The 55008-nt window shown below is 47.3% G+C and carries 61 protein-coding genes and 1 pseudogene (1 of these 62 only partly in view); 23 read left to right on the plus strand and 39 right to left on the minus strand.

Going from position 1 to position 55008, the window contains the following annotated elements:
- Positions 1-604: disulfide bond formation protein B (locus Q4A73_RS01735; RefSeq protein ID WP_303205712.1), on the plus strand; the 604-nt coding region annotated here is incomplete at its 5' end.
- 51 nt (positions 605-655) lie between these two features.
- Positions 656-1297 (plus strand): thiol:disulfide interchange protein DsbA/DsbL, encoded by a 642-nt coding sequence (locus Q4A73_RS01740; RefSeq protein ID WP_303205713.1) that lies wholly within the window; start codon positions 656-658, stop codon positions 1295-1297.
- A gap of 5 nt (positions 1298-1302) precedes the next feature.
- Here the strand turns inward: Q4A73_RS01740 and Q4A73_RS01745 are convergent, their stop codons facing one another.
- From Q4A73_RS01745 to Q4A73_RS01800, 13 genes are all read right to left on the minus strand, one after another.
- A complete protein-coding gene (locus Q4A73_RS01745) occupies positions 1303-1449 on the minus strand; it encodes a hypothetical protein (RefSeq protein WP_303205714.1) in 147 nt (48 codons plus the stop codon).
- A gap of 53 nt (positions 1450-1502) precedes the next feature.
- On the minus strand, positions 1503-2147 hold the full coding sequence (locus Q4A73_RS01750) for a SprT family zinc-dependent metalloprotease (protein WP_303205715.1): 645 nt from the start codon (positions 2145-2147) through the stop codon (positions 1503-1505).
- Complete coding sequence (locus Q4A73_RS01755; RefSeq protein ID WP_303205716.1) at positions 2123-3439, minus strand: MATE family efflux transporter; 1317 nt, start codon at positions 3437-3439, stop codon at positions 2123-2125. Before Q4A73_RS01755 ends, Q4A73_RS01750 begins: the two co-directional genes overlap by 25 nt.
- Before the next feature lie 33 nt (positions 3440-3472).
- Entirely contained in the window at positions 3473-4138 is a 666-nt protein-coding gene (locus tag Q4A73_RS01760; protein WP_303205717.1) for a uroporphyrinogen-III synthase, read from the minus strand.
- Entirely contained in the window at positions 4116-4739 is a 624-nt protein-coding gene (gene thiE / locus Q4A73_RS01765; protein WP_303205718.1) for a thiamine phosphate synthase, read from the minus strand. Before thiE ends, Q4A73_RS01760 begins: the two co-directional genes overlap by 23 nt.
- Complete coding sequence (thiD, locus tag Q4A73_RS01770; protein WP_303205719.1) at positions 4736-5542, minus strand: bifunctional hydroxymethylpyrimidine kinase/phosphomethylpyrimidine kinase; 807 nt, start codon at positions 5540-5542, stop codon at positions 4736-4738. Before thiD ends, thiE begins: the two co-directional genes overlap by 4 nt.
- Positions 5543-5620: 78 nt before the next feature.
- Positions 5621-5749, minus strand: a complete 129-nt coding sequence (locus Q4A73_RS01775) for a hypothetical protein (RefSeq protein WP_303205720.1) — start codon at positions 5747-5749, stop codon at positions 5621-5623.
- A gap of 320 nt (positions 5750-6069) precedes the next feature.
- Positions 6070-6318 (minus strand): hypothetical protein, encoded by a 249-nt coding sequence (locus Q4A73_RS01780; protein WP_303205721.1) that lies wholly within the window; start codon positions 6316-6318, stop codon positions 6070-6072.
- Positions 6319-6462: 144 nt separating this feature from the next.
- Positions 6463-6681, minus strand: coding sequence for a DNA cytosine methyltransferase (locus tag Q4A73_RS01785; RefSeq protein WP_303205722.1), 219 nt, complete (start codon positions 6679-6681; stop codon positions 6463-6465).
- A gap of 23 nt (positions 6682-6704) precedes the next feature.
- On the minus strand, positions 6705-6806 hold the full coding sequence (locus Q4A73_RS07325; protein ID WP_368492641.1) for a hypothetical protein: 102 nt from the start codon (positions 6804-6806) through the stop codon (positions 6705-6707).
- 132 nt (positions 6807-6938) lie between these two features.
- On the minus strand, positions 6939-7817 hold the full coding sequence (locus Q4A73_RS01790; RefSeq protein WP_303205723.1) for a site-specific DNA-methyltransferase: 879 nt from the start codon (positions 7815-7817) through the stop codon (positions 6939-6941).
- A complete protein-coding gene (locus tag Q4A73_RS01795) occupies positions 7814-8668 on the minus strand; it encodes a hypothetical protein (RefSeq protein ID WP_303205724.1) in 855 nt (284 codons plus the stop codon). The genes Q4A73_RS01790 and Q4A73_RS01795 overlap by 4 nt, the downstream gene beginning before the upstream one ends.
- Positions 8655-9350 carry a 3-methyladenine DNA glycosylase gene (locus tag Q4A73_RS01800; protein ID WP_303205725.1) on the minus strand — a complete coding sequence of 232 codons (696 nt, stop codon included), beginning with the start codon at positions 9348-9350 and terminating at the stop codon, positions 8655-8657. The genes Q4A73_RS01795 and Q4A73_RS01800 overlap by 14 nt, the downstream gene beginning before the upstream one ends.
- Before the next feature lie 261 nt (positions 9351-9611).
- Between Q4A73_RS01800 and Q4A73_RS01805 the strand changes: the two genes are divergently transcribed.
- Genes Q4A73_RS01805 through oppF form a run of 5 tightly spaced genes read left to right on the plus strand, consistent with a single transcriptional unit; the run spans position 9612 to position 15084 of the window.
- Positions 9612-11219 (plus strand): ABC transporter substrate-binding protein, encoded by a 1608-nt coding sequence (locus tag Q4A73_RS01805; RefSeq protein WP_303205726.1) that lies wholly within the window; start codon positions 9612-9614, stop codon positions 11217-11219.
- On the plus strand, positions 11219-12139 hold the full coding sequence (gene oppB / locus Q4A73_RS01810) for an oligopeptide ABC transporter permease OppB (protein ID WP_303205727.1): 921 nt from the start codon (positions 11219-11221) through the stop codon (positions 12137-12139). Before Q4A73_RS01805 ends, oppB begins: the two co-directional genes overlap by 1 nt.
- 10 nt (positions 12140-12149) lie before the next feature.
- The gene (gene oppC / locus Q4A73_RS01815; RefSeq protein ID WP_303205728.1) at positions 12150-13130 is read left to right on the plus strand and encodes an oligopeptide ABC transporter permease OppC; all 981 of its coding nucleotides are present in this window, start codon (positions 12150-12152) and stop codon (positions 13128-13130) included.
- Positions 13130-14101, plus strand: coding sequence for an oligopeptide/dipeptide ABC transporter ATP-binding protein (locus Q4A73_RS01820; protein WP_303205729.1), 972 nt, complete (start codon positions 13130-13132; stop codon positions 14099-14101). Before oppC ends, Q4A73_RS01820 begins: the two co-directional genes overlap by 1 nt.
- Complete coding sequence (gene oppF / locus Q4A73_RS01825) at positions 14101-15084, plus strand: murein tripeptide/oligopeptide ABC transporter ATP binding protein OppF (RefSeq protein WP_303205730.1); 984 nt, start codon at positions 14101-14103, stop codon at positions 15082-15084. Before Q4A73_RS01820 ends, oppF begins: the two co-directional genes overlap by 1 nt.
- A 20-nt stretch (positions 15085-15104) precedes the next feature.
- On the opposite strand, the gene Q4A73_RS01830 is transcribed toward oppF, so the two are convergent.
- The gene (locus Q4A73_RS01830) at positions 15105-16616 is read right to left on the minus strand and encodes a DNA polymerase III subunit gamma/tau (protein ID WP_303205731.1); all 1512 of its coding nucleotides are present in this window, start codon (positions 16614-16616) and stop codon (positions 15105-15107) included.
- Positions 16617-16739: 123 nt separating this feature from the next.
- Positions 16740-18035: a transcription termination factor Rho gene (gene rho / locus Q4A73_RS01835; RefSeq protein ID WP_303205732.1), complete on the minus strand. Its 1296-nt coding sequence runs from the start codon at positions 18033-18035 to the stop codon at positions 16740-16742.
- A 108-nt stretch (positions 18036-18143) separates the two neighbouring features.
- On the opposite strand from rho, the gene Q4A73_RS01840 reads away from it, so the two are divergent.
- Together Q4A73_RS01840 and ccoS are read left to right on the plus strand one after the other, a co-directional pair.
- Complete coding sequence (locus tag Q4A73_RS01840) at positions 18144-20501, plus strand: heavy metal translocating P-type ATPase (protein ID WP_303205733.1); 2358 nt, start codon at positions 18144-18146, stop codon at positions 20499-20501.
- Positions 20498-20710, plus strand: coding sequence for a cbb3-type cytochrome oxidase assembly protein CcoS (gene ccoS / locus Q4A73_RS01845; protein WP_303205734.1), 213 nt, complete (start codon positions 20498-20500; stop codon positions 20708-20710). The genes Q4A73_RS01840 and ccoS overlap by 4 nt, the downstream gene beginning before the upstream one ends.
- On the opposite strand, the gene Q4A73_RS01850 is transcribed toward ccoS, so the two are convergent.
- The gene (locus tag Q4A73_RS01850; RefSeq protein WP_303205735.1) at positions 20705-21004 is read right to left on the minus strand and encodes a c-type cytochrome; all 300 of its coding nucleotides are present in this window, start codon (positions 21002-21004) and stop codon (positions 20705-20707) included. The genes ccoS and Q4A73_RS01850 overlap by 6 nt on opposite strands.
- Before the next feature lie 96 nt (positions 21005-21100).
- Here Q4A73_RS01850 and gmhB point away from each other — a divergent pair, with 96 nt between their 5' ends.
- From gmhB to Q4A73_RS01875, 5 genes are read left to right on the plus strand one after another with little or no spacing between them, the layout of a single operon-like run.
- Positions 21101-21610, plus strand: a complete 510-nt coding sequence (gene gmhB / locus Q4A73_RS01855) for a D-glycero-beta-D-manno-heptose 1,7-bisphosphate 7-phosphatase (protein WP_303205736.1) — start codon at positions 21101-21103, stop codon at positions 21608-21610.
- A complete protein-coding gene (locus Q4A73_RS01860; RefSeq protein WP_303205737.1) occupies positions 21607-22533 on the plus strand; it encodes an NAD-dependent epimerase/dehydratase family protein in 927 nt (308 codons plus the stop codon). Before gmhB ends, Q4A73_RS01860 begins: the two co-directional genes overlap by 4 nt.
- Complete coding sequence (gene rfaE1 / locus Q4A73_RS01865; protein WP_303205738.1) at positions 22526-23929, plus strand: D-glycero-beta-D-manno-heptose-7-phosphate kinase; 1404 nt, start codon at positions 22526-22528, stop codon at positions 23927-23929. The genes Q4A73_RS01860 and rfaE1 overlap by 8 nt, the downstream gene beginning before the upstream one ends.
- Positions 23910-24683: a glycosyltransferase family 25 protein gene (locus tag Q4A73_RS01870; protein ID WP_303205739.1), complete on the plus strand. Its 774-nt coding sequence runs from the start codon at positions 23910-23912 to the stop codon at positions 24681-24683. The genes rfaE1 and Q4A73_RS01870 overlap by 20 nt, the downstream gene beginning before the upstream one ends.
- 4 nt (positions 24684-24687) lie before the next feature.
- The gene (locus Q4A73_RS01875; RefSeq protein WP_303205740.1) at positions 24688-25461 is read left to right on the plus strand and encodes a sulfite exporter TauE/SafE family protein; all 774 of its coding nucleotides are present in this window, start codon (positions 24688-24690) and stop codon (positions 25459-25461) included.
- Positions 25462-25482: 21 nt separating this feature from the next.
- On the opposite strand, the gene Q4A73_RS01880 is transcribed toward Q4A73_RS01875, so the two are convergent.
- The 9 genes from Q4A73_RS01880 to Q4A73_RS01920 all read right to left on the minus strand — a co-directional run bounded on the left by Q4A73_RS01880 (position 25483) and on the right by Q4A73_RS01920 (position 36141).
- The gene (locus Q4A73_RS01880) at positions 25483-26040 is read right to left on the minus strand and encodes a 2-oxoacid:acceptor oxidoreductase family protein (RefSeq protein WP_303205741.1); all 558 of its coding nucleotides are present in this window, start codon (positions 26038-26040) and stop codon (positions 25483-25485) included.
- Entirely contained in the window at positions 26037-26882 is an 846-nt protein-coding gene (locus Q4A73_RS01885; protein WP_303205742.1) for a 2-oxoglutarate ferredoxin oxidoreductase subunit beta, read from the minus strand. Before Q4A73_RS01885 ends, Q4A73_RS01880 begins: the two co-directional genes overlap by 4 nt.
- Positions 26882-28006, minus strand: a complete 1125-nt coding sequence (locus tag Q4A73_RS01890; RefSeq protein WP_303205743.1) for a 2-oxoglutarate synthase subunit alpha — start codon at positions 28004-28006, stop codon at positions 26882-26884. The genes Q4A73_RS01885 and Q4A73_RS01890 overlap by 1 nt, the downstream gene beginning before the upstream one ends.
- Positions 28007-28015: 9 nt before the next feature.
- Positions 28016-28327, minus strand: a complete 312-nt coding sequence (locus Q4A73_RS01895; RefSeq protein WP_303205744.1) for a 4Fe-4S dicluster domain-containing protein — start codon at positions 28325-28327, stop codon at positions 28016-28018.
- Entirely contained in the window at positions 28327-29202 is an 876-nt protein-coding gene (gene sucD / locus Q4A73_RS01900; RefSeq protein ID WP_303205745.1) for a succinate--CoA ligase subunit alpha, read from the minus strand. Before sucD ends, Q4A73_RS01895 begins: the two co-directional genes overlap by 1 nt.
- 9 nt (positions 29203-29211) lie before the next feature.
- Positions 29212-30375 carry an ADP-forming succinate--CoA ligase subunit beta gene (gene sucC / locus Q4A73_RS01905; RefSeq protein WP_303205746.1) on the minus strand — a complete coding sequence of 388 codons (1164 nt, stop codon included), beginning with the start codon at positions 30373-30375 and terminating at the stop codon, positions 29212-29214.
- The gene (locus tag Q4A73_RS01910) at positions 30375-31277 is read right to left on the minus strand and encodes a malate dehydrogenase (protein ID WP_303205747.1); all 903 of its coding nucleotides are present in this window, start codon (positions 31275-31277) and stop codon (positions 30375-30377) included. Before Q4A73_RS01910 ends, sucC begins: the two co-directional genes overlap by 1 nt.
- On the minus strand, positions 31274-33478 hold the full coding sequence (locus tag Q4A73_RS01915) for an NADP-dependent isocitrate dehydrogenase (RefSeq protein WP_303205748.1): 2205 nt from the start codon (positions 33476-33478) through the stop codon (positions 31274-31276). The genes Q4A73_RS01910 and Q4A73_RS01915 overlap by 4 nt, the downstream gene beginning before the upstream one ends.
- Before the next feature lie 95 nt (positions 33479-33573).
- Positions 33574-36141 (minus strand): AsmA-like C-terminal domain-containing protein, encoded by a 2568-nt coding sequence (locus Q4A73_RS01920; protein ID WP_303205749.1) that lies wholly within the window; start codon positions 36139-36141, stop codon positions 33574-33576.
- Between Q4A73_RS01920 and mltG the strand changes: the two genes are divergently transcribed.
- The 5 genes from mltG to Q4A73_RS01945 are packed head-to-tail and all read left to right on the plus strand — an operon-like array spanning position 36059 to position 40125.
- The gene (mltG, locus tag Q4A73_RS01925; RefSeq protein ID WP_303205750.1) at positions 36059-37054 is read left to right on the plus strand and encodes an endolytic transglycosylase MltG; all 996 of its coding nucleotides are present in this window, start codon (positions 36059-36061) and stop codon (positions 37052-37054) included. The two genes, Q4A73_RS01920 and mltG, sit on opposite strands and share 83 nt — an antisense overlap.
- A 48-nt stretch (positions 37055-37102) precedes the next feature.
- Positions 37103-37534 (plus strand): flagellar basal body rod protein FlgB, encoded by a 432-nt coding sequence (gene flgB, locus Q4A73_RS01930; protein ID WP_303205751.1) that lies wholly within the window; start codon positions 37103-37105, stop codon positions 37532-37534.
- A 9-nt stretch (positions 37535-37543) separates the two neighbouring features.
- Positions 37544-38038 (plus strand): flagellar basal body rod protein FlgC, encoded by a 495-nt coding sequence (gene flgC / locus Q4A73_RS01935; RefSeq protein WP_303205752.1) that lies wholly within the window; start codon positions 37544-37546, stop codon positions 38036-38038.
- A 5-nt stretch (positions 38039-38043) separates the two neighbouring features.
- Positions 38044-38337, plus strand: a complete 294-nt coding sequence (gene fliE, locus Q4A73_RS01940; RefSeq protein WP_303205753.1) for a flagellar hook-basal body complex protein FliE — start codon at positions 38044-38046, stop codon at positions 38335-38337.
- Between the two features lie 6 nt (positions 38338-38343).
- Entirely contained in the window at positions 38344-40125 is a 1782-nt protein-coding gene (locus Q4A73_RS01945; protein ID WP_303205754.1) for a penicillin-binding protein 2, read from the plus strand.
- Here the strand turns inward: Q4A73_RS01945 and Q4A73_RS01950 are convergent.
- The 4 genes from Q4A73_RS01950 to Q4A73_RS01965 all read right to left on the minus strand — a co-directional run bounded on the left by Q4A73_RS01950 (position 40108) and on the right by Q4A73_RS01965 (position 44863).
- A complete protein-coding gene (locus Q4A73_RS01950; protein ID WP_303205755.1) occupies positions 40108-41442 on the minus strand; it encodes a TolC family protein in 1335 nt (444 codons plus the stop codon). The two genes, Q4A73_RS01945 and Q4A73_RS01950, sit on opposite strands and share 18 nt — an antisense overlap.
- Position 41443: 1 nt before the next feature.
- Positions 41444-43369 (minus strand): ABC transporter permease, encoded by a 1926-nt coding sequence (locus Q4A73_RS01955; protein ID WP_303205756.1) that lies wholly within the window; start codon positions 43367-43369, stop codon positions 41444-41446.
- A 53-nt stretch (positions 43370-43422) separates the two neighbouring features.
- Positions 43423-44508, minus strand: a complete 1086-nt coding sequence (locus Q4A73_RS01960; protein ID WP_303205757.1) for an efflux RND transporter periplasmic adaptor subunit — start codon at positions 44506-44508, stop codon at positions 43423-43425.
- Positions 44509-44734: 226 nt separating this feature from the next.
- Positions 44735-44863, minus strand: a complete 129-nt coding sequence (locus tag Q4A73_RS01965) for a hypothetical protein (protein WP_303205758.1) — start codon at positions 44861-44863, stop codon at positions 44735-44737.
- 55 nt (positions 44864-44918) lie between these two features.
- On the opposite strand from Q4A73_RS01965, the gene Q4A73_RS01970 reads away from it, so the two are divergent.
- Positions 44919-45098, plus strand: coding sequence for a hypothetical protein (locus Q4A73_RS01970; protein WP_303205759.1), 180 nt, complete (start codon positions 44919-44921; stop codon positions 45096-45098).
- A 93-nt stretch (positions 45099-45191) separates the two neighbouring features.
- Here Q4A73_RS01970 and Q4A73_RS01975 read toward each other — a convergent pair whose 3' ends face one another.
- From Q4A73_RS01975 to Q4A73_RS07330, 5 genes and pseudogenes are all read right to left on the minus strand, one after another.
- Positions 45192-45410, minus strand: a complete 219-nt coding sequence (locus Q4A73_RS01975) for a hypothetical protein (protein ID WP_303205760.1) — start codon at positions 45408-45410, stop codon at positions 45192-45194.
- Between the two features lie 187 nt (positions 45411-45597).
- A pseudogene (gene panD, locus Q4A73_RS01980) lies at positions 45598-45985 on the minus strand (aspartate 1-decarboxylase).
- Positions 45982-46827, minus strand: a complete 846-nt coding sequence (gene panC, locus Q4A73_RS01985; RefSeq protein ID WP_303205761.1) for a pantoate--beta-alanine ligase — start codon at positions 46825-46827, stop codon at positions 45982-45984. Before panC ends, panD begins: the two are co-directional and overlap by 4 nt.
- A 9-nt stretch (positions 46828-46836) precedes the next feature.
- Positions 46837-47661 carry a 3-methyl-2-oxobutanoate hydroxymethyltransferase gene (gene panB / locus Q4A73_RS01990; RefSeq protein WP_303205762.1) on the minus strand — a complete coding sequence of 275 codons (825 nt, stop codon included), beginning with the start codon at positions 47659-47661 and terminating at the stop codon, positions 46837-46839.
- Entirely contained in the window at positions 47658-47798 is a 141-nt protein-coding gene (locus tag Q4A73_RS07330; RefSeq protein ID WP_368492642.1) for a TadE/TadG family type IV pilus assembly protein, read from the minus strand. The genes panB and Q4A73_RS07330 overlap by 4 nt, the downstream gene beginning before the upstream one ends.
- A 110-nt stretch (positions 47799-47908) precedes the next feature.
- On the opposite strand from Q4A73_RS07330, the gene Q4A73_RS01995 reads away from it, so the two are divergent.
- Together Q4A73_RS01995 and Q4A73_RS02000 are read left to right on the plus strand one after the other, a co-directional pair.
- Positions 47909-48649, plus strand: coding sequence for an amino acid ABC transporter permease (locus tag Q4A73_RS01995; protein ID WP_303205763.1), 741 nt, complete (start codon positions 47909-47911; stop codon positions 48647-48649).
- Positions 48642-49370, plus strand: a complete 729-nt coding sequence (locus Q4A73_RS02000; RefSeq protein ID WP_303205764.1) for an amino acid ABC transporter ATP-binding protein — start codon at positions 48642-48644, stop codon at positions 49368-49370. Before Q4A73_RS01995 ends, Q4A73_RS02000 begins: the two co-directional genes overlap by 8 nt.
- Here the strand turns inward: Q4A73_RS02000 and sixA are convergent.
- Positions 49367-49849, minus strand: coding sequence for a phosphohistidine phosphatase SixA (sixA, locus tag Q4A73_RS02005; protein WP_303205765.1), 483 nt, complete (start codon positions 49847-49849; stop codon positions 49367-49369). The genes Q4A73_RS02000 and sixA overlap by 4 nt on opposite strands.
- The gene (locus tag Q4A73_RS02010) at positions 49846-50379 is read right to left on the minus strand and encodes a rhomboid family intramembrane serine protease (protein WP_303205766.1); all 534 of its coding nucleotides are present in this window, start codon (positions 50377-50379) and stop codon (positions 49846-49848) included. Before Q4A73_RS02010 ends, sixA begins: the two co-directional genes overlap by 4 nt.
- A gap of 94 nt (positions 50380-50473) precedes the next feature.
- On the opposite strand from Q4A73_RS02010, the gene Q4A73_RS02015 reads away from it, so the two are divergent.
- Complete coding sequence (locus Q4A73_RS02015) at positions 50474-50887, plus strand: PepSY-like domain-containing protein (RefSeq protein WP_303205767.1); 414 nt, start codon at positions 50474-50476, stop codon at positions 50885-50887.
- Here the strand turns inward: Q4A73_RS02015 and Q4A73_RS02020 are convergent.
- The 3 genes in view from Q4A73_RS02020 to Q4A73_RS02030 are tightly spaced (each overlapping or abutting the next) and all read right to left on the minus strand, a layout consistent with a single transcriptional unit that may run on beyond the window.
- Entirely contained in the window at positions 50884-52476 is a 1593-nt protein-coding gene (locus Q4A73_RS02020; RefSeq protein ID WP_303205768.1) for an ATP-dependent metallopeptidase FtsH/Yme1/Tma family protein, read from the minus strand. The two genes, Q4A73_RS02015 and Q4A73_RS02020, sit on opposite strands and share 4 nt — an antisense overlap.
- A complete protein-coding gene (gene mtaB, locus Q4A73_RS02025; protein ID WP_303205769.1) occupies positions 52476-53720 on the minus strand; it encodes a tRNA (N(6)-L-threonylcarbamoyladenosine(37)-C(2))-methylthiotransferase MtaB in 1245 nt (414 codons plus the stop codon). Before mtaB ends, Q4A73_RS02020 begins: the two co-directional genes overlap by 1 nt.
- On the minus strand, positions 53717-55008 hold the 3' portion of the coding sequence (locus Q4A73_RS02030) for a mechanosensitive ion channel domain-containing protein (RefSeq protein WP_303205770.1). It continues 253 nt past the right edge of the window; the window shows 1292 of its 1545 coding nt (coding positions 254-1545); its start codon lies beyond the right edge, outside the window; its stop codon occupies positions 53717-53719. The genes mtaB and Q4A73_RS02030 overlap by 4 nt, the downstream gene beginning before the upstream one ends.

A 55008-nucleotide genomic window follows, 5' to 3' on the forward strand; every position in this document is an offset into this window, starting at 1 on the left:
CTTTGCCATCTGCGCTTTTTGCTTGATCCTCTCGCATTTTTTCTTTCAGGTTTATCTCAACATGCGCCCTTGCGAGCTTTGCGTTTATTTGCGCCTTGATTTGTTCCTCATAGCCTTTGGAGCCTTGCTTGGCGCCCTTTCTGCCTTGAAATTGAGGCTTCAAATTTTAGCCTTTGGGCTTTGTTTTTACGGACTGATTTTTGGCATTTTGCACGCCTTAAAACTCCGCAAAATCCACGCCACGCTCTCAGGCGATGCCTTCAACGGACTAAGCGGCTGCAAGATGCTGCCCGAATTCCCCCTCAATCTGGCCCTGCACGAGCACTTCCCCTCACTTTTCTTGCCCACAGGCCCGTGCGGACTGGATGCGGCCAGCGCCGATGCTAGCGCCATTCAAGCCTTTTTTGCAGGGCTTTACAGTCAGGGCTGGTATCTCATCCCGCAGTGGAAATTCCTCACCATGCCCGAGTGCCTTTTGGGGATTTTCGCCCTATTTTTTGGGCTGCTTGCTTGGAAATTCTTACACCTTTTCAGGCAGGACAAAGTCGCCGCCGCCCTCGCTTTGATTTTGAGCCTGTTTTTGAGCCTTGTGGGGCGATTTTGACGGGGTTTAAGATTGGGCATTAAAATACGATTTTGAAATTTAGGAGTTTTCATGCTAAAAAAATTCATCCCTTTGCTTTTGCTAGCCCCCTTGCTTTTTGCGCAAGACTTCATCGAGCTGGAAAATAAAATTTCAGGCGCCAAAAATTCACTTATCGAGGCCTTCTCCTACCAATGCATCCACTGCTACAACCACCACAAATTCAAAACCCTCCAAAAGCTGAAAAACAAAGTCCCCGATCTGCGCTATGAGCTTTACCCCGTGAGCCTATCGGATGCAAAATATGGCGAGTTTTTGAACGAATTTTTCGCTTACGCCATCCACAAGGACAGGCTCGAGGGCAGGGATGCGGCGGATGAGGATAGCCTCGCGCAGCGCTTGGCGGGGGTTTATTTTGGACGCTTTTTCGTCGAAAATGAGGCGGGCGTGGTCGTCTCAGCGAGAGAATTCACCGACCAAGAAAGCTTTTTGAGTCTTGGTTTTGCCGTGCTTGAGATCGGAAGGGAAGAGCTTGGGGAATTTTTAAAAAGCGCCGAGGCCGTGGAGCTTTTGGAGCGTTTCAAATGGGCCAATGAAGTGGCTAAAAATTTCGGCACTCCGGCCTTTGTGCTTGAGGGCTCACATCAAATCAAGCCAAGCGCCATCACTTCGCTGGAGGCTCTGGAAAAGCTTATCAAATCGCCCAGACCATAGTCCCATCAAACCCAGCGCCCCAAACCCCTGCTGCGACCCGCGCCTCTGGGGCGCCAAAACTCCTCGCGCGTCCCAACCCAGCGCGCTTCTAAAATTCTCCGCGTCCTAGCTTTGCGTCTCAAGCCCTGAGAAATTCCCGCCCAGTCGCGCATGTCTTAGCAGTCCCCCAAGTGGCGCAGCCATTCGCGCCAGGTCCCCAAAGCACCTAGTAAAATTCCCCCTCCCTCTGCCGAAAGTCGCTCATATTTTCAGCCAAAAAAGCGTAAAATTCCTCGCTATGATTGGGGTGCTTGAGATGTGCTAGCTCGTGCAAAATCACATACTCGATCGCCCTCAAATTTTTTTGCAAAAGTCTTAAATTTAAATTAATGTAGCCCTTCTTGCTGTTGCAAGAGCCCCAGCGTGTGCGCATCGTTTTGATGCTAAGATGCGTGTGAAAAAGCCCCGTTTTGCGGCCCCATTTTTTCAAAAAATGCAAAAAAATGATCCGCGCATTTTGACGCAAAAATTTATCCAAATCCTCTTTTGATGGGCTTTTGATGAGATTTTTCTCAAAACGGGTTTTTTTTAAATTTGCATCAAAAAGGACCCGATACCCCCTTCCCAAAAATAAAAGCTCATCCTTCCGCCCCTCGCGCTCCTTAAACCGCGCCCAAATTTGCCCCATCCAAGCCTCATTTTTGCTCAAAAATTCCACCACCTTTTCCTCAGGGCAAAAAAGCGGCAAACTCAGGCGAAACCTCCCCGCATCATCCAGCCTCAGGCGCAAATTTTTCACAGGCTTTTTTTGGTAAAAAATCCGCCACCCCTTCCACGCGAAACTCTCTAAACCAGTCTTTTTCCCTGCCATTTTTTACTCTTCCAGCGCCAGGCATTCACAAGCCCCCTAAAAAATTCATCCGCGCAAAAACCCAGCCAAACGCCCAAGATCCCAAGCCCAGCGTGAAAGCACAAAACATAGCCCACCGGCAAGCTCACCCCCATCATAAAAACAAGCCCCGTAAAAAAGGGAAAGCGCGCATCCCCGCTCGCCCTGAGGGCATTGACCATCACAATGTTGAAAGAGCGTGAAATTTCAAGGAAGATAGAGAGAGCAAAGAGCGGCGCCATCAGTTTTTTGAGCCCCTCCTCAAGAGCGATGGCACTCATCGTAAAATCCTGCAGGAAAAAATTCACCCCCGACACCACGCCGCTAGCGATGAGGCTGAGATAAAGCGCGGTCCAAGTGTGCTTGTAGGCGATGCTGGGATAATTGGCGCCCACGAGTTTGCCTACGATGATTTCATTGGCGAGGCTTAGGGCTATGCCGATGAGCATGATGAGGAGTGAAATTTGAAAATAAAGCGTTTGCACGCTTAAATTTTCCCCACCCAAACTCGCCACGAAGGCAAAGGCGATGGTGTATTGCACGATCCAGATCAAATTTTCCCCCGCCGAAAAGCCGCCGATGTTTAGGATTTTTTTCAAAATCCCGCTTTCAAGGGCTATCATTTCTTTGAATTTGAGCGGAATTTTTAAGATGAGGATTAAAAACGCGAGTAAAACGACGATGGCTACGATGCGGCCAAACACATTCACAAGCCCCACGCCAAAAAGCTCCAAATCCGTAAAATGCAAAACATAATAATTCCCAAGCACGATAAGCCCGTCCATCAAAAGTGCTACCCCCATCACCAAGGCAGCGCGGTTATACACCCGCAAAATGGCGGATATGACGATGTCGACGGCCTCGAAAAAAAGGCAAATCCCAAGCATCTGCAGGTAAATTTTACTCTCCGCGCCAAGGCTTTGAGGGACCTTAAGCAGGCGCAGCAAAAGCTCGCTCTGCCACAGGATGAAAAGGGTGCAAAGCAGGCCTAAGAGGGCGTTTAAAAAGAGGCTTTGATGGATGGCCTTGCGGGCGAGGGTGAAATTTCTAGCCCCCAAAGCCTGAGCGACGAAGACGCTACAGCCCACACTCAAAAAGCTAAAAATCGTGATGAAGAGGTCAAAAATTTGATTGCCCGCACCCAGGGCGCCCACGAGGGCGTTAGAATAGTGCGAAACCATCACGGTATTGATGATGAGGGCTAGGCAGCGCAAGAATAATTCGCAAAAAATAGGGATGCTAAGCTTTTTTAAAGAAAGTTGTTTGTTTGCCATCATTAAACTCCGCGTTCATTCTACTCAAAAAGTCTAAATTTCCCCACCCCGATCCTTGGAGTCGCATTTTAGATCCCTCAGTCTCTTTGCCAGGGCCACGCAGGATGCGAGGCTGGATTCTGGGGGGAGGAAAAGATTTTCTCGGGGGAGTTTTTCGGCCGTGCTTTGCCCCAGAGCCACGCACAAATCCCCCGCGCAAAAAGAAAAAGAGCGCAAAAAATTCTCCACCCCCAAGGGCGAGGTGAAGATAAAAATCCCCGGCCGCTCAGGCCTAAGCGCGCTGCCTATAAATTCACTCTCATAAACCACCATCTCGCAAAGCGCAACCCCCGCCTCCCGCAGGGCCGCGCTCAAATCCCACGCCACATCCTTGCCGCGCAAATAAAGGCAGTTTCGCCCCTTGAATTCAGTTCTAAATTCCTCAAAAAGTGCGGCCGCGTAGGCTCGGCTTGGGACCCTCACTCGCGAAAAGCCAAGTCTTCGCGCCGCTTGGGCTGTTTTTTGCCCCACCGCATAAAGCACGCCATCAAAATGAAGCGGAATTTTTGCGTTTTCTAGGGCTTTGAGGGCGTTTTTGGAGGTGCAAATGAGGGCATCAAAGCGGCTCAAATCCACGCTAAAATCGTAAAATTTAACGCGGCTTAAGATGAGATTTTCCACGCCTTCGAAGGGGGTTTCATTGAGGAGATAAATTTTCACGCACCGCCTCCTTAAGCTCCAAAGCCGCTGCGCGAGGGTTTTCTGCCTGCATGATCGCCCTCACCACCGCCACCCCGGCTAAATCCAGCCCCCGCAAAGAGGCCACCACGCTCGCATCCACGCCCCCTATCGCCACCACGGGCAGGGGGGATTTTTCACAAATTTCGCGCAGGGTTCCTGGGAGCAAAATCTCGCTTTTTTTCGTGGGGCTCGCCCGAAGTGCGCCGCATCCCAAATAGTCCGCTCCCGCTTGCATTTGGGCTAAATTTTTAAGACTCAGGCCTATGATTTTGTCCTCGCCTAAAATTTTGCGCGCCACGCCCACGGGCAAATCCTCCTGCCCCAAATGCACACCCGCCGCATCCAAGGCCAGGGCGATGTCGAGGCGGTCGTTGATGATGAGGGGCACAGACAGGGCGTCGCAGAGTCGTTTTAATTTTAAGCCGAGCTTAAAAATTTCCCCCGCTTCGAGCTTTTTTTCGCGAAGCTGCACCACGCTCACCCCGCCCTCGATGGCCGATTTCACGCAGTTTAAAAAGGCCTCATCGCTTTTTTCGCCCCGACTGGCGACAAGGTAGAGGCTTAAATTTAAATTTTTCACGACCAATTCTTAAAAAAATGGTGGGTCGGTCCGCAGCCCTTGCCAAGATCGAGTGAGTGGTAGATCGCGCCGCTAATGTAGTCCTTCGCTGCGCTCAGTGCCGCGCCCAGATCCTTGCCTAGGGCTAAATTTGAAGCGATGGCCGCGCTCAGGGTGCAGCCCGTGCCGTGGGTGTTTTTGGTCTCTATCCTCTCGCCCCTGAGGATGTGAAAATCCTGCCCGTCAAAAAAGACATCATCAGCGCTTTCACTACGGTGCCCGCCCTTGATGAGGACGGACTTTGCGCCCTTTTGGTGTAGGTGCTCGGCGGCCCTTTTCATGCCGGGCTCATCGTGGATTTTAAGGCCTGTTAAAAACTCAGCTTCAGGGATATTGGGCGTGAGGACATCGGCGAAGTGGAGTAAATTTTCCTTGAAAAATTCGCAATTTTTCGGGGGCATGAGGGCGAAGCCGTTTTTGGCGAACATCACGGGGTCGATGACGATGTTTTCGGGCTTAAAATGGGCTAAATTCTCGGCCACGCAGGCCATGAGCTCGGTGCTGTTGATCATGCCGATTTTAAGGGCCTTAGGAGGGATGTCCTCAAAAACGGCTAGAATTTGATCGGCCACGCTTTGGGGGGGGACATTATGCACGGAGATGACGCGGGCGGTGTTTTCGGCGACGATGCTTAAAATCACGCTCATGCCAAAAAGCCCGTGGGCGCTGAAGGTCTTAAGGTCGGCCTGAATGCCCGCTCCGCCGCTGCAATCGCTTCCTGCCATCGTCAAAACGGGGATGAGGGTGCTTGTTTTTGCTTTCATGGGTCGCTCCTAAAATGAAAGGGGTAGTTTTAGCACAGTAGCTTAAATTTATTGGATCAAATCCTGTAGCAATAAAGCTTATTCAAGCGATTTGCAAGGATTGATTTTGAGCTGAAGCATTTTTGCGCCCTCTCCACCGCTATCGCCGCCTTTTATTTGGATGCGAACTTTGCCGATTTTTAAATTGCCATATTTTGTAAAAAGCACTTAACCATTATAAAAATATCGTTTTATTGAAGGGATGTAAGTCTCGCTTAAATCACTAAAAAATTTAATTTATGGATTGAAAAATAAATTTTCTTTCGGCTTTTTTAAGGTTGCCTACAATGTAAAGGCAATATTTATTTTAAATTTTGTGCTATCTTGTATTCTTTTTCCGTCAGCATAAAATCCCATTCAGCTCATTCAATCCTTTTATTTTGACACAATAAAATTCTTTTTCATTTTGCATTTTAAAATCAAATCCGCAGCCAAAATCTCTACTATCAAGCGAAGAAAAATTTTCAAAATGCCTTGTAAAATTTTCTTTATATTGCTCCGCTGCCTTGCCTGTCGCCACTCTTTTGATAAGGCCTGTTTCTGTATTTAGAGTCTAAAAATTCATTGATTTGCAATTTTTCTTCATAATTTTCAATCAAAAAGCTAGAAATCAAATTTTTAAAAGGGTCAAATTCATTTCTGTAATTTTTGATATTGCTAGGCTTTCCCTGCAAGACAAAACCCAACACATTAAAAGCCTCTATAAAGCCAGAAAAGTCCAAAGATTTATAAGCCAATGTATCCAATTTTGCAAGAAACAAACCGCAAATAATTAATCTCTATTTTTTATTGCGATTTTAGGCATACTTTAATCTTTTGTTAAAATCAAGGCTATTTAAAAGCTTGTAAAAAAACCCGATAACCGCAAGTTTCTAAAAACTCTAAAATTTCTTTAAAGCTTGTCCTTTGTTGTGATTGGGTAAGCCTTTGACATTTTCTAAGATGCAAAAGCTAGGTTGTTTGCTTTTTAAAATTTCAGCCAAATAAAATAATCTGCCCCCTTTTTTATTTTCCAGCCCCTCTCTTTTGCCAAAGATGCCAAAGCTTTGACAAGGAAAACCGCTAATCAATAAATCAAAATCAGGCAAATTTTGTGGCACTATTTTTGTCAAATCGCCAAGTTCTAGCTCATTTGAAGTGTCAAAAAAGCTTTATAAATCCTAATCGCTCGTTTATCAATCTCACTAAAGCCTAAGCATTTAAAGCCGCAAATTTCTAGCCCCAAACGCCCACCGCCTCTACCGCTGCAAAGGTCTATAAAGGTTAAATTTTTTGATGGTTAAAATGTGCCACTTTTATCCTTTGTGGCTCCAATTTTTCCAAGCACTCCGCGCCCCTTTCGCTCAGTTTTTTGCCCCTAAAATAAAACGCTTTTGGCTTCATTGATGCGTGAGTTGGCAAGCTGAATGTAGGCCTTATTCAGCTCATAGCCCACAAAATCGCGCCTTAGTTGCATCGCGGCTAGTGCGCTCGTGCCGCTACCCATGAAGGGATCTAAAATCACATCGCCCTCAAAGCTGTAAAATTCTATAAGCCTCCTAGGAAGCTCGATGGGAAAGGGGGCTGGGTGGCCTATTTTTTTCGCGCTCACGGCACTAAAACGCCAAATGGATCGACTCCACTCCATAAAATTTTCTTTTGAAATGGAATCTTGTTTATTTTGCTTCTTTTTTTCGCGCTTAAAATCCCCTTTAGAAAAAACTAAAATATACTCGTGGGTATCTCTTAAAACAGGATTACTAGCACTTTTAAAACTCCCCCAAGCAAGACTTACACCGCTACTAGCACTTTTGTCCCAGATGATTTCGCCGCGCATTAGAAAACCAAGCTCTAGCATGATTTGATTGATGTGCATGGTTAGCGGGATATAGGGCTTTCTACCGATGTTAGCTACATTGATACAAGCTCTACCACCATCAACCAAAACCCTGTAAGTTTCAGCAAAAACCTTTTTTAAAAGTCCTAAATATTCATCCAAACTTAAATTTTCATCATATTCTTTACCCACATTGTAAGGCGGTGAGGTGAGCATCAAATGCACACTACTATCTGGCAATTCGTGCATAGTTTCACTGCTATGACAAAAAATATTATTGAGTATATCTTGTGGAATAATATTGTCGTTTTGTTTGGTTTTTTTTTGCTTACGATAGGCTTCGTAAATATTAGCATTATAAAAATTAGATGAATTATGCCCTATCCTAGCACCCACGCCAAACGATGAAGTTTCAGTCATTGATAAGCCTTTTTGAGTTCATTGAGAAAGTTTTCAGCAAGCTCTATTTCATCATCTGTTTTTGAAATTTTTTTAATTGCTTGTCCTAGCTTTTCTTTGCTTATCATAGCTGAAAAATAATACAATTTTTGCTTCAAAATTCCTTTTAAAATTTCTTTCAACTCTTTACTATTTTGCGGAGTGCAAAAATGATTGAGTGGGGAGCTTTTAGTGTCGCCTGTGTGGGGATTTAGAGAAATAATTTTTTGAACAACTCCATATTGAGCCAAATTATCAGCCTTGTCTAAATAATAATCACTTATGTGTGTGTTGCCCAAAATTACAATGGGAATTTTTTTAGCATCTTCACAGCTAAGACGCGTATTTATGGCCTTCCCCGCAGCTTTTAGCACGCTGTCGCTTCTTAACAAGGACGGACTACCCCTATGTGTCGTGTGATCGCCTACAAATTCCACCTTGCCATTTTTTAATTCATAATTATTTGTAATGCTCATTTTAATCTCAAAAATCATCTTAATATTTTCCACCCTTTGAATTTTATCTTCACTGGTGCAAAAACCCAAATCCATCTTCGCATTTCTAACCATACCCAACTCCTTGCAAATAACTCCTCTCACTGCATACAAACCTAACTCTCTAGCCAAAGGTGCCAAAAGCTTTTCACACCAAATTTCGGTATAACTACCCATAAGGCTATTCCTACTTTGTAGGGTTACGATGGTTTTTTTTATGCTTTTGGGAGCATAGGCCAAACTTTTCCCATTTAATTCATAAAATAAATCCTTAGCACTGGCAAAACCGCCACTTAAAGCACTTTTAAAAAAATTAATCTCATCCTCAATTTGCCACATTTTGCCCCCCTATTTTCCTAACGCACTCCGCGCCCCTTTCGCTCAGTTTTTTGCCCCTAAAATACTCCTTCGCAAAGGCGACGATGAGGGCGTGCAAAATTTGATAAAGCTCATAAAGCGGGGCCTTGCGTCCTAAAATTTCACAAAGCCCCTCCGCCTCTGCCTCCACGCCACTTTGGAAAAATTCCTGCAAGTCCCCATAGCTTTCAAACTCATAGCCCAAAGCACTCGCTAGCCGCTGCGTGTAGCGATCCACGACTAAAATTTCACGCCCGCAAAGGTAGTTTAAAATCCCATCCGCACTCTCCTCGCCCAGACCCTTCACGCCCAAAAGCCACTCCCTACTCACTTCAAGCTTAAAATTCTCCAAGTCCCCAAAGTCCTGCAAGATAGCCTCCACTAAAGTTTTGAGCCTTTTGGCCTTCGTATTATAAAAGCCGCTGGGTTTGATGAGCCTCGCCAAAGCTTCATTTTCAAGGCTTTTGAGGCCCTCAAGCGTGGTGATATGAGCGGATTTGAGATTTGCTAGAGCCTTGAGGACATTGTTCCAGTTTGTGTTTTGCGTAAGCACCACAGAGCTGAGAATCTCAAACCCACTCAGTCCCCTACCCTCCAGCCAGTCAAAGCTCTCATAAGCCAAATTTAAGCCCAAAAGTCCCCTAAAAATATCCGCCCCGTTCATAAAACTCCTAAATGATTCACAATCCATATCGTAGCCAATTTTAAACAACGATCTTTCACTTTCAAAACGATGCAAAATCTAGCCCGCGAAACGGGGGCGCAAATTTACATTTCGTAACCAAAGACAAGAAATTTTGTTACAAAATTAAACATTTCAAGCGAAATTTTTTGAATTTTTAAGGCCCGCTTCAATGAAAATTTAAATTTTTATGATTATTATAAGTCCTTCATAATAATTCACACAAAAAGGAGTTTTACCACGATGAAAAAGAGTTTTTACGCTATTTTATTTGCTACCAGTATGCTTTTTGCCGCCAGTGTCCAGCCAGGGGACAAGCTCGCCAAAAAGCAGGAATTCACCTACAACGCAGGCGCTGCGCCTCAGTCTTTGGACCCGGCAAAGATAGAGGGGACGCCTGAGGGATTTTTTGCTAGGAATTTATTTGAGACCCTGCTCATTTCAGACATTGATGATAATGTCATCCCCGGTGTGGCGCACAAATGGGAGCATAGCGATGACTTTAAAACTTGGACTTTTCACCTGAGAAAAGACGCAAAATGGTCCAACGGGGACCCTGTGAGTGCGGAGGATTTTGTGTTCGCGTGGAGGCGCTTGGTGGATCCAAAAACCGCTTCACCCTACTCCACATACCTGAGCTACATGAAGTTAAAAAATGTAACCGAAATCGTATCCGGAAAGGCTAAGCCTGAGAGCTTGGGAGTTGAGGCGAAGGATGCGCACACTTTGATCTTGCACCTAGAAGATCCTGTGCCTTATGCGGATCTTTTGACCCAGTTTTATGTCCTCTCTCCCGTGCCGCAAAAAGTGGTGGAAAAATTTGGCGATGCTTGGAGCAATCCGCAAAATATCGTAGGCAATGGGGCCTTCAAGCTGCAAAATTTCGTCCTCAACGAGGAGGCGGTTATGGTCAAAAATCCTCACTACTGGGATAGTAAAACCGTCCTTTTGGACAAAATCACCCTCCTGCAAATTTCAAACGAATCCGTAGCCTTCACAAGATACCGCTCTGGAAATTTGGACATCAGCGGCTTTCCTTTGGAGCTTTTTGAGAGCGTGAAAAAGGACTATAAGGATGAGCTAAAAATCGCTCCGGCCCTATGCACCTACTACTACGAGATCAATCACGAAAAAGAGCCGCTTAAAAATCCACAGCTAAGACGTGCTCTGTCTTTGGCTCTGGATCGCAATATTATCACAGAGAAAATCATGAAAACGGGGCAAATTCCTGCCTACACCTTTTCACCCCCAGCCATACAATCGGCTCATTTGATTCAAAATCCCGATTGGGCTTCTTGGGATATGAAAAAGCGTAGCGAAGAGGCTGTTAAGCTTTTGAAAGAGGCGGGTTATAGCAAAAACAAACCACTGAATTTAAGCCTCTTATACAACACCAACGAAGGCCACAAGCAAATCGCCCTTGCCGTTGCGTCCATTTGGAAGAAAAATTTAGAAGGAATCGTCAATGTCAAGCTGCAAAATCAAGAGTGGAAAACCTTCCTATCCACCAGAAGGCTTGGGGATTACCAAATCGCAAAGGCTGGCTGGTGCTCTGATTACAACGAAGCGAGTAGTTTTTTAAACATCTTCACCACAAATTCCTCAAACAATCAGGGCAGATTTAGCAATGCAGAATACGACTCCATCATCAAAACCGCCTACCTTGCCCCTACAGAGGAGGACAGAGCAAAAGCCTATGCAAGGGCAGAGGAGATACTTTACCAAGAAAGCGCCCTAATCCCCGTTTATTTCTACACCAATGTAGCGCTCATCAAGCCCTATGTGAGAGGCTATAAAATCAAGCCTTCGCAGTCCTACTACTTCAAAGATTTATACATTGTGGAGCACTGATGCTTAAATTCATCGTGTGGAGGATTTTACAGGCGATCCCGACCATGTTCGTTTTGATCACACTTTCTTTCTTCCTGATGCGTCTAGCACCCGGAAGTCCCTTCATGGGAGAGATAGCCTACCCTCCAGAAGTGATGGCGAACATCCACGCCAAATACGGCTTGGACAAGCCACTTTATCTTCAGTATTTCTCTTATCTTGGGAATTTATTGAGGGGTGATTTTGTCCCCAGTTTTGTTTATAAGGATTTGTCCGTTAATGAACTCATCGCTCAGTCCTTTCCCGTGTCGATTATCTTGGGGGGTCTTGCCTTCGTTATCGCTGTATTGATCGGGATGAGCGCTGGTATCATAGCCGCACTCAATCAAAACAAATTTTTGGACTATTGCGTTATGAGCTTTGCGATGGTGGGCGTGGTTTTACCCAGCTTCATCATCGCTCCTTTGTTGGTTTTGATTTTTGCCATCGGGCTCAATTGGCTCCCATCAGGCGGATGGAACAACGCAGCAACGCAATATCTCATCCTGCCCGTTTTGGCCCTGTGCCTGAGCTATATCGCAAGGATATCAAGACTCACCCGAGGCTCCATGATAGAAATTTTACACTCCGATTTCATTCGTACGGCAAAAGCCAAGGGCCTATCTTCCTTGAGGATCATCATCATCCACGCCCTCAAGCCCTCGCTGATCCCCGTGATTTCCTACCTCTCTCCCGCTTTCGTGGGCATCATTACAGGCTCTGTTGTGATTGAGACCATTTTCACCATACCCGGAATGGGGCAGCTTTTTGTGAATGGAGCCTTAAACAGAGACTATTCTTTGGTTTTATCCCTAACGATCATCGTCGGGGTTCTCACCATAGCACTCAACGCCATAGCCGATATACTCTATGCTTTCTTAGATCCAAAAATCACACATTAAGGTGCACACAATGAATTTTAATCACAACATCAAAGAAGTGAGCAGGAATTTAGAAAATTCCCTAGCTATCAATCTCGAAGAGCTCAGGCGCCACTGGGAAAATCAGCCCCCCTATCCGCAGCAAGAGGACGGGAAGGCTCTCAATGGCCGCAGCCTTTGGCAAAATGCGATGCAAAGATTCATCCGCAACAAGGCCGCCATCGCTAGCGTCCTCTTGATCGCCTTGGTGTTTTCATTTTCTTTTTTGGGGCCAGTTTTTTCCAGTTATCATTATGAGGATATCGATTTTGCCCTCATAGCATCCGCCCCCAATCTTGAAAACGGGCATTATTTTGGAACGGACAATCTCGGCCGAGATCTTTGCGTCAGAGTGGCTACAGGGGGACAAATTTCACTGCTAGTTGGGATAGTTGGGGCACTGATGGCCGTCATCATCGGCGTGATTTACGGCGCGACCTCAGGCTACATCGGCGGCAAAACCGACATTGTGATGATGAGAATTTTAGAAATTTTATCCGCCCTGCCCTTCATGTTTTTCGTCATTTTGTTGGTAACTTTTTTTGGGCAAAGTTTGCTGCTCATCTTTATCGCCATCGGGGCCGTGAGTTGGCTGGATATGGCGCGCATCGTGAGGGGGCAGACCCTGAGCCTGAAAAACAAAGAATTCGTCCAAGCCGCACTGGTTTGCGGACTGAGCACGAAAAATATCATCCTCAAGCACATCGTGCCCAATTTACTGGGCGTGGTTGTCGTTTATGCCTCCTTGCTCGTGCCGATGATGATTTTATTTGAGTCCTTTTTGAGCTTTTTGGGGCTTGGAGTTCAGGAGCCTTTAAGCTCTTGGGGCTCACTGATGAATGATGGCGTGAGTTCTATGGAGCAGCTTCCTTGGCTGATCACCTTCCCGACAATTTTCTTAGTGCTCACCCTCTTTTGCTTTAATTTTATAGGCGATGGCTTAAGAGACGCCCTAGATCCGAAAGACAGATGATGCTACTAGAGGTTAAAAATTTAAGGGTCAGCTTCAACACTCCCGATGGGATTGTGAGGGCGGTCAATGATGTGGATTTTGGCTTGGATGAGGGGCAGACCCTTGGTATCGTTGGAGAATCAGGCTCTGGAAAGTCCCAGACCGTCTTCGCTCTCTTAAGACTACTGGCTAAAAATGCGCACACTGAGGGCAGCGTTTTGTTTGAGGGGAGGGAGATTTTAAATTTGAGTCCCAAAGATATGAATCGTCTGCGTTCTGAAAAAATTTCCATCGTTTTTCAGGATTCCATGACCGCGCTCAATCCCTATCTAAAACTGGGAAATCAACTCATAGAGGTTTTAACCACGCACAAGCAAATGAGCCATCAAGCGGCCTTTGATGAGTGTGTGCGTATGCTCGATGCGGTGAAAATTCCCGAGTCAAAAAAGAGGATGCACTCCTACCCTCACGAGCTTTCAGGGGGCATGCGTCAAAGAGCGATGATCGCTATGGCTCTTTTGTGCAGGCCCAAACTCCTCATCGCCGATGAGCCCACGACAGCCCTAGATGTAACGGTTCAGGCGCAGATTATGACCCTGCTTAAGGATTTGCAAAAGGATTTGGGCATGGCCATCATCCTCATCACGCACGACTTGGGACTTGTCGCGGGGGCCTGTGATAATATTTTGGTGATGTATGCGGGCAGAGTGATGGAATATGCACCCGTGGAGGATATTTTTTACCGACCGACGCATCCCTACACGCTAGGCCTGATGAAGACGATTCCGCGTTTGGATTTGGATGAAAAGGAACTAAAACTCATCCCGGGAAATCCGCCCGATCTTTTGAATTTACCCAAGGGCTGTTCCTTCGCGCCTCGGTGCTATTTTGCAAGGGCTATTTGCACGCAAAATCCCACTTTAGAAAACCTGAGTGCGGGTAGAAAAAGGGCCTGTTTTGCCCCTGTGGATACAATTTTGAAGGAATATTGATGAAAGAATTGCTTTTGGAAGTTGAAAATTTAGATGTCTTTTATGATGTTAAAAATCCCGGCGCCTTTTTGACAAAAAAAGTCAAAATGAAGGTGCTCAATCAAGTAAATTTTAAGCTTTACAGCGGCGAAACCTTAGGCATAGTCGGCGAATCGGGCTGTGGAAAGTCGACCCTAGCCAAGGCCCTTCTTGGGCTTAATAAAAATTTAAACGGCAAGATGATTTGGCTTGGCAAGGATCTTAGCCAACAAAACAAGCAAGAGCAAAAGCAAACAAAAAAAGACATCCAGATGATTTTTCAAGACCCCCTAGCCTCCCTCAACCCTCGCATGAGTGTGGGCGACATCATCGCAGAGCCTTTGAAAATCCACTTTCCCCAAATGAAAACGAAAGAAATTCAAGAAAAAGTCAAGCAAATGATGCAAAAGGTTGGCCTCCTTCCCAATCTCATCAATCGCTACCCGCACGAGTTTTCAGGCGGACAGTGCCAAAGGATAGGCATAGCCAGAGCCCTAATTTTAGAGCCTAAGTTGATAGTATGCGATGAGCCTGTGTCGGCTCTGGACGTCTCCATACAGGCTCAGGTGGTGAATTTGCTAAAAAATTTGCAAAAGCAAACGCAGCTTTCTTTGATCTTCATCGCGCACGATCTTTCCATCATCAAGCATATTTCTGATAGGATCTTGGTGATGTATTTGGGAAATTTGCTAGAAAGTGCGGACTATCATCAGCTCTACAATGCGACCAAACACCCCTACACCAAGGCCCTGATGTCAGCCGTTCCCATTCCCAACCCCAAAATCGAAAGAGGGAAAACCATCCAGCTCTTGGAGGGGGATCTGCCCTCGCCGCTCAACCCCCCAAGCGGCTGCGTTTTTAGGACCCGCTGCCCTATAGCCGACGAAAAATGCGCCACGATCATCCCACAACTTGAAGGCACAAAGGACCACCTTTGCGCTTGTTTGAAGGTAGAAAATAAATAGTTGAATGTTGGCGATCTTTGTTAAATTTTATCGCTTTTCTCCACCTGCGGTTCGCCGAAGCAGTGCCTGAGGGCATCTTTGGTTTCGTCTTCTGGGTTGGCCTTTTTGGCGTCTTTTTTGAGGCGCTCAAAATGCGCGCTGATGTCTTTATCCTGCCTGATGCTTTGAAGCTTACCCTCATCGATGGCGATTTCTTTTCGCACCTCGATGCGCGTCCTGGCGTCAAATTGCGCCCGTAGCAATTCCTGTATGAGCCCAAAACCCTTGTTGAGCAGAGCGCGGTTTTGACCGTGGGCGCTAGAACTGATGCTTAAGACATTATTTTCAAACCCTATAAAACGCGTGCTTTCCTTAAAGCACTCACCCAGCTCATAGTCCCTATCGTAGATGCTTTCAAGCAAAATTTCATAAGCGTTTTTGTCGCCTTTGGCCGGAGGGCTTGGTGGGAGATTTGGCGCGGGATTTTCCCCGGGCGATGGGTCTTGATTTTGCAGTTCTAAAATTTGCGCATCGATCCCCTTAAGATGCGTAGCCTCCATCATCATAAAGGCCATCACACAAAGCGTGAAGCCATCATCATCGCAAATGAAATTCTTAGCCCGTGCCAAAATCCTAAAAAAGCGCTCGTAAATGAGGGTTGAAAATTCCGCACTTTTTGCAAAAAAGCTTTCCTTAAGGTGAAAAAGCATGGCATCAATAACCCCGCTAGCCTCATAATCTTGCAGTTCTTCTAAAAATTCAAAAACCCTCTCCCTGTCCTTGCGTAAAATCGCCGCGTAAAATTCTTTGATTTTCTGCGGATCCAAAAAGCCCAGCATGTCGATAATCTTCGCCGTTGTGATATGATTTTGACTGAAAATAATGGCCTGATCGAGCAGGGTGAGGGTGTCTCTTAGCGAGCCGTTGCCACTGCGCGCTATGAATTTCAGGGCGTCCTCTTCAAAGGCGATTTCTTCCTGCTCCAGAATAAATTTTAAGTGCTTTAGAATTTCATTTTGGCCGATTTGCTTGAAACGAAAATGCTGCGTGCGTGAAAGCACGGTGGCGGGCAGCTTGAGCGGATCTGTCGTAGCGAGGATGAATTTGACATAGCTTGGCGGCTCTTCTAGGGTCTTTAGCAGGGCGTTGGCTGCTTGAGTGGTGAGCATGTGCACCTCGTCGATGATGAAAATTTTAAAGCGCGCCATCGCGGGGGCGTATTTGGTCTGCTCGATGAGGCCCTGTATGTCCTCAAGCCCTCTATTACTCGCCGCGTCCATTTCTATGATGTCGATGTGTTTGCCCTCCAGGGCGGCTAGGCATTGCTTGCAAATTCCGCAAGGATTCTCACCCGGCCCCTCATCGCACACCAGAGCGCGAGAGAAGATCCTAGCGCTTGAGGTTTTGCCGCTGCCCCGAAGCCCCGAAAAAAGATAGGCATGAGCGAGGCGCTTTGCGCTCAGGGCGAATTTGAGGCTCACGGAGACGGCCTTTTGGCCTATGAGCGCGTCGAAGGTTTTAGGGCGGTATTTGATGGCTAGGGCTTGGAGCATTTGTTTTCCTTTTTTAAACGCCCTCATCGTCTCTTCGATGGGGTTTTGAATTTTAAATTTAAATTTTTAACGACCCAGACAAAACGCCGCCCCGCTTGTCAGCCAAATGTAAACCGTCCCCGCTCATTCATTCATGATGGACAAAAGCTCGACATTGTCTTTCGTTTTAAGCATCTTAGAATAGAGAAATTTCAAGGCTTCCACATCGTCCATTTGCGAGATGGCAGAGCGGATCGCCCAGATTTTTTGCAGGGTCGCCACGCCTTGGAGGAGCTCCTCCTTTCTCGTGCCTGATTTGATGATGTTGATAGCCGGGTAAATGCGGCGATCGGAGATGCTTCTATCCAGCACGATTTCGCTATTTCCCGTGCCTTTGAATTCCTCAAAAATCACATCATCCATCCGTGAGCCCGTGTCGATGAGGGCGGTGGCGATGATGGTTAGCGAGCCCCCGTTTTCTATGTTTCGCGCGGCGCCAAAAAAGCGCTTGGGCTTGTGCAGGGCATTGGCATCCACGCCCCCGCTCAAAACCTTACCCGAGCTTGGTGTGGCGGTGTTGTAAGCCCTCGCAAGGCGCGTGATACTATCGAGCAAAATGATCACATCCTTACCCATCTCAACCATCCTCTTGGCCTTTTCCACGACAAGCTCGGCCACGCGCACATGATTGTAGGCTGGCAGATCAAAGGTCGAGCTGAAAACCTCCCCCTTCACACAGCGCTGCATATCCGTAACCTCCTCAGGCCTCTCATCCACCAAAAGCACGATGAGCTGCATATCGGGGTGGTTTTTAGCGATGGCGGCGGCTAGCTCTTTCATCAGCTCCGTTTTTCCTGTGCGCGGCGGGGCGACTATGAGGCCTCTTTGCCCCTTTCCTATGGGAGTGAAAAGGTCCAAAACCCTACCCGTGAGCTTCATGCTTTCGTATTCTAGTTGAATTTTTTCTGTGGGGAAAATGGGCGTGAGGTTGTCAAAAAGCGGTCGCTCACGCGCCTCCTTCAGCGGCATGTAGTTGATCGCCTCGATCTTCAAAAGGGCGTAGTATTTTTCCTGATCCTTGGGCTCTCGAACCTGCCCGGTAACGATATCGCCCACGCGCAGGGCAAATTTGCGGATTTGTGAGTTGGAGACATAGGCATCATGGACACTGTCGCTCAGGATGGCATCCACGCCTCTTAAAAAGCCATAGCCCTCGCTGGATAACTCTAAAATCCCTGTGAATAATATAAACCCGCCCTTTTTGGTCTGGGTCCTTAAAATTTCAAAAATCAACTCTTGACGGCGAAGCTCTCTGGGATTTTCTATTTCGTATTCGTTGGCGATTTTGATTAAATTTTCCAAACTTAAAATTTTTAAATCTTCAATTTTATATCCCTCGACGGGAATGTGCGTTCGTTGGTATTTTTTTTCTTTTTCCATGAAGTCCTCTGGTAAGATTTGGCAGTTTTAGGGCAGGATTTTAATTAAAAAAAATATTTTTTGTCAAATTTATTTATAATGGATGCAAACGTTTCAAAAAGAGCAAAAATGAGATGCGAGCACTGCAGACTGGACTTTAAAAAAGAGACGATGATGGAGGTGGGGGGTAAATTTTTTTGCTGCAGGGGCTGTGTGGGCGTGTGGGAAATTTTGCACGCTGAGGGCTTGGAGGAATTTTACCAAAGGCTTGGCACGCAAAGCTTACAGCCCGTTTTGCCCTCTAAGGAGAGGAAAAATTATGAGGACTTCATCACGCGCACCAAGGAGGGCCTTAGCGAAATTTATCTCCTCATCCACGGCATCGAGTGTGCGGCCTGCGTGTGGCTGAATGAAAAAATTCTCATCCGCCAAGAGGGGATTTTGGAGCTTGAGCTCAATCATCTCAGCCATAAGGCGCGCATTGTTTTTGATGAGGATCTGATCAATTTGAAGCAAATTTTAAGCCTCATTGAGAGCATAGGCTATCGGGCCAGCGCCTTCAATCCGCACCAAGCCTCTCAAAAAGCGGAGCGTCTAAAGCGTGAATTTTACGCCAAAATGATCGTCGCCATCGCTTGCGTGATGAATGTCATGTGGGTCGCTGTGGCAAAGTATGCTGGCTTTTTTGACACGATGCAAAGGGACGCGAAGGATATTTTAAATTTCGCTGAATTCATCCTCGCTAGCCCCGTGCTTTTTTACACGGGCTCACACTTTTACAAAAGCGCCCTGAGATCCTTGAAAAATAGAGCTTTAAACATGGACGCCCTCATCATCAGCGGGGCCAGCCTTGCCTACGGCTATTCTGTGTGGGCGATGTTTTCCAGGGCGGGGGAGGTGTATTTTGACTCGGTGGCGATGATCATTTGCTTCGTTTTTGTGGGGCGCTATTTGGAGCTTTTTAGCAAGAAGCAGGCTCTAGACACTCTGGATGGCTTGAATGATTTTTTGCAAAGGGAGGTTTGGGCCTTGAGCGGGGGGGAATTTCGCCCCTGCGAGGTCTCAAAAATCCGCCCCGGCGATGTGATCTTGCTAAGAGCGGGGGATAAAATTCTCATCGATGGGCTTTGTCTTAGGGGCGAGGCCAGCGTGGATAGCGCCTCCCTAAACGGCGAGTCGGTGCCCAGACTTGTGAGGGCGGGGGATGCGATCGATTCTGCTTGCTTGGTGCTAGATGGCAGGGTGGAGTATCAGGCCACCAAGCCCTACGCGGACTCAAAACTCGCGCAAATCATCAGGCTTTTGGAGCTTGCCAGCACGAAAAAAACGCAGCTTTCAGCCTTAGTGAGTGAGGTCAGCGCCTATTTTTCCCCCGTGGTTTTAGCCCTTGCGTTCTTGTGCTTTGCGTTTTGGTTTTTTTACCGAGGAGAGGGCGTGGAATTCGCACTCATCAACGCCCTCTCCCTCCTCATCATCGCCTGCCCCTGTGCCCTCGCCCTCGCCACACCGGTCAGCAATCTCATCGCCCTGGGCAGGGCCCTAAGGGCGCACATACTTTTTAAGGATTGCGGGGTGATTGAAAATTTAAACAAATGCGATTTTGTCGTCTTTGACAAAACGGGGATTTTGACCAAGGCTAGACTTGAAATTTGCGATTTTTATCTTCGCGAGGGCGTGAATTTGAACACGCTTTTTGCCTTTGTGAGCCTTTCCAAGCATCCAGTGGCCGTAAGCGTGGCGGAATTTTTGCAAAAAAGAGGCGCGCGTGAGGAGGGGGTTTTGTTTGAGGGGGTGCAAAATATCAGCGCGAGGGGGATTCGTGCGAGCTTGGAGGGGGATGTTTTCGTGGGGGGGAGTGAGAAATTTTTGCAGGAGCAGGGTGTGAGCGTGGGGAGGGAATTTTTGGGGACGCATTTTATCCTTGCGAAAAATGGAGAAATTCTGGCTTTTTTCAGCCTTGAGAGCGTTTTGCGTGAGGGGGCCGGGGAGCTTGTGCGCTATCTTGTGGCGCAGAAAAAGGCGGTGATGATTTTAAGCGGTGATAACGAAAAAGCGGTGGCCAAAATCGCCCACGAGCTCGGGATTTCACGTTTTAGGGCCGCGCTTTGTCCGCAGGGTAAGATGCAAGCAATTCAAAAACTCACTCAGGCGGGGCATAGGGTTTTGTTTGTGGGGGATGGGGTCAATGATGCCCTAGCGCTAAAATGGGCGGCGGTGGCGATCACGCTGAGGGAGGGGAGTGATTTGGCGCTTGAAAATAGCGATCTCGTGCTGATGAAAAACGATCTGTCCTCCCTCAAAACCGCTCTGGAGCTTTCTAAAAACACGCTCACAATCATCAAGCAAAATTTAGCCTTTTCGCTGGGCTATAACGCCCTGACCATTCCCCTTGCTTTTTGGGGGCTCATCAATCCTCTCATCGCGGCCTTGTCGATGTCCTTTAGCAGTATGGTCGTGATTTTAAACGCGCTGAGGATCAGACGATGAGCTGGGTTTTGATGATGATGATAGGGATTTCTTTGCTGGTGTTTTTCACTTTGCTTGGGATTTTGCTGTGGGGGATTAAAAATAAGCAGTTTGACGATGATTATAAATTCACAACCCTCAACGATGACGAAGAGGCTTTGAGGGAGGCGGTGGAGCTGGAAAATCGCAAAAAAAGAGCCCTGAAAAAGGCTCAAAAACCGCAATCATAGGCTTTGAATGTAGGCTTCGATGGCCTTGAAATCCTCCTCAGTCAGGCCCTTGAGATTGATCTTCATGATGGCGCCCTGACCGTAGGCGTTTCTCTTGCCCTCCGAGTACTCCTTCATATACTGCATCCTCTCAGCACTGGAAAGGTTTTTAAGGGGCGGGATCTTGTTGAGATAAACCTTATCCGCCTTCGCTCCGTGGCAGACTGCGCATTTTTTAAAGAGGGTCGCGCCATCAGCAGCGTAAGCACAAACCCCCATACAGCCTAGAACTAAAGCAGCGACAATTTTTTTCATGGACTTCTCCTTTTGAATGAAATGCCAAGATTTTACCCATAAATATTTAACAAGTATTTAATTTACGCGTTCAAATTTTGACTATAATCCTCCCCCATGAAAAAGGCTTTATTTTTGGACCGCGATGGGGTGATCAATGTCGATAAAAAATATGTCCATAAAATTTCTGATTTTGAATTTTGCGAGGGCATTTTTGAGCTTTGCGCGTTTTTCGCAAAAAAGGATTACGAGCTCTTCGTCATCACCAATCAATCCGGCATCGCCCGCGGCTACTACACTGAGGAGGATTTTGAGCGCTTGAGCGCCTTCATGCGGGAGGAATTTGCCAAAAGGAGCCTCAAGATCACCCGCATTTACCACTGCCCTCATTTGGAGGGTTGTCCCTGCCGCAAACCCCAGCCCGGGATGCTTTTGGCCGCGCGGAGGGATTTTGATTTGGATTTGAAGCATTCGCTTTTCATCGGGGATAAGCTCAGCGACATGCAGGCCGGGCTTGCAGCGGGGGTGGGGAGACTTTTTCTCATCGGCACCGCGAGGGGGGAGTATTTTGAGAATTTTTCGGACCTGAAAAAACTTTTAAGTTTTATCAAAAAGGAAGAACAATGAGAATTCTCATCACGGGCTGGGCGGGTTTTATCGGCTCAAATTTAGCCCTTGCCCTGCAAAAAGGGCATGAAATTTTGATGGTGGATAGGATGCGAGGCGAGGAGCGTTTTGAAAATGGAAATTTCAAGTTTTTGGGGCATTTTAAAAATCTTATCAATTACGAGGGGGAGCTTTTTGTGGGCGATATTGGCTCGGGAAGGAGCCTGCGGAAAATTCGCCATTTCAAGCCCGAAGTCATCTTCCATCAAGCGGCGATTTCTGATACCACCGCCACCGATCAGGCCGAAATTTTAAGGGCCAATCTCAACGGCTTCAGGGAGCTTATCGGGCTGAGTTTGAGGCTAGGATCCAGGCTCATTTACGCTAGCTCTGCTTCGGTGTATGGGGATAGTCCCAGTCCGCAGAGGGTGGGGGCGATCTCGCCCAAAAACCCCTACGCCTTCTCCAAACTGATGATGGACAAAATGGCGCAAAAATTCTACGCAAAGGCTCACATCGTAGGGCTTCGTTATTTTAATGTTTATGGGCGGCATGAATTTTTCAAAGGCAAAAGTGCCTCGATGGTTTTGCAGCTTGCCTTGCAAATTTTAAGCGCGAAGCGTCCGCGTCTTTTTGAGGGCAGTGATGAAATTTATCGCGATGGGTGCGAATTGGCCGCCTTGAGCGCAAAAATCGGAGTTTATAATATAGGCTTTGGCAAGGCTTGGAGCTTTCAAAATGTCGCCGATATTGTGCAAAGAGAGCTTGGCACGGCCCTGCCTTGTGAGTATTTTGCAAATCCTTTCCAAAAGGCCTATCAGTTCCACACTCAGGCCGCTTTGGATGAGGGCCTGAATTTCAAGCCGAGTTTTGATTTAGAAAGCGGCATCAGGGCGTATTTGCCCGAGATAAAAAGAATTTTTGAAAAGGAAGGCCATGCTTGAATTTCTTGCTTCAAAGCATCCTAAAATTCTGGTCGTGGGGGATTTGATCGCCGATATTTATCTTTGGTGTGAGTGCGAGAGGGTGAGCCCCGAGGCGCCCGTTTTGGTGGCAAAGACGACGAAAGAGGACTGGAGGCTTGGCGGCGGGGCCAATGTCTGCGCGAATTTGAGTGCCTTGGGGGCTGAGGTTTTTGTTTTGAGCGTGGTGGGCGATGATGAGGCGGGGGAGTTTTTGATGGCCAATTTACGCGGCAAAATTCTCACGCAAAAGGGGCGCAAAACCTCCTCCAAAAGCCGCATCATCTCGCATTCTCAGCAGGTTTTGAGACTGGATGATGAAAGCTGTGAGGACATCGCCCTAGAGGATGAGCTTTTGCAAGAATTTGAAGCGGTGGTGGGGGACTTTGAGGCGGTGGTTTTGAGTGATTATGCCAAGGGGGTTTTGACGCCTAGAATTTGCCGGGAGCTGGTCAAAAAGGCGCGGGATTTGGGGCTTCCCATACTCATCGATCCCAAGGGGAGCGATTATGCAAAATACAGGGGCGCGACCCTGCTAACGCCCAATAAAAAGGAGGCTTTGGAGGCCTTGAAGATGCCCGATTTGAAGGGAGAAAATTTAGAAAAAGCCCTCCGCGCGCTTCAAAAAAATTATGACCTCACCCATGCCCTCATCACGCTTTCAGAAGATGGCATCGCGGTGTATGATGGGGCCTTGAGCGTGGTGCCCGCACGCGCTTTGGAGGTTTATGATGTAACGGGTGCTGGGGATAGCGTCATCGCAAGCCTTGCCTTTTGTCTGGCCTGCGGGGTCAGCATCCTGAAAGCCTGCGAATTTGCCAACGCCGCCGCGGCCGTGGTGGTGAGTCGGATCGGAAGTGTGGCGGTGAGCTTGGAGGAGATCGCAAATTTCGCTCAAAGCGCGTTTGAAAAAAAGATCAAAAGCCAACAGGCCCTCGTCAAACTGATGGAAAATAGGGGAGCTAAGAGGGTGGTTTTCACCAACGGCTGCTTTGATGTGGTGCATTTTGGGCATATTTCCTACCTGCAAAAGGCTAAAAATTTGGGGGATATTTTAATCGTGGGGCTGAATTCTGATGCGAGTGTGCGGCGCTTGAAGGGGGAAAATCGCCCCGTGAATGGCGAATTTGCCAGGGCCTGCATGCTGGGGGCCTTTTATTTTGTGGATTTTGTCGTGCTGTTTGAGGAGGATACGCCCCTGGAGCTCATCAAGGCGCTAAGACCTGATGTTTTGGTGAAGGGGGGCGATTATGAGGGCAGGGAGGTCGTGGGGAGCGAGTGGGCTGGAGAGGTGCGGCTTTTGGACTTTGAGGAGGGTTTTAGCACGAGCGGGACTTTAGAAAAGCTGAGGGCAGAGGATGCGGACAAAACGCCTTAGGGCCTTCATCATCAATTTGGAGCGCTCAAAAGACAGAAAAGAGGCGATGCAAGCGCAAATTTCAAAGCTTTTCGCCGCTCAGCCCGCCCTTGAGGAGAGGCTTGAATTTAGCTTTTTCAGGGGGGTGGATGCGAGTGCGGGGGAGCATGAGGCGTATGCGGCGCATTTTCCCAAGTGGCTGCGTTTTTTGGGGATGGCTTTGAGCGAGGGCGAAAAGGGCTGCTATGCCAGTCATTTCAGGCTTTGGAGTGAATGTGTGCGGGCTGATGAGTGCGTTTTTGTCTTTGAGGATGATGTGGAATTTAGCCCGGCTTTTTTGGCGCAAGGGGCGCAAATGCTGGAAAAAATCATCGCTTCGCCCTATGAATACGTGCGTTTGTTTTATATTTTTGAGAGAAAAAGCTATGCTTTGGATGAGAATTTTATTTTGACTTTTGGCGATGTGAATGGCACTCAGGGCTATTTTTTAAGACCCTCTGCGGCGAAAAAATTCATCAAGGCGTCAAAATTTTGGCTAAGAGCCGTGGATAATGCCATGGATATGAGCCATCAAAATAAGGTTTTGAATGTGATTTTTAGGCCCCTCTTGCTAAGCTGTGAAAATCAAACCAGCCTCATCGCTCAAAGAGGGGAGAGGATCAGGGGCTATAGGAAGTTTATGCGGGAAATTTTGCGGATTTATTTTCAGGGGAAGAAATTTGTTTGGGTAGTTTGTGTACGAATAAAATTACAAATAAAAGAAACATTAGGATAGCTATATGGCAAATGATGCTTTTTTTTACATTTTTCTAGGAATATTTTCAGGTGTAGCATCGGGGCTTTTTGGTATAGGAGGCGGCATTATTATTATGCCATCCATGTTTATTTTGGGAGTGAACCCGCATGATGCAGTCGTTCTTTCTGTTATTCAAATGGTTTTTTCTTCATCCTTTGGGACTTTTATACACTATAAAAATAAAAAAATCGATTTAAAAGATGGTGTTTTTATAGGTTTAGGTGGATTCTTGGGAGCAGGTTTTAGTGCTATAATTTTAAACTATATTTCAGATTTAGAATTAATTTGTATTTTTTTGTGTGTGAGTATAATTTTTTTCACACAATATGCTTTCAATATACGACCAAAAATACTCGTTGCTAAAAAAATATTGTTTGCAAAAAACATAATTTTACTTTTTGTCGGAATTTTTGTAGGCATTTTTGCAATTTCTTTAGGCATTGGAGGAGGATTTTTAATAGGTCCCATTCTTGCTTATTTCTTGGGTTATGATAGTAAAAAAATTGCATCAAGCTCCCTATTATTTGTTCTTTTTGCTTCTTTATCGGGCACAATATCATTTTTTTATTTTGATATCCTTAATTTTGAAATTTTGAAAAAAGGCATCTTGATAGGTATATCATCAATGATAGGTGTATTGATGGGTATTCAATTTCTTAATAAAATAAACATCAAATCGCATCTCAAATTTTTACTCTCTATTTATGCTTTATCCATCCTTACAACCAGCTTTTCTTTATTAAAAAAAATATTATAAAACGCAGGATTCAACATCCTGCTAAGTTGTAGCCCTTGTCTCTTTAGCATACTTCACGCCTAGGTCAAAGGCCTTCGCGTTTGCCTCGCGAGTTTTAGGCGGCACCATGTGCAGCATCGTTTCTTTTAAAAGCTCCAAATCAATGCACTTACTCATAAAGGCAGCGATAGCCAACGCCACCACCGATTGCGTGGCGACATTTCCCACCTCGTCCTTAGCGATTGTGATGATGGGGATTTCAAAAATTTGCCATTTTTGATAATCCTCACTCTCCGGATGCACCAAATTAGGCTCGATGACTATGATCCCCCCTCCCTTCACACCGCCGCGAAAGCCTTTGTAGCCTTTATCTGCCGTTGAAAGCATGAAGTCAATCTCCCCCTCCGTCGCGTAGGGAAATAAAATTTCATCCTCATCAATGATGATATCCACCTTCGTAGGTCCCCCACGTACTTGCGAGGTGTAAGTGGAGGCTTTGAAGGCTTGGCGACCCTCTTTAATCGCTGCTTCGGCCAAAATTTCACCCGCCGTGATGACGCCCTGTCCGCCCTCACCACCAAATCTCAACTGATACCTCATTTTAGCGCCCCCAAATCCACCATTCTTTTTTCTTTCGCCGCGCGGCGCACCTCCTCATACGCGTGGCAGTACTCAGGCTGCGTATCATCCTCATAAAGCACACCGGTTGGGAATTTTCCCCTGCGCTCCTCAGCACTCAAGGCCTCAAATTTGGACTTATCCACCACGAGATTTTTAATCCACTCCAGCATCGCCACAGCCTCGCCCATTTTGTTTTTTCGCCCCAGATTGATATGACAATTTGAAAACACATCCACAAAACTATAGCCCCTATGCGCCAAAGCCTTGTAAATCAAATTCTCAAGCTTAACCGCCTCGATGATATTGCCCCGAGCGACAAAAGAGGCCCCCGCCGCACGGGTAAGCTCACAGGCGTCAAAATTGGGATCAATATTGCCAAATTGTGCCGTGACAGTGTAAAAGCCCTTGGGTGTTGTGGGGGAGGTCTGAGAATTTGTCAACCCGTAGATGAAATTATTAATCACAATGTGCGTCAAATCAATATTCCTACGGCAGCCGTGGATGGTATGATTACCCCCGATGGCTAAAGTATCGCCATCACCGCTTACGACGATGACATGCTTGGTTGGGTTAGCGAGCTTGATGCCCGTAGCGTAGGCGATAGCCCTGCCGTGCGTGGTATGCACGGTATTGCAATTGACATAAGAGCTCATCCTCCCACTGCACCCAATGCCCGAAACCAAACAAACATCATCCATACTCCAGCCCAACTTTTGAATCGCCCTAATGATGCACTTTAGCACGACCCCATCACCACAGCCCCAGCACCACTGAGTCGGTAGTTTATCCGCCCTCAAATACTCATCATAATCAAACGCCATTACAAATTCTCCTTTACTTTGGCCATAATCTCACTCGGCGTGATGGGGCGCCCATTCGCACGGTGCAGACTGATAAAATCACGCCGCGAACTCACCCGCTCAATCTCCTCCAAATACTGCCCCATATTAAGCTCACTCACCAAGACCTTTTTAAATTTAGCCACCACTTGGGCGATTTTTTTCTCCGCCACTGGATAAAGCGTGATGGGTCGGAAAAGCCCAGCCTTAATGCCCTGCTCCCTCAAGCGATGGATGGCCTCCTTCGCCGAGCGGCTCACGCTTCCATAAGCGATGATCAAAAATTCTGCATCGTCCATTTGATACTCTTCGTAGGTGCAAATTTCATCGCTATTATTTTTCACCTTACCGATAAGGCGTTCTATATTTTTTTTCACAAGAGCCCCGTCCTCAGTGGGAAAGCCTATATCCCCGTGATGAAGCCCCGTGATGTGATAGCGATAGCCCTCGAAGAAAGGATTCAGGGTCGCGGCCTCATTTTCCCCAGCCGCGTAAGGCTTGTAGTCCTTTTTATCGCCGCTAAATTTCTTACGGTTAATGATCTCCACATCCTCTAGGTCTGGCAAAAGTGCCCTGCCGTTCATATGCCCCACGGTCTCATCCATCAGCAAAAACACCGGTGTCATAAATTTCTCCGCCAAATTAAAGGCCCTAATCGTCTCCGTGTAGGACTCCTCCAAAGAGGCCGGCGCGATGGCGATGCTAGCAAAATCCCCATGCGTGGGCGCCTTGGCCTGGAGTAAATCCCCTTGCGCCACACGGGTAGGAAGCCCCGTCGAGGGGCCGCCGCGCATGACATTGACGATGACTAGTGGAATTTCAGCGATGAAGGCCAGTCCGATTTGCTCGGCTTTCAGCGAGATGCCAGGGCCTGAGCTTGCCGTCATGGCCTTGACCCCGCTCATCGCCGCGCCGATGGCGACACTCACGCCCGAAATTTCATCTTCCATCTGGATGAAAGTGCCATCATTTGCGGGGAGCATATGGCTCAATTCGTGAGCGATTTCAGAGCTCGGGGTGATGGGATAGCCTCCAAAAAATTTACACCCGCACTCGATCGCAGCCCTTGCGATTAAAACATTTCCCGTTGCTATAACTTCTCTCATTTCCCCATCCTAAGCCAATTTTCTGTATCGGTTATTTTTCACCGCAGCAGCTCTTTCTTTCGCCTCTGGGGTGAGTTTTGCGAATTTAAATTCATTCCTTTTTGCCACCATGATTGCAAAGTCGGGACAATGCGTCTCGCAATCCGTGCAGCCTATACAGGATGCGGGATGGACAACCTCTATCATCTGTCCCAAAACAGCATGGACATCATCGCGCATCGCCAAAACCCCAGCAGGGCAGTAGCTCACACAGATATTGCACGCCTTGCACCTGCTCTCATCCACCCAAACGGGCGTATTCTTTGGAGCCACCAAACTCATCATTTATCCTTTAGTATTTTTTGAATTTCTTCGCCGATTAAGGCCGGAGAATCCACAACAAAAATCCCATAACTCCTCAAAGCTTCCTTCTTCGCCGCCGCACTCTCATCGCTACTTCCCACGATGGCCCCGGCATGTCCCATTCTCTTGCCCTTAGGTGCGGTCGCTCCCGCGATGAAGGCCACCACAGGCTTGGTGATGTTTTCTTTGATGAATTTAGCCGCCTCCACCTCCAAGCTCCCGCCGATTTCGCCTATCATCACGATGGCTTTCGTTTCATCGTCTTGTTGGAATTCACTGAGCAATTCTTTATAAGCAAGCCCTATGATGGGATCGCCTCCTATGCCCACAGCGGTGGAAATTCCATACCCACTTTGCACGACTTGATTGGCCGCTTCGTAGGTTAGGGTGCCCGATTTTGAAATCAAACCCACGCAGCCCTTTTTGAAAATAAAGCCCGGCATGATGCCCAGCTTACACTCCTCTGAGGTGATGATGCCAGGGCAGTTGGGGCCTATGATCTTCATCCCCTTTTTGCTGGCGTATTGCTTGGCAAACATCATGTCCTTCACGGGCGTATGCTCGGTGATCACAACGGCGAGCTTTATCCCCGCATCGGCGGCCTCTATCACGCTATCGCCCACGGCAAAAGCAGGGACGAAAATGAGGCTCACCTGCGCCCCAGTGGCGCTAACCGCCTCGCTGACTGTGTTGAAAACAGGCCTGCCCAAATGCTCCTGCCCCCCTTTAAAAGGCGTTACGCCCCCCACAATCTGCGTCCCATAAGCCATACACTGCTCGGCGTGAAAGGTCGCCTCCTTGCCCGTAAAACCCTGAACGATAACCTTCGTATTTTTATCCACTAAAATGCTCATTTTTTGTCCTTATCCTACCAAGCTTTTCACCAAGGCCGCGCCCTCTTTGAGGCTGGTCGCTGCCTTGATGTTTTTGAGTTTTGAATTCTCCAAAATTTCCTTCGCCTCAGTCGCATTCGTGCCGTCCAGTCGCACCACGATGGGGACATTCACCTCGACATTTTTGGTCGCCTCCAAAATTCCATTCGCGATCCTATCACAGCGCACGATGCCGCCGAAAATGTTGATGAAGATCACGCGGACATTTTTATCCCGCAGGATGATTTCAAAAGCCTTCGCCACGGTTTGTGGCGATGCACCCCCGCCCACATCCAAGAAATTCGCAGGCTTTGCGCCGCTGTAGTTGATAATGTCCATCGTCGCCATCGCAAGTCCCGCCCCATTCACCATGCAGGCCACATCGCCATCAAGCTTGACATAGCTCAGTCCAAATTCTCCCGCCTCGCGCTCGGCAGGATTTTCCTCGCTCTCGTCCCTAAGCGCGGCGATGTCTTCATGACGATAAAGCGCGCTATCATCAAAGCTACACTTCGCATCCAGGGCGTAAAATTCACCCTCGGCCGTTTTAATGAGAGGGTTGATTTCAAGCATGTTCATATCTTTTTGCATATAAAGCTTGTAAAGTTTTTCTATCATCGCGATGAGTTTTTTGCTCTCGTCCTTATCCAGCCCCAAAACCTTCGCCACTTCAAGCCCGTGAAAAAGCTTAAAGCCAATCTGCGCATCGATGCCGACCTTGGCGATTTTTTCCGGGCTTTCCTTAGCGACTTTTTCGATGTCCATGCCGCCCTCGCTCGAGGCGATGATGGTGATTTGCTCGGCCATTCTGTTGAATAAAATCGCCAAATAATACTCCTTGACGATGTTAGCCCCGCCCTCAATGTAGAGCTTTTGCACGAGCTTGCCCTCAGGGCCTGTTTGATGCGTGACTAGGGTCATGCCCAAAATTTGCGCGGCGTAGCTTTTTACTTCGTCCAAATTTTTGGCGATCTTCACACCCCCGCCAAGACCCCGCCCGCCAGCGTGAATTTGCGCCTTCACCGCCCACACAGAGCCGCCAAGCTCCTTAGCATTTGCCACCGCTTCCTCCACGCTAAAGGCCACCTTACCACGCAAGGTCGGCACTCCATTTTCCGCAAAAATAGCTTTCGCCTGATATTCGTGTATGTTCATTAACTCTCCTTGTATTGATATTTGATGAAAGATCTTTCTAGTTTTTCTTGCTCTTGAGCGCTCAAATTTAGAGGCAAAATCTCCACCACCCCCTCCAAACCAAGCCGCGCCATCACCCCAAGCGCCCTGCCTCGCACTCCAAATTCCCCGTGCAAGATCACGCTCATCGGTAAAAATTCCCCACTCCGCATCGCTTCAAGCATACGCACACAGGCACTCGCTGGCGCCAGAAAGGCCGAGGTTTTAAGATGCTTGATCACCTTCGCGCCGCCCGTTTTGACCTCGTTTTCCACCTCTTCAAAATCCTCTTCATTCAAAATTTCATCCAAGCTTTGATTCTTCACGCGAGTGTGGGATTTTAGCAAAACCATATCATCATTGTGAAAGCCTATGAGCCGCGTATCGATGCCGCACATCCCCACCCCAAACTTTTTAGCCAGCTCGTATTTAAAGCGCGCATTATCCAGCACTCCAGCCATGGCGACAATGTTTTTCGCGCCAAAAATTCCGCTTTCATAAAGGGCGTTGAGCAAAAAATCCACAGGGTTGGTCAGCACGATGAAAAGGGGGTTATCGTTGAATGCCTTAATCTTCCCAGCACAATCCAGTAAAATTTTAGCATTAAGCCCCAAAAGCTCGTCCCTGCTTTGTCCATCCTTTCGCGCAAAACCCGCCGCAAAAACAACCACGGCGGAATTTTTGCTAAGCTCATAGTCCCTCGTGCAGCTGAGTTTGATGTCTAAATTTAGGGCCGCGATGCTTTGGGAGAGCTCAAGCTCACGCGCCAAAAGCAAATTCTCATCGATGTCTATCAAAACGAGCTCTCGAGCAAATTCCCGCAAAATCAAAGCGTAAGCCAGACTCGAGCCGACATTGCCAGCGCCGATAATGGTGATTTTCATCGCTTGCCTATCTTTTCAATGATGGCGTTGAAACTAGCGCTCGGACGCATGATTTTATCCGCCTTTTCGTCGTCAAATTTATAATAGCCGCCCAAATCCACCCTCACGCCTTGAGCGCCGTTAAATTCGGCTCTGATTTTTTCTTCATGGGAGCTAAGTTCTAGCGCGATGTCTTTGAAAAAGCTCTGCAGCTCTACATCGCTTGCCTGCCTTGCGAGGTGATTTGCCCAGTATAGGGCTAGGTAAAAATGGCTCGTGCGGTTGTCGTCCTCGCCGACTTTGCGCGAGGGGGCCTTATTTTCCTCAAGCCACTGTGCTATGGCCTCATCGAGGCAGTCGGCTAAAACCCTAGCCTTGTTTGAGCTGCGTTTGTTGGCGTAAAATTCTAAGCTTGCCTGCAGGGCTAAGAATTCCCCCAAGCTATCCCAGCGCAGATGATTCTCCTCGACAAGCTGCTCGACCTGCTTGGGCGCTGAGCCCCCAGCTCCCGTCTCAAACATCGCCCCGCCCTTTAGCATCGGCACGATGGAGAGCATTTTCGCACTCGTGCCAAGCTCTAAAATGGGGAACAAATCGGTCAAATAATCGCGCAAAACATTGCCCGTGATGGAGATGACATCCCTGCCCGCGCGAATGAGTGCTAGGCTTTTGAGGCAGGCGTCTTTGGGAGCTAGAATGGCTATGTTTTTGCCCTTTTCTTTCAGTGTTTTTCGCACCAAATTTATCATAAGTCTATCGCTCGCCCTGTTTTCATCGAGCCAAAAAATCGCCTCCGAGCCGCTCAAATCCGCCCTTTCTATGCCCAAATGGATCCAGTTTATCGCCGCGTCAAATTTGGCCTCATTGACCCTGTAAATGTCGCCGCGATTCACGCTGTGCTCGAGCAAAATTTTCCCCGCAGCCACCACTCTAAATTTACCCTTAGATTTCGCGATGAAGGTCTTGTCGTGAGAGCCGTATTCTTGGGCTTTTTTGGCCATCAAGCCGACATTGGAGACGCTGCCCAGTCGCGCGGGATCGAGCGTGCCGTTTTGATGCAGGTCCTCCAAAACCGCCTCATAAATGGTCGCGTAGGTCTTATCAGGGATGAGGGCGTTGGTGTCGCGCTCTGCGCCCTTTTTGTCCCAAAGCTTGGCGGCGTTTTTTAGCATGGCGGGCATGGAGGCATCGACTATGACATCGCTTGGCACGTGGAGGTTGGTGATGCCTTTGTCCGAATTCACCATGGAAAGCTCGGCGGAATTTTCTAAAATGCTTTGGTATTTTTTGAGGATTTCTGCTTTTTTTGTGGAATTTTCTATCTTGCTTAAAAGCTCAGAAATTCCGTTGTTAGCATTGATGCCTAGCCTTTCAAATTCCTCTTTAAATTCCTCAAAAAGCTCCCTAAAATAAACCTTAACCGCATAGCCGAAAATGATCGGATCGCTCACCTTCATCATGGTCGCCTTAAGGTGCAGGGACAAAAGCAGACCCTCTTTTTTGCAAAGCTCGATTTGGTCGGCGTAAAATTCTTGCAATTTTTGCACATCCATAAAGCTAGCGTCTAAAATTTCGTTCTTTTCAAGCTTGATTTTATCTTTTAGGATTTCCACCTCGCCGCCTTCGCTTTCAAATTCTATGTGTGCCATCGTTTCATCCTCGATCAAAACTGCCTTTTCATTGGAGAAAAAATCCCCCCCCTTCATGTAGGAAATCAGGCTTTTGGAAGCGGGACTGAATTCTGCGAATTTGTAAGGATTGCTACGCGCATAGTCCTTCACAGCCCTTGTGGAGCGGCGGTCTGAATTGCCCTGACGCAGGACAGGATTGACGGCTGAGCCCAGAATTTTTTGATAGCGGGATTTGACTTGAATTTCCTCTTCATTTTTCGGCTCGTCTGGGTAATTTGGTAACACATAGCCCTTTTCTTGTAGCTCCTTAATCGCCGCTTTGAGCTGGGGGATGGAGGCGGAAATGTTGGGCGTTTTGATGAGATTGGCATCCGCTTTTTCTACAAGCTTGCCCAAATTCGCTAGAGCGTTTTCGCACCTTTGCTCCTCCCTCAAACCCTCGCTGAACTCAGCGATAATCCGTCCCGATAAAGAAATATCGGAGCTTTCAACCCTTATATGCGCTCGGCTCAAAAAGGCTCTGACAATGGGAAGAAAGGAGTAGGTCGCAAGTGCGGGAGATTCATCGGTGAGGGTGTAAGTGATGTGCATCTTTTTTCCTTAAAATTTATATTTCATCGTCAACGCTTGAAAGTATAATAGAATCCAAAAAAAATACAAGAGAAAATTTAAACTTTGTTTTATATTTATTGACTCGATTGGCGCGGCTGATCGAACAAATTTTTGGGAAGCTCGATGATGTTTTTTATCAAATTGAAGGGCGTTTTGAGAGTGTCGGATAGAATTTGCGTGTGAAAATCAGGATCCTCCAAGCTGCCATCGACCTTGATGTTCGTGCTGATTTCTTGATCCTCTCCCAAAATGACATAATTGACGATGGGGATTTTAGAAATCACATCAGAGGATGATTTTAGGGTTTTGAGCTCCAAATTCAAATCAATGGTGCCAAGGCGCAAATTCGCACTCCCCAGTCCAAATAAATCCACATTGTCGCCGTTGAGATTGATGGCCTCAAAGCTCAGCAGGTCTTTTTTGCGGTTGAAGATAACCTTACCGTCGCGCAGATGCAGGCCCTTTGTGTTGAATTTAGGGCTTTTAAACATCACAAGCGCTGGCACTGTGTCTATGAAGGTGATGAGCTGATTGATGCCCTTCAAGTCCTTAATGTAGGTGTTTTCAATGTCAAAATGCCCCTCGAAAAAATCCACCCCACTCCCCCTGACATCAAGGTGAAAAAGCCCATCCTTAAAGGCCTCTTTTTGTAAGAAGGTGTCCAAAAATTCATCATCCATATCCTTAGCCCTCAGGTAAAAATCCTCCGGCGCATAAAACAGACTGAATGTAGCGCCCTTTCTGTTGGCCTTAGCCCTTAGAGCGCTGCCCTCGAGCGAGGCCTCCAGCTGGTCAAATTTTAAGGTCTTATTAAAGTCTGGCAAGATCACCCCCACATTCGTCCCGCTCAGCTTGATGTTTTGCTGATTGCCCTGCAGGTCAAAATTCTCGCCCTCGCCGCTGTCTTTGTAAATGTAGCTTAAATTTTTTAGATGAAGCTCCTTGCCCTCTTCATCAAAAATTCCACTGATGAGCTTGCTTTTGGAATCAAATACAATGCGATTTTTTTGTTTTGAAACGCTAAAGCTATCCTGCACATAGGGCGTCTTGCCATCGATGAAGAATTTTTCCCCAAAGGAGGCGTTGTTGATTTGCAGACTAAAGTCGATAAAATCGGGACTTTTATAGTGTAGGCTCTGCACGGACTCAAGGGCGATTTTCTTCGCCGGGATGAAATGGGGCAAAAGGACGCTCAAATCCCCAGCATGAAGCTCAAGCCCCTGGGTGAAATCCGCGTTTAAATTCCAAGCCTTGGCGGCGAGTTTGGGGCCATCTGCATAATCCAAATGCAGCAGGACTTTTTGCTCCCGCATGTCAAAAATTTCTGCAAAATGAAGCCGTGAAATTTGCGCATCAAAAAGGCCATTTTGCCGCTCCAAATCAATCTGCGCATTAAAATCCGCCTCCAAAAAGCCATTGCTTATGCTCGCGTTTTCTATGCTTAAATTCCCATCTTTAAGCAGCACTTTGGCCTTTTGGACCCTAAAATCGGCTAGCGATAAAGCCGCATCATCCAGCACGAAGGCGCCGCTATAGCTTGGCTTTGAAGGGGCGAAAAAATCTGCCTTGAGCTCAAAATCTGCCCTGAGCTTTCCGCTTTTTTGATGAAAGGGTAGAGTGATGCCGTATGGCTTTAAGGCTCGCGCCAAATCAGCGTCAAAAATCATATTTTCGGACCTGATGTGCAGATAAATTCCAATGTTTTCCTCATTCAAAATATCATAAAGATAGACCTTGCTCCCGCTCAAATCCGCATTTTTATAAGTGGCCTTAGCGAAGGTGAAATTAAGCCTTTGTTTGGCCAGCTTCATTTTGAGTTTTGGAATTTTAATGGGCGACATCCCCCCATCAAGCCTAAGCTCCACATCGTTAGCAAAGCCTGTGGCGTTAAGCTCGTCAAAATAAAACGCATCCCGCTTAAAATCCACAAAGCCCTGCAAATCATCCAAATGATAAAAAGACGCCCTTGTCTTTTCAAGAAGCCATAATTGAAGCTCTTGGGGCAAGTCGATGTGGGGGCGTAAATTTTGGGCGAGGGCGTGGATGTTTTTGATGCTGACATCGTGGAATTTATAGGCTAGCTGATTGTCCTTGTAAGAAAGGGTGGCGTTGAAATCAAGATCCTCAGATGAAGCATTGCCCCTGAAATGATAAAAGCCGCTTTTGGTATTGACGCTCAAATCCCCCTCAATGCTAACGCCGTAATCTTTAACAAAGAGCTCCTTAATCCTAGCCCTTAAATTTTTCCCCTCAGAATGCAGGGCGAAATGCAAAAAAAACAAATCCCCGTCCAAGAAAAATTCATCATCCTTAAAAAGAATTTTTGCCCGTCGCTCTTTGAAATGTAAATTTTCTATTTGAATTTCCTTTACAAAGGCATAAAGAAGGTCCAAATTTTGAGCGATTTTCACAAGCTCCTTGGAGACCGGTAAATTCTCGTTCAAACTCGCATTATCCTCACGCTCAGCGATGATGATATTTTGCGCACGCAGGGTGAGTTTATTATCCAACTTAATATACAATTGCTCCAATTTTAAAAAATCAAAATGGATGCTGGCTATGGAAATTCCATTTTTAAGCGCAAAAAATGAGGCTGAAAACAACCCAACGATCCCCAAAAAAAAGTATAAAATTTTTTTCATTTCTTGCCATTTCTTTTTGTTTTTTATCTTAGGGATTTTTTATTATTTGGCCAAGCCCATGCCAAGCGATTCGGTGGTTTATATCCCCAAAGGCTCTGTGTCGCAGATTATAACACATTTGAAACAAAATCATTACGACTTGAGCCCTGTGGATAAATACATTCTATTTTTCCTAGGACATCCGCAATCTGGCTGGATAGACATAGGCTCGCAAACGCTTAATCGCGCGGAATTCTTACACAGGCTCACTGTCTCAAAGGCCGCCGTTGAGAGCATAACCCTCATCCCCGGAGAAACGAGCGTGGTTTTTTTACAAAGCGTGGCTAAAACGTTAAATTTAAACCAAGAAAAGCTTTTGGAGGCTTTTGGGCGACAGAGTCCTTATACTGAGGGGGTTTTCTACCCTGAAACCTATAAAATTCCAAGGGGGATCACGGAGGATTTGCTCATCGCAATGCTGCTAAAATACGCGCAAAATCGCCACAAACAAACCGCGCAAAAGATATTTGGAGAATATAATGCGAAAAAGTGGTATCAATACCTCATCACCGCCTCGGTGATACAAAAAGAAGCGGCCAGTGAGGCGGAAATGCCCCTTGTGGCCAGCGTGATTTATAATCGCCTCAAAATAGGGATGAAGCTGCAAATGGACGGCACTTTGAACTATGGAATCCACTCACACACCAAGGTAACGCCGCAAAGGATCAAAGAGGACAATAGCCCCTATAATACCTACAAATTTGAGGGCTTGCCACCAACGGCGGTTTGCAATGTGTCCTTAGCGGCGATTCGCGCGGCGATTTTTCCGGCGAAGACGGATTATCTTTATTTTGTGCGTGATAGGGGCACGGGGAGGCACATTTTCAGCAAGAATTTGAAGGATCACAACAGGGCCGTCAATGCGCAAAAATAAAATTTGGAACGATATTTGCTTGTAATTTTGAAAATTTAAGGAGAAGAGATGATAAATCCATTCAAGTCAAAAGAGCTTGTAAATAGCGCCTTAGCGGGTAGGAATTTGAGAAATCAGCTCATTAATTCCAACCTCGCCAATGTCGACACCCCCTTTTACAAGTCCAGAGATATAGAGTTTGAAACGGCTTTGGTCAATCGCGCCAATGAAATTTTCAAAAGAGAAACTAAAAAAGAGCTTGAGCTAGCTAACACAGCCGCCGGGCATCAAAAGCCTTGGAAATTCCCCGACCCCAACAAATCCACGATTTATTTGAGGGACGGGCATTTAGCGAGGAATGATGCCAACACTGTGGATTTGGATGTAGAGACGACAGAGCTTAGCAAAAACACGGTGATGATTACGGCACTTGATGGGGTTTTGAGAAAGCAAAGCAATATTTTTAGCTCCATCATCGATGCGAGTTCTAAATTAAGTTAAAGGTTCGTTATGGCATACTTGAGTGATTTTGATATCAGCGGATACGGGCTTAGCGCACAGCGTTTCAGGATGAATGTCATTAGCTCCAACATAGCTAATGCTAACACAACGCGCACCGCAGAGGGCGGTCCCTACAGGAGGAGAGAGGTGATTTTCAGGGCGACAGATTTCGATGCGCTTTTGAATAAGCAAATCAATAAGAACAATAATTTTTTGCCCTATGAAAATCCGCTCAATGACCCCTCCTCGCCAAAGGACGCCAAGCCTGTGATCATGAGCGTGGTCGTTCATAAGGTCGTGCGTGATGATAAGGACTTTCGCATGAAATACGATCCGAGCCATCCGGATGCGAATGCACAAGGCTATGTGGCCTATCCTAATGTCAATCCTGTGATTGAAATGTCGGATTTGATAGAGGCCACAAGAGCCTATCAGGCTAATGTCAGCGCATTCACAAGCGCCAAAACCATAGCCCAAAGCGCCATTGATTTACTGAAAGGATGATGAGAATGAATAAGATCAGCGACTTAAGACTGAACGCCCTCAAAGGCGATGCTGGAGCCAAAAACACTCCTAACATCGGCGACGAATTTGCCAAGATGCTCAAAAATGAAATCGACGATCTCAACAAGGCCCAAGAGGTCGGTGAGGCGGCGATGACGGATATCGCCACAGGGCAGGTTAAGGACCTTCATCAAGCCGCCATAGCCATCAATAAGGCAGAGAGCAGTATGAAATTCATGCTTGAAGTGAGAAATAAAGCGATCAACGCCTACAAAGAAATCACAAGAACTCAAATTTAAACCCTAATGTCAGAATACAAAAAAATTAGGGTTTCAAAGGTAGCCTTCGTTTGCTGTATGGCGCTTTTGTTTATGATAATTTTTTTGAGCTCGACCTTTTTTCTCACTTCCAAACGCCACATCCCCAACACAGAAAAAGACCAATACAACCTAGCCCTCCGGGGCAGCATCATCACAAAGGACAACTTCACCCTAGCCAGCTCACGCGAAATTTACCGCGCTGAGATCGATTTGCGAAGCATCAAAAAAGACAGGCTCGAGCTTTTTTTAAAGCTTTTTCAAATTTATAGCGGCATTGACGATAGGCAAATTCTAGAAATCAAAAAAAGAATTCAAAACCACAAAAAACGCAACCACAATTTCATCCTCACCTCCCATCTCAACTCCAAACAAGCAAGCTACCTTAGGGATTTGGCAAAGAAGCTCTACATTCAGGGCTTTTTCAAGGCCTTCACCAACAACAACGGCCGCGTGGAAACAAGGGGCCTTAGCATCATAGAGCACCGAGAGGACAGGAGCTACATCACCACAGACTCCCTCACTCCGGCCATAGGCTACACGAGAGTGCTCTTGGAAAATGAAATCTTCAAAAATATAGGCGTCAAGGGCTTGGAGAGGGCTTACGATGCGTGTTTGAGCCCCTTGCAGGATGAGAAAATTCAAGGCCTGAAAGACATAGGGGGCAATATCATTTTGAATTCCAGCTCACTCAGACAAAGGAAAATCAACGGCTGCGACCTGTATCTTAATGTATCTTTAAAGCTTCAAAAGAGCATAGAAAAAGCCATCGATCAAAGAAATCTCGACCTCAAAGCCCAAGAAATCATCGTGGCCATCATGGAGAGCAAAACGGGAAAAATTCTAGCTCTAGCCAGCTCACGCCGCTACAATCCCCAAAACAGAGGCAAGGATCTATCCGTCCTCAACGCCAGCGCGATAGAATACAGCTACGAAGCGGGATCTGTCATCAAGCCCTTCATCCTCACCACAGCCCTAAAACTAGGCCGCCTGAAGGCAAACGAGCTCATCAACACCCACGGCGGCACCTACAAGCTCGGTCGCTTCACCATACAGGATGATCACAAAAAAAACAAAATGACGATTGAGGAGGTCATCACGCTCTCCTCCAATGTGGGGATGATCCAAATCGCCAAGCGCTTGAGCAATGTGGAAATCATCTCGGGGCTAAAGATTTTTAAATTCGGCGAAAAAAGCGGCATCGATTTGCCCTACGAGCAAAAAGGCACCCTGCCCAACCCCAAGCGTTTGAGGGAGATCGAAAAGTCCGTTTTGAGCTATGGATACGGCCTAAAAACCACCTTCATGCAGCTTCTAAGCGCTTATAATGTCTTCAACAACGAGGGCTATTTTATCGCGCCCCAACTGGCAGAAAAATTCTATCAAGATGGCAAATTCACAGAGCTAGGAGCGATCCAAAAAGAAAAAATTCTATCCACAGAAGCAGCAGGAGCGATGCGGCAAATCCTCATCAATGTCATCGAAAAGGGCACGGGCAAAAAGGCACAAACAGAGGGCATCATTATCGGCGGCAAAACGGGCACAGCAAGGATAGCAGAGCGGCAGGGCTACACGAGCAATCGCTACAACTCCTCGTTTTTTGGCTTTGCCAATGACGCTAACAATGCCTACACCATAGGCGTTTTAGTGCGTAACCCCACCAAGCCTTACAGCTACTACGCCGCTCAAAGCGCCCTGCCGATGTTTAAGGATGTCGTGGATATTTTAGTGCGAGAAAATTTTCTCACCCCCTCACTCATCCGCAGCTAAAGTTGTGATTTGATAGTAAGAATTGATGGTCTTAAAAAGCTTGAATTTAGCCTTCAAAAGCTCAATTTTTGAGGCATTGAGCGCCCTTTCAGCCTCCAAATAATCACTCAGCTCACTCTTTCCCAGCTCGTATTTTTCAAAATAGGCCTCAGCTATGCGCTCTTGCTCCAAAACGGACAGGCTTGAATTTTCAAGCGCCCTCACATCGCTCTCATAGTCCTTAAAAACTAGGGCAAATTCATTCATCGCGCCCTGTAAATCCCGCTCATAAGCATGGCGCAGAGCCTCGTAAGATAATTGCGAAATTTTAATATTTTGACGCAGCTTGGCATAGTCCAAAAAGGGCAGCGAGAGGGCGACATTTCCGCTTAAAATTTCAAGCCTGAAGCTATCCTTAAGCTCTGCTGCCGTGCCACTTAAAAGTCCTCCCAAAGAAAGATTGGGTAAAAGGCTTTTTTGCACGGCAGAATGATCCTTAAAAGCAGCCTTAAGCCTAGCCAAGCTCGCTCTCACATCCGGACGAAGGGCCAAATTTTGCAAAGAAATATTAAAATCGGGCCTTAAAATTTTGAAATTTTCCAGTCCCACCTCTTCAAAATAAGCCAGCCGCGAAAAATCCTCCGCTCCACCCGCCAAATCCTTCAAATTTTTAAGGACAAGATCGCGATTTTGCGCATTGCTTAAGAGATTTTGCCTCGCTTGCAAGAGACTTTGCTTGGCATGAAGCAGCTCCAGCTCCTCCGCCCTACCCAGCTCGTATTTGAGCGCATAAAGCCCCACCAGCTCCTCCAAATTCGCCGCGCGTTCATCGAGCAAATTTTTTGCATCGTTGAGATATGCCAGTTCAAAAATGTGGTTCAAAGCCCTGTTTATGATGCTCAGCCTCAGGCTTTGCAAATCAAACGCGCTGGCCCTAGCTCTAAATGCCTCCGCCCCCGCCGCATCCATAATCTTGCCGTAAATATCCAGCTCATAATTGAGGCCAAATTTATGAGAAAAAGTCCTAGTGCTAGAGCCTTGATTGAGATTTTTGCTGTGATGAAGACCCATGCTAGCATCCGGGCTAGGATAAAGATCATCATCCATCAAATCCGCCCTCGCAAGCGCTGATAGTAGCGTAACTCTGGCGATATTCACCTCGCTATTATGCTTCAAAACAAGCTCTAAAAAATCCTCCAAATTCTCATCCCCATAACCCCTCCACCAAGCGTGATGGGCGTGAAGCTCTCCTTGAATTTGCGGCTCTTGGGGCGGGCTTAGCTTTGCCCCGCAGCCTAGCAAAAAAATCCCCCAAAAAAGCACGATCCAATTTCGCATTTCACTCCTCAGAAAGGGCTCTGATGGGGTTTAAATTCGCAGCGCCCCTAGCGGGGAAAAAGCCAAAAATCACGCCGATTAAAACGGAGCTGAAAATTCCAACCATCAAAGCACCGAAGGATAAAATCATCTCAAATTCGCGGGCGAAAAGATTGAAAACAAAAATGATCCCCAAAGAGAGCAAAATGCCCAAGATCGCCCCCACCACACAGATCATCACCGCCTCGATCAAAAATTGCACCAAAATATCCCCCCGCCTCGCACCCAAAGCCGACCTGATGCCGATCTCACGCGTCCTCTCACTCACCGAGACCAGCATGATGTTCATCACGCCTATGCCACCGACAATCAGGGCGATCAGGGCCACGCAAGTGGTGAGGAGGGTCGTGGTGCGCTTGTTAGCAATGATGGCCTCTTTGAAGCTGTCTAGATTGAAGGTGAAAAAATCCCTCCGCCCCCTCTTAAGCTCCAAAAGCCTGACAATAGCGCTCTCAGCCAGAGCAGAATCTGTCGAGTCGCTCACTCGCACTATGATTTCACGCAGGGCCCTCTCCCCCGTAATCTTATGCATCAGGGTCGTGTAGGGGATGTAAATTCTAACGATATTATCGCTCAGTGAGCGCCTCGCGTCCCTTTGCAAAATGCCGATGACTCTGAAGGGCTGAGCGTCAAAAATCACCACCTTGCCCAGAATTTGTCCCGCATCCATCTGGGGGAAAATGTTTTTTTTCGCGTTAAAGTCAAGCACTGCGACATTGGCATTTTCTCGCAAATCCTGCGCGTTCAAAAGCCGCCCAGCCTCAAGCCTAAGCCCGTCCGCATCAAAGCCTTGCACCCCCACGCCCAGCATGCGTGCGTTGAGGGAAATGCTTTTGAAAGTCAGCACCCCAGAAGCGCTCATCAAAGGCTCTGCCGACTGCACATAATCCAAGCTTCGCAAGGCCTGCAAATCGCTAAAATTCAGCTGCGTGCGCCCTGAGCGCAGGTCTCCAAAGCCACGCCCTGGTCTTATTTCTATGGTATTGGTGCCAAGCGCGGAGGTGGTTTTTAAAATTTTTTCCTCAGAGCCAAGCCCGAGTGCCACCACACAGACGACTGAGGCTAGGGCGATGATGATGCCAAGCATGGTTAGGAGGGATCTTAATTTACGCGAGATGATGGAAAAAAGCGCGATTTTGAAGCATTCTAGGAGTTGATTTTTGAGCAAATTCCAGCTCATCTTTTCACGGGGGAAATCCTGCAAAACAGGCATCTGGGCTGGAATTTGCCCTCCCGTGTCGCTTACCATCACGCCATCCTTGATCTCAATGACACGCCCTGCCATCGCCGCGATGCTCGCATCGTGCGTGACCAAAACGATGGTGTGCCCTCTTTGATGGAGCTCTTTGAGAATTTCAAGCACCCGCGCGCCGCTTTTGCTATCCAGTGCGCCCGTTGGCTCATCGGCCAAAATCAAATCCCCCCCGTTCATCAAGGCCCTCGCAATGCTCACCCTCTGCTGCTGCCCGCCACTTAGCTCGTTGGGGCGTGCGTGCATCTTCGCCTCAAGCCCAAGGCTCTTCAAAAGCTCCCCCGCCCTCTGATCCCTTTGCGACCTACTTTTGCCCGCATAAACGGCACTCAGGGCGACATTGTCCTTGGAATTTAGCAGGGGCAGGAGATTGTATTTTTGAAAGATGAAGCCGATTTTTTCACGCCGAAGCTGCGCCTTAGCATCCCTGCTGAGTTTCTTAAGCTCATAATTTTCAAAGAAAAAGCTACCAAAACTTGGCTCATCCAAGGTGCCGATGATGTTTAAAAGCGAGCTCTTCCCGCTACCGCTTTGACCGATGATGGCGACAAATTCGCCCCTCTTGATGCTAAGATTGATCTTTTTTAGGATGAAATTTTCACCGATTTTTTTGGAAACATCCCGCAAAATAATCATCCCAGCCTCACAAACTGCTCGCACTCGAGCTCACAATCAAATCCTCCCCACCGCTAAGGCCCTCTAAAATCGCGGTGTTGATCGCGTCCTTGATGCCCAGTTTCACATACTTTTTCGCGGGCCTTCCCCCCTCTAAAATTTCCACAAAATCCCCCCCCCGCATCGCTTTTAATCGCGTAGGTCGGCACGATGAGGGCGTCCTTGAGACTGGCGATGAGAATTTCATTTTGCAAACTCATCCCTATGCGCAAAAATTGCTTTTCATTCTCCACGAAAAATTTCGCATAATAATAAATCGCCTTGGAATTGGCAGAATTTCCGCCGCTCTGGCCTGAGCCCAGATCGCTGATTTGCGTGTCAGCTGGATCGAGGCTGGCGATGGTGGCGGGGTATTTTTTCTCCGGGTGGCTGAGGAGGGCAAAGTGCAGCCTTGAGCTCACGCGCACCTTAGCCACATCCGCCTCAGCCAGCTCCATCCTCACCTCCATCTGCTCCAAATTGGCTATGCGGGCGATGGTGGGGGTGTTTTGGTTGGCATTGACGGTTTGCCCCTCATCCACCGCGACATTGATGACAACCCCACTCATGGGCGCTCTTATCGTGGTGTAGCCTAGGTCTTTTTGCGCGTTTTTGAGCGTGATTTCAAGCTCCACAACCTCCGCCCTCAAGGCAGCGACATTGGCCTTCAAGTTGTAAAAATTTTCCTTAAATTTTTCTAAATTCTCAAGCGAGGTCGCCTTTTTGGCGTAAAGCTTTTGCTCCCTTAGATACTGCCTTGAGGTGAGCTCGAGGGCGATTTTTTTGCTCTGTAAATTCGCCCGTGCGCTCTCAAGTCTTGCCTTGGTGATGTCAAGGTCGTTTTGCTGCTTGTCCTTGTCAATCTGTGCGATCAAATCCCCCTCCCGAACCCTATCGCCAAGCCTTACGAAGAGCTTGGTGATCTGCCCGCTCACCTGCGCGCCCACATCCACCTGCTCCTTGGCATAAACCCTACCCACGGCCTCGATGCTTTGCGTGATGTCTGCGCGCCCTACCTTCTGCGTGAGGTAGCGCGGCGTCTCCTCGGCAAAAAACCAAAACGCAAAAGCGCTCAAAACGCAAAGTGCTGCAAAAATCCCTCCAATGAGCCTTTTTTTCATAAAATCAAAACCTTTCAAGGCTTTAATTTTACTGACGAAAGGTGAATTTTAAAGCCCAATGAGCTAGAATTTATAAAATTCCAAGAAGCGATGGGCTTTTGAATGAGCATTGGTTAGGATTGACAAAAAGCACCCTTGTAAGCAGGATGCTGGAGCGGGAGGTGGCTGGGGGGTTTAGCGTGGCTTAAGCAAAATGGCTTTGATGATAAGGCCTGAAATGAATGGACTAAATTTTAACGATGAAGCTTTCAAATACGATCCAAGCGATGAGGGTGTGAATTTGGTGCTTTGAGCCCTTTAAAAAAGCAAAATCTCCAAAATGCAAGGTGCTTTTTCTCACCCTTACCTCAAGCATGCAAAAATTCTACAATGTGTCTCAAATGCCATAGAGCGGAGTGAAAAAGAGGGTTATGATGGATAGGTGCGTGGGGAATTTAGAAAGTCGGCTTGATGCAAGCGTATATCCGCATATGATTTTAGGCACACTCAATGAAACAGAGGCCTTAAGGGCAAATATCCGCTTTATGGGCATGGCTGAAGTTGTAGATAGTCTTTCAAAAATGGATGGAATTTCACAAAAAAGCCATTGATCGTTAGAAAAATAAAGTCAAAAAACTAGCCGTTATCTTCCTAGAAAATCCCCCTTACGTGCAGACAAATTCCAAAAAAAGGGCAGCATCAACTCACACCATCAAAAAACTTGAAAAACGAGGAATTTGATGGATGTGGCGCGATTTCAAATTTATAGCACGATAGAGGCGAGAAATTTCTCCTTCGCATCTTCGCGCCTTAGTCTTGATGCAAAGGCAAAATATGACAAAAGTGAGCGAGAAAAATCGACTCAAATTCATCCCTCTTTGTGTGCGGCTGGGTAGGGGGTTTAAAATGACTGCGATCCTCACCGGATCCTTTGGCAAATGGCTCAAAATTGAAATTTTTAAACCTTATGAGCGGCCTTGCAAGGGACAGAGCCTAACGGACTTAAAAATACCGAATAATGCGAAAATCACAGCGCTCATCCCCAGCATTAGTAAAATCAAAGCCCTACTTAAAACCCACACTCAAATCCGCCCCAAAATGCTCAAACCTTTAAAGCGAGTCAAACAACTCCCCATGCCCCTCATAATGAGCGATTTTAGTGCTTTTGTTGTTTTCATCCACAAAGACAACCTTGGGCTTGAAATTTTTCGCCTCCCCCACCTCAAGCTGCGCATAAGCCATAATGATGACCCTATCGCCCTCCTGAGCACACCTTGCTGCCGCGCCATTGAGACAGATCACGCCCCTTTCCTTGCTCGCTATGGTGTAGGTTTCAAAACGCGCCCCGTTATTGACATTGACAACCTGCACCCTCTCATACTCCAAAATCCCGCTCTTTTGCAGCAAATCCTCATCAATGCTAATGCTCCCCACATAATCAAGCCGCCTGCGTAACCACCGCGCGATGAATTTTCGCCCTCAGCATCGTGATTTTCATTTCAGTCCTTGCAACAAAAAATTATCAATGAGCCGCGTCCTGCCGACATACACCGCCACCGCGCCCAAAACTCCACCCTCTATCCGCTCCAAATCCTCCAAGCTATGAGGATCCACCAGCGAAATATAATCCACCCGCGCCAAGCTTTCTTTTTGAATTTCACCCCGCATCGCCTCAAGGATCACCTCCGCCCTGCGCTCTCCCTCTTTCACCATCCGCTCGCCCAAAAAAATCGCCCTTGAAAGCACCAAGGCCGCCTCCCGCTCCCGCGCGTTCAAATAGACATTGCGCGAGCTTTTAGCCAGCCCGTCCTCCTCACGCACGATGGGACAAACCACAAGCTCTAAGGGCAAATTCAAATCCTCCACCATGCGCGCCACCACCGCGCACTGCTGGGCGTCTTTTTGCCCAAAATACGCCCTATCGGGCTGGATGAGATGGAAAAATTTCATCAAAACCGTGCAAACGCCCCGAAAATGCCCCGCCCTTTTCGCCCCGCAAAGCCTTTCACTAAGCCCACTCATATCCACAAAGCTACTAAAATCGCTGGGGTAAAATTCCGCCACTTGCGGCGTGAAAAGCAAATCGACACCATTTTCCTCGCAGAGTCTAGCGTCCCTCCTCAGGTCGCGCGGGTAGGTCGCTAGGTCCTCACCGGAGCCAAATTGCAGAGGGTTGACGAAAATGCTCACCACGATTTTATCCTCTTTGCAGGCTTCAATGAGGCTCAAATGCCCCTCGTGCAAATAGCCCATAGTCGGCACGAAGGCTACGCTTAGGCCCTCATTTTTCCATGCTTTGATTTGCTCTTTTAAATCGGCAATGCCCTCAAGCACCCTCATCGCCCCTCCCTAATACAACCCATCCAGCCAGGCCTCATCATCCAAAGAAAAACCATGCGCCTCGCTTGGAAATTCAAGACTTTTCACCGCTTCAATATAGCCCCGAATCCCCTCAGCGGGATTTAGGTCTGCAAAAGTGCGGACAAATTTGGGCTTAAAGCCTGTGTTGATCCCCAAAAAATCATGATACACCAAGACCTGCCCATCGCAGTGCACCCCCGCGCCTATGCCTATGGTCGGCACGGTTAGAATTTGCGTGATTTTTTGCGCGAGTTTTGCCGGCACGCACTCCATCAAAACCATACTCGCGCCCGCATTTTGCGCAGTTCTAGCCTCAGCGATGAGTCTCAGCGCAGCCTCCCTACTCCTACCCTGCACCCTATAACCCCCCTGCATATTAAGCGCCTGTGGTCTTAGCCCGATGTGGGCGATGACGGGTATGCCAGAAAGGGCTATTTTTTCGATGCTAGGGGCTATTTCCTCCCCGCCTTCTAGCTTGACGCCGTTTGCCCTGCCCTCCTTGACAAAGCGCGCCGCATTCATCAGCGCGTCATAGCTTGAGCCTTGATAGGACATGAAGGGCATATCCGCTAGGACGAAGGCTTTTTGACTCGCCCTTGAAACCGCCTTGGTAAAAAGCAGCATCTCCTCCATCCCCACGCTCAGGGTATCCTCAAGCCCCAAAAGCACCATCGCCAAAGAATCCCCCACCAAGATCACATCCACTCCAGCCGCGTCCAAAGCCCTAGCACTGGGGTAATCATAAGCCGCGACCATGGTGATTTTATCCCCCGCTTCCTTTTGCTTTTGCAGATCTAAAATGCTTTTTTTCATTTTTTATGCCTCCGACATTTTCTCATTCTATCTTCTCTTTCTTTGGCTTTTTGACTCATTTGTCTGTTAAAGCCTACGATTAAAAACACCATGAATAAAACAAAGATCAAAATCAATACAAATTCCATAATCTTCATTTACTACCCTTCTCCATTTGCTCCACTTAAGGATTAAAATTTTAGCACAAAGTTTAAGCAAAATTAAAATAAAATATAAGCAAGTTTAAGATAAAAGAAAGTTAAACAAGATGAGTAAAAATAAACTCCAAATTTTCATTTTTTCCACCATCGTTATTTTTTGGGCCTATGTTTCCTTTCCCTACGAAATTTTACAGGTCAAAAGCGCTCAAAGCACCACCTACGCCCTTACGCCCAACGCCAAGGCCTATCTATCCAGCTACCTCATCACGCTTTTGCTGACCATCTGTGCGCTTTTTATTGGCGTGATGGTCGGCTTTGCCCTCGCGCTGGCGCGTTTTTCTCGCTTTGAGCTTGTAAATTTTATTATCGACGAGTTCATCGACATCATCCGCGGCACGCCATTGGTCTTGCAGTTGATGATTTTTGCCTTCGTTATTTTTACTTTTTTGGACAATCTTTACGTGGCGATTTTGGTAATGGGACTTAACAGCTCTGCTTACATAGCAGAAATCGTCCGCAGCGGCATTAAAAGTGTGGATGCAGGGCAAATGGAGGCGGCTAGGGCTATGGGGCTTGATCATAAAACTGCAATGCGCGAGATCATCCTGCCCCAAGCGGTGAAAAACATTCTCCCTGCCTTAGCTAATGAATTCATCGCGCTTTTTAAAGAAACTTCTGTTGTGGGCTTCATCAGTGTAATGGACATTACGATGCAGAGCAAGAGCCTGCAGGCCGTGCTTTACAACCCCAAGCCCATCATTTTTACCGGGCTTGTGTATTATGTGAGCGTGAAGCTTTTTTCCCTCGGGGTGAGAAAACTTGAAAAAAGGCTAGGGCGGCATGATTAAAATTGAAAATTTATGCAAAAAATACGGCGATTTTGAGATCTTAAAAAACATCAACGCGCAAATTCAAAAGGGCGAGATCATCGCCATCATCGGTGCTAGCGGAGGGGGGAAAAGCACGCTTTTGCGCTGCATCAATGGGCTGGAAAAAGCCTCAAGCGGTAAAATTTTCATCCAAGGCGAAAATATCCTTGATGAAAGAACCGACGTCAATAAAATCCGCCAAAAAGTGAGCATGGTCTTTCAGCATTTTAATCTTTTTGCCAATAAAAATGTCATGGAAAATTTAACCCTAGCCCCCATAAAAACGGGAATTTTAAGCAGGGATGAGGCGCGGGAAAAGGCAAAAATTTTACTGCAAAGGGTGGGGCTTGCTGACAAGGAGCGAATGATGCCTCATAGGCTTTCTGGCGGGCAAAAGCAGCGCATCGCCATAGCCAGAAGTTTGATGATGAATCCTGAGGTGATCTTATTTGACGAGCCCACTTCGGCTCTGGATCCTGAGATGATCGGCGAGGTTTTAAGCATCATGAAGGATGTCGCAAAAGAGGGGCTTACGATGCTTGTGGTAACGCACGAAATGGGCTTTGCTAAAAATGTCGCGGGACGAATTTTTTTCATGGACAGGGGGCGAATCGCCGTGGATGAGTGCCCTAAGAAGGTCTTTGAAAACCCAAGCAACGAAAGGCTGAGGGAATTTCTCAACAAGGTCCTCAATCATTAAAGCGGCTTGATGTGCTCGAAAAATACTAGCCTCCCGCTGTGCTTTTCAAGCCCCTTAAAATCATCAAGCTCAAATTCCAAGCCAAGCATGGAGGCGGTGGGAAAGGAGGTAAGACAAAGCGTGCTAAGTAGCTCTGAAAGCTCTAAAAGAGCGGGGTTGTGCCCGACTATAAGCACGTTTTCAAGCCCCGCGCTAAGGCCTAAAATCCACTCAAAAATTTCTCCCGCATCCTGCTCATAAAGCCCATCCACAAACTCGATTTTATCCTCAAGGGCGTAGAATTTTGCCAGCTTTTCGGCTGTGCTTTGGGTGCGTTTGGCGGGGGAGGCGAAGATTTTATCCAAGCTCAAATCATGCTTTTTAAGCCTTTCAAAGAGAAGCTTTAGCTCCTCCTTGCCCTTTTTAGAAAGCCTGCGCGAAAAGTCATCAGCCGCTTCTTTTTCTGCCTTAGCGTGGCGTAAAAGATAAATTTTCTTCATCGTTTTCTCCTTAAAAATGCCCAAAAATAGCCGCAAAAAAAGCCAAAAATATGCCCATACCAAGCCACATTAACCCCCATAAACAAGGGCACAAAGCTCATCAAAAGCAGGGCCACAAGCAGTCCCTTGGTGCTGCTTTTTTCCCAAAAGGCGTAAAATCCCATCAAAACGCAAATCGCCCCACTCGCGCCAACTAAGGAGATCTTTTGCCACCCAATTTCAAAGGCGAAAAGCAAATAAAGCGCGCACAAAAGCGAGCAAAGCACCCCACCCACAAGGTAAAGCAGGGCGAATCGAACGCGCCCCAAAAGGGCCTCTAAGATCCTACCAAATTGAAACAAAACGACCATGTTCAGGGCTAGGTGCGCGAAATTCCCGTGCAAAAACATGGAGCTTAGGGGCTGCCAGAAAAAACCTTCTTTAAAAAATAAAAGATTCAGAGAAAAAAGGGCGACGAATTTCCTCCCGAAAACAAATTCTTGCAAGATAAAAATCAAAACATTGGCGACAATCAAGAGAGCCGTCAGCACAATAATCCTTCGTCAAAATTTATTTATTGTCTTAGAATTCACATAAAATTCACATAAAAATCCTAAACTCCCGCACCATTCTTAAAGGACACCGATGGGGGCGAAAATCCACCTTTTTGTTTTTATCTTAGCCTTCTTAAAGGCTGATGTTATCATATCCGCTCACGATCTGCCCTCCAAAAGCAGGGAATTTTTACAAAGTCATTTTGACGCGAAAATCGGCCTGGTCCAAAGGGACGAAAAATCCTACGAGGTCTACTTGAGCGATGGCACCGAGCTTGAGTTCGACTCTGCGGGCGCTTGGAGGCAGATCGAGGCAAAGCGCAAGCCCTTGAGCTATGACATACTCCCGACTCAAATCGCGGCTGTGCTTAGGAGTGAATTTAAAAATATGACGATGCGAGAGCTTGAAAGAAAGATCAATCATTACAAAATCAAATTCCACAACGGCTCAGAAATCATCATCGACTTCAATGGCACGATTTTGCATAAGGAATTTGAGGACTAATCCTCCATCAAAAGTCGCACATCCTCGCTTTGGAGCCGCTCTTTTTCGATGAGAATTTCAGCCAGTTTTAAAATTTTATCCCTCATGGGGCTCAAAAATTCCTCAAGCTCAAGCCTTTGACGCGTCCAAATTTGCTCCTCCACCATGTCAAAGCCCAGCATCGTATCCACCAGTTCCCGCACCCTTGCAAGGTCATTTTGCGCATTCGTGTAGCTTTCATTAAAAATCAGCCTCGTCGCACAAGAGCCCGCCAAATGAACCTTAATTTTATTCAAAAGCTCAGATTTTGAGACGATACTGCCCTCACACTCCCTAAAACGATCCTCGATGAGGGTGATTTTTTCAAAACCCACATCAAAATAATAGGCACTCAGGGCCTTGGCCGCCTGATAGATGGCTTGAATTTTCTTTTCCTTTTCGCTAAAGCTTAAACTTTTCTTTTTACCCACCAAAACCTTACTCAGCACCGCGTAAAAATCCCCCTCCTCCACTGAGGCGCTTTTCCTGCGTAGGGCATGGATGGCCGCTTCATTGACGAGGGTTTCAAGCCCCGCGCCGCTAAAACCCACGCTAGCCTTGGCGATTTTGGACAAATCCACAGAATTTTTCTTATCCTTCATGTAATTTTGCAAAATTTTCAGCCTGTCCTTGTAGTCGGGCAGGGAGAGGAAAATGCGCCGGTCAAAACGCCCCGAGCGCAGCAGGGCGCTATCCATGAGCTCGATTTTATTGGTCGCGGCGATGACGATGACCCCGCTATTGTCCTCAAAGCCGTCCATTTGCGTTAGAAGCTGATTGAGCGTGCTATCGCGCTCGACATTGGAAAGTTCGCCCCTAGCCTTCCCCACCGCGTCGATCTCATCGATGAAAATGATGCTAGGCGCCATCATCTTCGCCCTAGAAAAGAGCTCTCGCACCCTCTTAGCGCCCACGCCCACATAAATTTCTACAAAGCTTGAGCCAGACTGGTAAAAAAACGGCACTCCCGCCTCCCCAGCAACCGCCTTAGCGATGAGGGTTTTGCCCACACCCGGAGGGCCTATCATTAGGACACCCTTAGGCATTTTCACGCCAAATTCTTTGTATTTTTGCGGATTTTTCAAAAAATCCACCAGCTCATAAAGCTCGGTTTTCACCTCATCCACCCCCGCCACATCGGAAAAAGTGATGCTTGAAATCACAGGCTTGAGGGCTGAGAATTCCAAATTTTTCTCCGCCGGGGCGGGATTGATGGGGAATTTTTGACCCTGCTTTTTTTGCCTGAAATACCCAAGACTCACCAACAAGGCCAAGATAAAAACCAGCAAAATGAAAAAAATCCACAGGCTATTGTCCTGCTTTATCCCCACAGGCACGCGCGCCACAAGCTCTCTCAAGTCCACGCCGTCCTTGATGATGCGGTAATGCTCCCCCGCGGCTTGAAACCAAAGCTCGTTTTCGTAGATGAGGGCCTTTTGGATGAGATTTTGCTCCAAAAAACTTTTGTAAAGCTTTTCGTCGATGTATTTGGGTTCGTTTTTAAAATAAGCCACCGCCAAAAGTACGCACAAAACGCAAAATGAAATGAAGATGATTTTTTTATTTTTCATCACGCCCTCGCTTCGTTAAATTCCGCTCTCAAGTCATAATCCTCAAGCACGAGCCACTGCTTGGACAGGTCCCGCTCGCTTTTAATCCTCATTTTGTTAAAAAACTGGTCATAGCCCTCGTAAAAGCCATTTTTTTCGCTCTCTATCAAAATTTCAAGGGGGATTTTATTGCGCGCCCTGAAATCGCGATTGTTTTCCCTGACGATCTGCCTGAGGGTATGCAGCCGCTCCTTTGCCACAGCGCCACTGATGGTATTTTTCATCAGCGCCGAGGGGGTCTTGGCGCGGGGTGAGAATATGAAAGCATGAAGGTGGGTGAGCCTGAGGGCCTTAAAATTCTCCAAGGCCTCCTGCCAAATTTCCTCACTCTCGCCCGGATGAGCCACGATGAAATCGGTCCCCAAGGCAAAGCCCTTAGCGCGCAAGGATTCAAAAAGCCTAAGGTCGTTTTCTGTATGAGAGCGTCGCCTCATGATGCGCAGCATCCTCTCACTGCTATGCTGCAAGGCGATGTGCAAATGCCGCTCCAGCCAAGCCTCGTCCAAGATTTCCCTGAAGCTTTCATCGATTTGCGCGGGTTCTAGCGAGCCGAGCCTGATGCGCCTTAGTCCTTGAATTTGCCCCATTTTTTGCAAAAGCCTGCCCAAGCTCGTGCCCTCCTTCAGCCCGTAAGAGCCGATGTTGGTGCCGGTGAGGACGAGCTCTGAGTAGCCATTTTGCACTAAAATTTTCACCTGCTCCAGCACATTCTCCTCCCTCACGCTCCTTGACTTTCCGCGCACGGCGGGGATGATGCAGTAAGCACAGGCGTAATCACAGCCCTCTTGGATTTTCACGAAGGCTTTGGTGTGATTTTCATAGTCCTTAACGATGTCCTTGTCGATGAAATTCAAATCCCCAAGCGCGTAGAATTTATGTTTTGCCTTCAAAAAGTCGTTGAGCCTTGCCTTTTCTCCCGCACCCAAAACGCCAAAAATCTTCCCCCCGTCCAAAAATTCCCTCCCCCTACTCACCGCCGCGCAGCCCGTGAGTATGACCCTCTTGCCCTCTTTTTGCAGGGCGTGGAGGTAGGATTTGAGTCCGCTATCGGCGCCGTTGGTTACCGTGCAGGAATTCACCACGACAATGGAGGCCTCTTTCGCGTCATTTGTCAGCTCAAAATCCCTCACATAGCCCTTTAAAAGCTCGGTATCGTAGATATTTGTGCGGCAACCAAAGGTTTTAAAAAACACCCTCTCTTTCAATCCTTCCCTCCCGTTTTCAAGGGCGGCTGGGCCCTGTCTAGATGCAAATTCTGGCTTGGATAGGCGATTTTGATGTCCTCATGCTTTTGAAATTCCCTCATGATCTCCTTGCTGATGTTGCTCCTTAGGGTCAGGGCGGAGTAGGCGTTGGTCATATACCACGCCGAAATGCGCATCCCCCAATGCTCAAAAAAAACAAAAAAGCTAGGCTCAACCCTAGAATTTCTAATGCTATATTCGTTTTGCAGGCGGCGCATGGTCTTTTTGGCGAGCTCGGTGTAGGGCTTGCTTTGGCGCAGGACGATTTGCTCGATGATTTTTTGCGCTTTTTCAAGATTGGAATCAAAGCTTACCGTTACATCGATACCATCATATACTGTTCGCATCCCGTGGTGGGTGTAGTTTGAGATAAGCTGGGTGAAGACATAATTGTTCGGGATGAAAATCACCCGTCCGCTGCGGCGATTTTTCATGTAGGTCTCCAAAGTGATGGTCTCATAAAGCGTGATGCGCAAAAATGAAATGTCGATGATGTCGCCCACATACGCGTGGTCATTTTGCATGACCTTGATCCTATCCCCCACGCGAAAGCTCCCCCCAAAAACGATCACGCACCATCCTAGCATCGACATGAACATATCCTTCATCGCGATGGCAAGGCCGGCTGAGGCGAAGCCGAGTATGGTTACCAGATAGGTGATGTTTTCGATGTAGGCAAAAAGCAGGATGATGAAGATGATGTTGATGTTGATGAAGTTGATAACCTTGGTCGCGGTGTAATAGCGCTCGTTGTCTTTGATATAGCGCTTGGCGACAAATTTCAGCAGGATGGAAACGACAACGACCAAAGCGATTGCTAGGAGAATGTTGATCGCTCTTATGGTTTGGATCTTGATCTCTGCATTGACGCGCATGATTTCATCTTCGATCTTTTTCTCATAGACGGAAAAGGAAATTTTAAAAAGCTGCAGAGCGCTTTGAAATTCGGTGAGTTTTCTTTGCGTGTCCTTTAAATTTTGTCGGTTCGCATCACTGGGCTTGATGGCGATGAGCTCCTTGAGGGCGATGATTTTTTCGTCAATTTTATCGACCAAGCTTTCAAATTCTTTGATTTTAATCCCAAGCTCCTCCCTCTCGTCCTCTAGCTTCTTGATGTGAGAAAAGGCGCCGATGATGGCTAGGGGATTGGTGAGCTTGGGCAAAATTTCTACATTTTCACTGATGCCCAAACTCTTGGCGAAGTTGAGATCCTTGTAGTCCTTCAAAAATTTAAGCTGCTCCTCTAAAT

This window comes from Campylobacter sp., from assembly GCF_030528245.1.
Taxonomy (GTDB): domain Bacteria; phylum Campylobacterota; class Campylobacteria; order Campylobacterales; family Campylobacteraceae; genus Campylobacter_D.

Coding starts and splice junctions, on each gene's coding strand:
- Q4A73_RS01740 (WP_303205713.1), top strand. CDS start 656: ATGCTAAAAAAATTCATCCCTTTGCTTTTGCTAGCCCCCTTGCTTTTT.
- Q4A73_RS01745 (WP_303205714.1), bottom strand. CDS start 1,449: ATGCGCGACTGGGCGGGAATTTCTCAGGGCTTGAGACGCAAAGCTAGG.
- Q4A73_RS01750 (WP_303205715.1), bottom strand. CDS start 2,147: ATGGCAGGGAAAAAGACTGGTTTAGAGAGTTTCGCGTGGAAGGGGTGG.
- Q4A73_RS01755 (WP_303205716.1), bottom strand. CDS start 3,439: ATGGCAAACAAACAACTTTCTTTAAAAAAGCTTAGCATCCCTATTTTT.
- thiD (WP_303205719.1), bottom strand. CDS start 5,542: ATGAAAGCAAAAACAAGCACCCTCATCCCCGTTTTGACGATGGCAGGA.
- Q4A73_RS01790 (WP_303205723.1), bottom strand. CDS start 7,817: ATGACTGAAACTTCATCGTTTGGCGTGGGTGCTAGGATAGGGCATAAT.
- Q4A73_RS01795 (WP_303205724.1), bottom strand. CDS start 8,668: ATGTGGCAAATTGAGGATGAGATTAATTTTTTTAAAAGTGCTTTAAGT.
- Q4A73_RS01800 (WP_303205725.1), bottom strand. CDS start 9,350: ATGAACGGGGCGGATATTTTTAGGGGACTTTTGGGCTTAAATTTGGCT.
- Q4A73_RS01805 (WP_303205726.1), top strand. CDS start 9,612: ATGAAAAAGAGTTTTTACGCTATTTTATTTGCTACCAGTATGCTTTTT.
- oppB (WP_303205727.1), top strand. CDS start 11,219: ATGCTTAAATTCATCGTGTGGAGGATTTTACAGGCGATCCCGACCATG.
- oppC (WP_303205728.1), top strand. CDS start 12,150: ATGAATTTTAATCACAACATCAAAGAAGTGAGCAGGAATTTAGAAAAT.
- Q4A73_RS01820 (WP_303205729.1), top strand. CDS start 13,130: ATGCTACTAGAGGTTAAAAATTTAAGGGTCAGCTTCAACACTCCCGAT.
- oppF (WP_303205730.1), top strand. CDS start 14,101: ATGAAAGAATTGCTTTTGGAAGTTGAAAATTTAGATGTCTTTTATGAT.
- Q4A73_RS01830 (WP_303205731.1), bottom strand. CDS start 16,616: ATGCTCCAAGCCCTAGCCATCAAATACCGCCCTAAAACCTTCGACGCG.
- rho (WP_303205732.1), bottom strand. CDS start 18,035: ATGGAAAAAGAAAAAAAATACCAACGAACGCACATTCCCGTCGAGGGA.
- Q4A73_RS01840 (WP_303205733.1), top strand. CDS start 18,144: ATGAGATGCGAGCACTGCAGACTGGACTTTAAAAAAGAGACGATGATG.
- ccoS (WP_303205734.1), top strand. CDS start 20,498: ATGAGCTGGGTTTTGATGATGATGATAGGGATTTCTTTGCTGGTGTTT.
- Q4A73_RS01850 (WP_303205735.1), bottom strand. CDS start 21,004: ATGAAAAAAATTGTCGCTGCTTTAGTTCTAGGCTGTATGGGGGTTTGT.
- gmhB (WP_303205736.1), top strand. CDS start 21,101: ATGAAAAAGGCTTTATTTTTGGACCGCGATGGGGTGATCAATGTCGAT.
- Q4A73_RS01860 (WP_303205737.1), top strand. CDS start 21,607: ATGAGAATTCTCATCACGGGCTGGGCGGGTTTTATCGGCTCAAATTTA.
- rfaE1 (WP_303205738.1), top strand. CDS start 22,526: ATGCTTGAATTTCTTGCTTCAAAGCATCCTAAAATTCTGGTCGTGGGG.
- Q4A73_RS01870 (WP_303205739.1), top strand. CDS start 23,910: ATGCGGACAAAACGCCTTAGGGCCTTCATCATCAATTTGGAGCGCTCA.
- Q4A73_RS01875 (WP_303205740.1), top strand. CDS start 24,688: ATGGCAAATGATGCTTTTTTTTACATTTTTCTAGGAATATTTTCAGGT.
- Q4A73_RS01880 (WP_303205741.1), bottom strand. CDS start 26,040: ATGAGGTATCAGTTGAGATTTGGTGGTGAGGGCGGACAGGGCGTCATC.
- Q4A73_RS01885 (WP_303205742.1), bottom strand. CDS start 26,882: ATGGCGTTTGATTATGATGAGTATTTGAGGGCGGATAAACTACCGACT.
- Q4A73_RS01890 (WP_303205743.1), bottom strand. CDS start 28,006: ATGAGAGAAGTTATAGCAACGGGAAATGTTTTAATCGCAAGGGCTGCG.
- Q4A73_RS01895 (WP_303205744.1), bottom strand. CDS start 28,327: ATGAGTTTGGTGGCTCCAAAGAATACGCCCGTTTGGGTGGATGAGAGC.
- sucD (WP_303205745.1), bottom strand. CDS start 29,202: ATGAGCATTTTAGTGGATAAAAATACGAAGGTTATCGTTCAGGGTTTT.
- sucC (WP_303205746.1), bottom strand. CDS start 30,375: ATGAACATACACGAATATCAGGCGAAAGCTATTTTTGCGGAAAATGGA.
- Q4A73_RS01910 (WP_303205747.1), bottom strand. CDS start 31,277: ATGAAAATCACCATTATCGGCGCTGGCAATGTCGGCTCGAGTCTGGCT.
- Q4A73_RS01915 (WP_303205748.1), bottom strand. CDS start 33,478: ATGCACATCACTTACACCCTCACCGATGAATCTCCCGCACTTGCGACC.
- mltG (WP_303205750.1), top strand. CDS start 36,059: ATGGAAATTCCATTTTTAAGCGCAAAAAATGAGGCTGAAAACAACCCA.
- Q4A73_RS01920 (WP_303205749.1), bottom strand. CDS start 36,141: ATGAAAAAAATTTTATACTTTTTTTTGGGGATCGTTGGGTTGTTTTCA.
- flgB (WP_303205751.1), top strand. CDS start 37,103: ATGATAAATCCATTCAAGTCAAAAGAGCTTGTAAATAGCGCCTTAGCG.
- flgC (WP_303205752.1), top strand. CDS start 37,544: ATGGCATACTTGAGTGATTTTGATATCAGCGGATACGGGCTTAGCGCA.
- fliE (WP_303205753.1), top strand. CDS start 38,044: ATGAATAAGATCAGCGACTTAAGACTGAACGCCCTCAAAGGCGATGCT.
- Q4A73_RS01945 (WP_303205754.1), top strand. CDS start 38,344: ATGTCAGAATACAAAAAAATTAGGGTTTCAAAGGTAGCCTTCGTTTGC.
- Q4A73_RS01950 (WP_303205755.1), bottom strand. CDS start 41,442: ATGCGAAATTGGATCGTGCTTTTTTGGGGGATTTTTTTGCTAGGCTGC.
- Q4A73_RS01955 (WP_303205756.1), bottom strand. CDS start 43,369: ATGATTATTTTGCGGGATGTTTCCAAAAAAATCGGTGAAAATTTCATC.
- Q4A73_RS01960 (WP_303205757.1), bottom strand. CDS start 44,508: ATGAAAAAAAGGCTCATTGGAGGGATTTTTGCAGCACTTTGCGTTTTG.
- Q4A73_RS01965 (WP_303205758.1), bottom strand. CDS start 44,863: ATGCTTGAGGTAAGGGTGAGAAAAAGCACCTTGCATTTTGGAGATTTT.
- Q4A73_RS01970 (WP_303205759.1), top strand. CDS start 44,919: ATGATGGATAGGTGCGTGGGGAATTTAGAAAGTCGGCTTGATGCAAGC.
- panC (WP_303205761.1), bottom strand. CDS start 46,827: ATGAGGGTGCTTGAGGGCATTGCCGATTTAAAAGAGCAAATCAAAGCA.
- panB (WP_303205762.1), bottom strand. CDS start 47,661: ATGAAAAAAAGCATTTTAGATCTGCAAAAGCAAAAGGAAGCGGGGGAT.
- Q4A73_RS07330 (WP_368492642.1), bottom strand. CDS start 47,798: ATGAAGATTATGGAATTTGTATTGATTTTGATCTTTGTTTTATTCATG.
- Q4A73_RS01995 (WP_303205763.1), top strand. CDS start 47,909: ATGAGTAAAAATAAACTCCAAATTTTCATTTTTTCCACCATCGTTATT.
- Q4A73_RS02000 (WP_303205764.1), top strand. CDS start 48,642: ATGATTAAAATTGAAAATTTATGCAAAAAATACGGCGATTTTGAGATC.
- sixA (WP_303205765.1), bottom strand. CDS start 49,849: ATGAAGAAAATTTATCTTTTACGCCACGCTAAGGCAGAAAAAGAAGCG.
- Q4A73_RS02015 (WP_303205767.1), top strand. CDS start 50,474: ATGGGGGCGAAAATCCACCTTTTTGTTTTTATCTTAGCCTTCTTAAAG.
- Q4A73_RS02020 (WP_303205768.1), bottom strand. CDS start 52,476: ATGAAAAATAAAAAAATCATCTTCATTTCATTTTGCGTTTTGTGCGTA.